The 55,867-nt window shown below is 64.0% G+C and carries 53 protein-coding genes, 1 tRNA gene and 1 pseudogene (2 of these 55 running past the window's edge); 21 read left to right on the top strand and 34 right to left on the bottom strand.

The window, feature by feature from the left end; all coding sequences use genetic code 11:
* Both SJY40_RS04420 and SJY40_RS04415 read right to left on the bottom strand, forming a co-directional pair.
* Positions 1-3,100 carry the 5' portion of an error-prone DNA polymerase gene (locus tag SJY40_RS04420; RefSeq protein WP_378943204.1) on the bottom strand. It extends 233 nt beyond the left edge of the window, so 3,100 of the gene's 3,333 nt are visible here — the first part of the coding sequence; its start codon is at positions 3,098-3,100; its stop codon lies off the left edge, out of view.
* On the bottom strand, positions 3,097-4,581 hold the full coding sequence (locus SJY40_RS04415; RefSeq protein WP_378943201.1) for a Y-family DNA polymerase: 1,485 nt from the start codon (positions 4,579-4,581) through the stop codon (positions 3,097-3,099). The genes SJY40_RS04420 and SJY40_RS04415 overlap by 4 nt, the downstream gene beginning before the upstream one ends.
* Before the next feature lie 140 nt (positions 4,582-4,721).
* On the opposite strand from SJY40_RS04415, the gene SJY40_RS04410 reads away from it, so the two are divergent.
* From SJY40_RS04410 to SJY40_RS04400, 3 genes are read left to right on the top strand one after another with little or no spacing between them, the layout of a single operon-like run.
* The gene (locus SJY40_RS04410) at positions 4,722-5,396 is read left to right on the top strand and encodes a GntR family transcriptional regulator (RefSeq protein ID WP_378943198.1); all 675 of its coding nucleotides are present in this window, start codon (positions 4,722-4,724) and stop codon (positions 5,394-5,396) included.
* A gap of 10 nt (positions 5,397-5,406) precedes the next feature.
* Positions 5,407-6,615, top strand: a complete 1,209-nt coding sequence (gene uxuA, locus SJY40_RS04405; protein WP_378943196.1) for a mannonate dehydratase — start codon at positions 5,407-5,409, stop codon at positions 6,613-6,615.
* 1 nt (position 6,616) lies between these two features.
* Positions 6,617-7,522, top strand: coding sequence for a sugar kinase (locus tag SJY40_RS04400; protein WP_378943193.1), 906 nt, complete (start codon positions 6,617-6,619; stop codon positions 7,520-7,522).
* Here the strand turns inward: SJY40_RS04400 and SJY40_RS04395 are convergent.
* The 9 genes from SJY40_RS04395 to uxaC are packed head-to-tail and all read right to left on the bottom strand — an operon-like array spanning position 7,519 to position 16,563.
* Positions 7,519-8,994 (bottom strand): UxaA family hydrolase, encoded by a 1,476-nt coding sequence (locus tag SJY40_RS04395; RefSeq protein WP_378943191.1) that lies wholly within the window; start codon positions 8,992-8,994, stop codon positions 7,519-7,521. The two genes, SJY40_RS04400 and SJY40_RS04395, sit on opposite strands and share 4 nt — an antisense overlap.
* Positions 8,987-10,417 (bottom strand): mannitol dehydrogenase family protein, encoded by a 1,431-nt coding sequence (locus SJY40_RS04390; RefSeq protein ID WP_378943188.1) that lies wholly within the window; start codon positions 10,415-10,417, stop codon positions 8,987-8,989. Before SJY40_RS04390 ends, SJY40_RS04395 begins: the two co-directional genes overlap by 8 nt.
* Positions 10,395-11,120: a 2-dehydro-3-deoxy-D-gluconate 5-dehydrogenase KduD gene (gene kduD / locus SJY40_RS04385; protein ID WP_378943185.1), complete on the bottom strand. Its 726-nt coding sequence runs from the start codon at positions 11,118-11,120 to the stop codon at positions 10,395-10,397. Before kduD ends, SJY40_RS04390 begins: the two co-directional genes overlap by 23 nt.
* The gene (gene kduI / locus SJY40_RS04380) at positions 11,117-11,941 is read right to left on the bottom strand and encodes a 5-dehydro-4-deoxy-D-glucuronate isomerase (RefSeq protein WP_378943182.1); all 825 of its coding nucleotides are present in this window, start codon (positions 11,939-11,941) and stop codon (positions 11,117-11,119) included. The genes kduD and kduI overlap by 4 nt, the downstream gene beginning before the upstream one ends.
* 11 nt (positions 11,942-11,952) lie before the next feature.
* Positions 11,953-12,234 (bottom strand): cupin domain-containing protein, encoded by a 282-nt coding sequence (locus SJY40_RS04375; protein ID WP_378943180.1) that lies wholly within the window; start codon positions 12,232-12,234, stop codon positions 11,953-11,955.
* On the bottom strand, positions 12,231-13,511 hold the full coding sequence (locus SJY40_RS04370; RefSeq protein ID WP_378943177.1) for a TRAP transporter large permease: 1,281 nt from the start codon (positions 13,509-13,511) through the stop codon (positions 12,231-12,233). Before SJY40_RS04370 ends, SJY40_RS04375 begins: the two co-directional genes overlap by 4 nt.
* A 4-nt stretch (positions 13,512-13,515) precedes the next feature.
* On the bottom strand, positions 13,516-14,103 hold the full coding sequence (locus tag SJY40_RS04365; protein ID WP_378943174.1) for a TRAP transporter small permease: 588 nt from the start codon (positions 14,101-14,103) through the stop codon (positions 13,516-13,518).
* A gap of 59 nt (positions 14,104-14,162) precedes the next feature.
* On the bottom strand, positions 14,163-15,122 hold the full coding sequence (locus SJY40_RS04360; RefSeq protein WP_378943172.1) for a TRAP transporter substrate-binding protein: 960 nt from the start codon (positions 15,120-15,122) through the stop codon (positions 14,163-14,165).
* A 34-nt stretch (positions 15,123-15,156) separates the two neighbouring features.
* Positions 15,157-16,563 (bottom strand): glucuronate isomerase, encoded by a 1,407-nt coding sequence (gene uxaC / locus SJY40_RS04355; RefSeq protein ID WP_378943169.1) that lies wholly within the window; start codon positions 16,561-16,563, stop codon positions 15,157-15,159.
* Positions 16,564-16,643: 80 nt separating this feature from the next.
* Between uxaC and SJY40_RS04350 the strand changes: the two genes are divergently transcribed.
* Complete coding sequence (locus tag SJY40_RS04350; protein WP_378943167.1) at positions 16,644-17,339, top strand: GntR family transcriptional regulator; 696 nt, start codon at positions 16,644-16,646, stop codon at positions 17,337-17,339.
* 58 nt (positions 17,340-17,397) lie between these two features.
* Here SJY40_RS04350 and SJY40_RS04345 read toward each other — a convergent pair whose 3' ends face one another.
* The gene (locus SJY40_RS04345) at positions 17,398-18,372 is read right to left on the bottom strand and encodes an aldose epimerase family protein (RefSeq protein ID WP_378943164.1); all 975 of its coding nucleotides are present in this window, start codon (positions 18,370-18,372) and stop codon (positions 17,398-17,400) included.
* A 20-nt stretch (positions 18,373-18,392) separates the two neighbouring features.
* The gene (locus SJY40_RS04340) at positions 18,393-19,316 is read right to left on the bottom strand and encodes a LysR family transcriptional regulator (RefSeq protein WP_378948276.1); all 924 of its coding nucleotides are present in this window, start codon (positions 19,314-19,316) and stop codon (positions 18,393-18,395) included.
* A 94-nt stretch (positions 19,317-19,410) separates the two neighbouring features.
* Between SJY40_RS04340 and SJY40_RS04335 the strand changes: the two genes are divergently transcribed.
* Entirely contained in the window at positions 19,411-19,908 is a 498-nt protein-coding gene (locus SJY40_RS04335) for a lactoylglutathione lyase family protein (RefSeq protein WP_378943162.1), read from the top strand.
* Between the two features lie 68 nt (positions 19,909-19,976).
* On the opposite strand, the gene SJY40_RS04330 is transcribed toward SJY40_RS04335, so the two are convergent.
* The 5 genes and pseudogenes from SJY40_RS04330 to SJY40_RS04310 form a co-directional block, all read right to left on the bottom strand.
* On the bottom strand, positions 19,977-20,915 hold the full coding sequence (locus SJY40_RS04330; RefSeq protein WP_378943159.1) for a YdiY family protein: 939 nt from the start codon (positions 20,913-20,915) through the stop codon (positions 19,977-19,979).
* 529 nt (positions 20,916-21,444) lie between these two features.
* Positions 21,445-21,921 (bottom strand): annotated as a pseudogene (nusB, locus tag SJY40_RS04325) (transcription antitermination factor NusB); the annotation flags it as partial.
* Positions 21,918-22,463 carry a 6,7-dimethyl-8-ribityllumazine synthase gene (locus SJY40_RS04320; protein WP_378943157.1) on the bottom strand — a complete coding sequence of 182 codons (546 nt, stop codon included), beginning with the start codon at positions 22,461-22,463 and terminating at the stop codon, positions 21,918-21,920. The gene SJY40_RS04320 and the pseudogene nusB, both read right to left, overlap by 4 nt.
* Positions 22,464-22,466: 3 nt before the next feature.
* Entirely contained in the window at positions 22,467-23,585 is a 1,119-nt protein-coding gene (gene ribB, locus SJY40_RS04315; RefSeq protein WP_378943154.1) for a 3,4-dihydroxy-2-butanone-4-phosphate synthase, read from the bottom strand.
* A 34-nt stretch (positions 23,586-23,619) separates the two neighbouring features.
* Positions 23,620-24,213 carry a riboflavin synthase gene (locus tag SJY40_RS04310; protein ID WP_378943152.1) on the bottom strand — a complete coding sequence of 198 codons (594 nt, stop codon included), beginning with the start codon at positions 24,211-24,213 and terminating at the stop codon, positions 23,620-23,622.
* Positions 24,214-24,480: 267 nt separating this feature from the next.
* Here SJY40_RS04310 and SJY40_RS04305 point away from each other — a divergent pair, with 267 nt between their 5' ends.
* The 3 genes from SJY40_RS04305 to SJY40_RS04295 all read left to right on the top strand — a co-directional run bounded on the left by SJY40_RS04305 (position 24,481) and on the right by SJY40_RS04295 (position 29,041).
* The gene (locus tag SJY40_RS04305; RefSeq protein WP_378948274.1) at positions 24,481-25,809 is read left to right on the top strand and encodes a capsule biosynthesis protein; all 1,329 of its coding nucleotides are present in this window, start codon (positions 24,481-24,483) and stop codon (positions 25,807-25,809) included.
* Positions 25,810-25,965: 156 nt separating this feature from the next.
* Positions 25,966-27,042 (top strand): polysaccharide biosynthesis/export family protein, encoded by a 1,077-nt coding sequence (locus SJY40_RS04300; protein WP_378943150.1) that lies wholly within the window; start codon positions 25,966-25,968, stop codon positions 27,040-27,042.
* 7 nt (positions 27,043-27,049) lie between these two features.
* Complete coding sequence (locus SJY40_RS04295) at positions 27,050-29,041, top strand: capsular polysaccharide biosynthesis protein (RefSeq protein WP_378943147.1); 1,992 nt, start codon at positions 27,050-27,052, stop codon at positions 29,039-29,041.
* On the opposite strand, the gene ribD is transcribed toward SJY40_RS04295, so the two are convergent.
* Both ribD and nrdR read right to left on the bottom strand, forming a co-directional pair.
* Positions 29,038-30,096: a bifunctional diaminohydroxyphosphoribosylaminopyrimidine deaminase/5-amino-6-(5-phosphoribosylamino)uracil reductase RibD gene (gene ribD, locus SJY40_RS04290; RefSeq protein WP_378943144.1), complete on the bottom strand. Its 1,059-nt coding sequence runs from the start codon at positions 30,094-30,096 to the stop codon at positions 29,038-29,040. The two genes, SJY40_RS04295 and ribD, sit on opposite strands and share 4 nt — an antisense overlap.
* The gene (gene nrdR / locus SJY40_RS04285) at positions 30,038-30,508 is read right to left on the bottom strand and encodes a transcriptional regulator NrdR (RefSeq protein ID WP_072296300.1); all 471 of its coding nucleotides are present in this window, start codon (positions 30,506-30,508) and stop codon (positions 30,038-30,040) included. The genes ribD and nrdR overlap by 59 nt, the downstream gene beginning before the upstream one ends.
* A 163-nt stretch (positions 30,509-30,671) precedes the next feature.
* Between nrdR and SJY40_RS04280 the strand changes: the two genes are divergently transcribed.
* Positions 30,672-31,343: an SDR family oxidoreductase gene (locus tag SJY40_RS04280; protein ID WP_378943142.1), complete on the top strand. Its 672-nt coding sequence runs from the start codon at positions 30,672-30,674 to the stop codon at positions 31,341-31,343.
* Here the strand turns inward: SJY40_RS04280 and SJY40_RS04275 are convergent.
* From SJY40_RS04275 to SJY40_RS04250, 6 genes are all read right to left on the bottom strand, one after another.
* The gene (locus SJY40_RS04275) at positions 31,309-31,701 is read right to left on the bottom strand and encodes a secondary thiamine-phosphate synthase enzyme YjbQ (RefSeq protein WP_378943139.1); all 393 of its coding nucleotides are present in this window, start codon (positions 31,699-31,701) and stop codon (positions 31,309-31,311) included. The two genes, SJY40_RS04280 and SJY40_RS04275, sit on opposite strands and share 35 nt — an antisense overlap.
* Entirely contained in the window at positions 31,698-33,110 is a 1,413-nt protein-coding gene (locus tag SJY40_RS04270) for a DNA recombination protein RmuC (protein ID WP_378943137.1), read from the bottom strand. Before SJY40_RS04270 ends, SJY40_RS04275 begins: the two co-directional genes overlap by 4 nt.
* Before the next feature lie 66 nt (positions 33,111-33,176).
* The gene (locus SJY40_RS04265) at positions 33,177-33,602 is read right to left on the bottom strand and encodes a BLUF domain-containing protein (RefSeq protein WP_378943134.1); all 426 of its coding nucleotides are present in this window, start codon (positions 33,600-33,602) and stop codon (positions 33,177-33,179) included.
* Positions 33,592-35,583 carry an RNA polymerase sigma factor RpoD gene (gene rpoD, locus SJY40_RS04260; protein WP_378943132.1) on the bottom strand — a complete coding sequence of 664 codons (1,992 nt, stop codon included), beginning with the start codon at positions 35,581-35,583 and terminating at the stop codon, positions 33,592-33,594. Before rpoD ends, SJY40_RS04265 begins: the two co-directional genes overlap by 11 nt.
* 163 nt (positions 35,584-35,746) lie before the next feature.
* Complete coding sequence (gene dnaG / locus SJY40_RS04255; protein WP_378943129.1) at positions 35,747-37,666, bottom strand: DNA primase; 1,920 nt, start codon at positions 37,664-37,666, stop codon at positions 35,747-35,749.
* 75 nt (positions 37,667-37,741) lie between these two features.
* Positions 37,742-38,329: a TetR/AcrR family transcriptional regulator gene (locus tag SJY40_RS04250; RefSeq protein ID WP_378943127.1), complete on the bottom strand. Its 588-nt coding sequence runs from the start codon at positions 38,327-38,329 to the stop codon at positions 37,742-37,744.
* Positions 38,330-38,424: 95 nt separating this feature from the next.
* On the opposite strand from SJY40_RS04250, the gene SJY40_RS04245 reads away from it, so the two are divergent.
* Positions 38,425-38,685, top strand: coding sequence for a hypothetical protein (locus tag SJY40_RS04245; protein ID WP_378943125.1), 261 nt, complete (start codon positions 38,425-38,427; stop codon positions 38,683-38,685).
* Positions 38,686-38,743: 58 nt separating this feature from the next.
* On the top strand, positions 38,744-39,913 hold the full coding sequence (locus SJY40_RS04240) for an L-lactate dehydrogenase (protein ID WP_378943123.1): 1,170 nt from the start codon (positions 38,744-38,746) through the stop codon (positions 39,911-39,913).
* Here the strand turns inward: SJY40_RS04240 and SJY40_RS04235 are convergent.
* On the bottom strand, positions 39,888-40,790 hold the full coding sequence (locus tag SJY40_RS04235; protein ID WP_378943120.1) for an acyltransferase family protein: 903 nt from the start codon (positions 40,788-40,790) through the stop codon (positions 39,888-39,890). The two genes, SJY40_RS04240 and SJY40_RS04235, sit on opposite strands and share 26 nt — an antisense overlap.
* A 224-nt stretch (positions 40,791-41,014) precedes the next feature.
* Here SJY40_RS04235 and SJY40_RS04230 point away from each other — a divergent pair, with 224 nt between their 5' ends.
* From SJY40_RS04230 to gluQRS, 3 genes are all read left to right on the top strand, one after another.
* Entirely contained in the window at positions 41,015-41,644 is a 630-nt protein-coding gene (locus SJY40_RS04230; protein WP_378943118.1) for a 50S ribosomal protein L25/general stress protein Ctc, read from the top strand.
* Positions 41,645-41,754: 110 nt separating this feature from the next.
* Positions 41,755-43,092 (top strand): methylenetetrahydrofolate--tRNA-(uracil(54)-C(5))-methyltransferase (FADH(2)-oxidizing) TrmFO, encoded by a 1,338-nt coding sequence (trmFO, locus tag SJY40_RS04225; protein ID WP_378943115.1) that lies wholly within the window; start codon positions 41,755-41,757, stop codon positions 43,090-43,092.
* Entirely contained in the window at positions 43,074-43,910 is an 837-nt protein-coding gene (gene gluQRS, locus SJY40_RS04220) for a tRNA glutamyl-Q(34) synthetase GluQRS (RefSeq protein WP_378943113.1), read from the top strand. Before trmFO ends, gluQRS begins: the two co-directional genes overlap by 19 nt.
* On the opposite strand, the gene hisI is transcribed toward gluQRS, so the two are convergent.
* Entirely contained in the window at positions 43,895-44,251 is a 357-nt protein-coding gene (gene hisI, locus SJY40_RS04215; protein WP_378943110.1) for a phosphoribosyl-AMP cyclohydrolase, read from the bottom strand. The two genes, gluQRS and hisI, sit on opposite strands and share 16 nt — an antisense overlap.
* A 72-nt stretch (positions 44,252-44,323) precedes the next feature.
* On the opposite strand from hisI, the gene SJY40_RS04210 reads away from it, so the two are divergent.
* Positions 44,324-44,761, top strand: coding sequence for an iron-sulfur cluster assembly scaffold protein (locus SJY40_RS04210; RefSeq protein ID WP_378943108.1), 438 nt, complete (start codon positions 44,324-44,326; stop codon positions 44,759-44,761).
* 122 nt (positions 44,762-44,883) lie between these two features.
* Here the strand turns inward: SJY40_RS04210 and SJY40_RS04205 are convergent, their stop codons facing one another.
* From SJY40_RS04205 to SJY40_RS04185, 5 genes are all read right to left on the bottom strand, one after another.
* Positions 44,884-45,042 (bottom strand): hypothetical protein, encoded by a 159-nt coding sequence (locus tag SJY40_RS04205; RefSeq protein WP_378943106.1) that lies wholly within the window; start codon positions 45,040-45,042, stop codon positions 44,884-44,886.
* Positions 45,043-45,061: 19 nt separating this feature from the next.
* Complete coding sequence (gene recG, locus SJY40_RS04200; RefSeq protein ID WP_378943104.1) at positions 45,062-47,158, bottom strand: ATP-dependent DNA helicase RecG; 2,097 nt, start codon at positions 47,156-47,158, stop codon at positions 45,062-45,064.
* Complete coding sequence (gene ligA / locus SJY40_RS04195; RefSeq protein WP_378948272.1) at positions 47,155-49,332, bottom strand: NAD-dependent DNA ligase LigA; 2,178 nt, start codon at positions 49,330-49,332, stop codon at positions 47,155-47,157. The genes recG and ligA overlap by 4 nt, the downstream gene beginning before the upstream one ends.
* A gap of 116 nt (positions 49,333-49,448) precedes the next feature.
* Positions 49,449-50,159, bottom strand: coding sequence for a response regulator transcription factor CtrA (ctrA, locus tag SJY40_RS04190; protein WP_378943102.1), 711 nt, complete (start codon positions 50,157-50,159; stop codon positions 49,449-49,451).
* A gap of 105 nt (positions 50,160-50,264) precedes the next feature.
* Positions 50,265-50,648 carry a DUF1153 domain-containing protein gene (locus tag SJY40_RS04185; RefSeq protein WP_378943100.1) on the bottom strand — a complete coding sequence of 128 codons (384 nt, stop codon included), beginning with the start codon at positions 50,646-50,648 and terminating at the stop codon, positions 50,265-50,267.
* Positions 50,649-50,714: 66 nt separating this feature from the next.
* Here SJY40_RS04185 and mnmA point away from each other — a divergent pair, with 66 nt between their 5' ends.
* On the top strand, positions 50,715-51,887 hold the full coding sequence (gene mnmA, locus SJY40_RS04180) for a tRNA 2-thiouridine(34) synthase MnmA (protein WP_378943097.1): 1,173 nt from the start codon (positions 50,715-50,717) through the stop codon (positions 51,885-51,887).
* Here mnmA and SJY40_RS04175 read toward each other — a convergent pair.
* On the bottom strand, positions 51,859-52,269 hold the full coding sequence (locus tag SJY40_RS04175; RefSeq protein WP_378943095.1) for a SufE family protein: 411 nt from the start codon (positions 52,267-52,269) through the stop codon (positions 51,859-51,861). The two genes, mnmA and SJY40_RS04175, sit on opposite strands and share 29 nt — an antisense overlap.
* A 115-nt stretch (positions 52,270-52,384) precedes the next feature.
* On the opposite strand from SJY40_RS04175, the gene SJY40_RS04170 reads away from it, so the two are divergent.
* From SJY40_RS04170 to SJY40_RS04150, 5 genes are all read left to right on the top strand, one after another.
* Positions 52,385-52,885 carry a hypothetical protein gene (locus SJY40_RS04170; protein WP_378943093.1) on the top strand — a complete coding sequence of 167 codons (501 nt, stop codon included), beginning with the start codon at positions 52,385-52,387 and terminating at the stop codon, positions 52,883-52,885.
* A gap of 43 nt (positions 52,886-52,928) precedes the next feature.
* Positions 52,929-53,018 (top strand) — tRNA-Ser (locus SJY40_RS04165).
* A 214-nt stretch (positions 53,019-53,232) separates the two neighbouring features.
* Positions 53,233-54,522: a DUF6538 domain-containing protein gene (locus tag SJY40_RS04160; protein WP_378943090.1), complete on the top strand. Its 1,290-nt coding sequence runs from the start codon at positions 53,233-53,235 to the stop codon at positions 54,520-54,522.
* Between the two features lie 646 nt (positions 54,523-55,168).
* Entirely contained in the window at positions 55,169-55,780 is a 612-nt protein-coding gene (locus SJY40_RS04155) for a hypothetical protein (protein WP_378943088.1), read from the top strand.
* On the top strand, positions 55,777-55,867 hold the 5' portion of the coding sequence (locus SJY40_RS04150) for a YdaU family protein (RefSeq protein ID WP_378943085.1). 887 nt of this gene lie beyond the right edge of the window; only the first 91 of its 978 coding nucleotides appear in the window; it begins with the start codon at positions 55,777-55,779; its stop codon lies beyond the right edge, outside the window. The genes SJY40_RS04155 and SJY40_RS04150 overlap by 4 nt, the downstream gene beginning before the upstream one ends.

The following is a 55,867-nucleotide window of genomic DNA, read 5'->3' as shown; positions in this document are numbered from 1 at the left end:
GCCGCCCCGTGACCACCTGTTTGCGAAAGGCTTCGTAGACCTTGTTCCAGACGACGACATTGGCGTTGCCGGTCTCATCCTCCAACGTCAGGAAGATCACGCCGGATGCCGTGCCGGGGCGTTGACGCGTGATGACCAGCCCCGTGACCGAAATGCGCCCCGACACCTGTCCCAACCGTTCATGGGGCACGCAGCCGGGCAGATCGGGGCGCAGCAGTTCCAGTGGATGGGCACGGAGGGACAGACGCAGGGACACGTAATCCTCGACGACCTCTTGGCCCAGGGACATGGTCGGCAGGATCACCTGCGGTTCATCCCCGCCTTCGCCGTCCAACCCAAACAGCGGCAGGGGTTTCGGCGCGTTCAACGCCTTGGCGGCCCACAGTGCATCGCGCCGCGTCATCCCAAGGGCGGCAAAGGCATCGGATTCGGCCAGCCGCTCCAGCGTGGCGGGCGGCACGCCGGCGCGGCGCCACAGGCTCTCGACATCGGAATAGCCGTTGCCGCGCGCTGCCCCGATCCAAGCGGCGTCTTCCGATTTCATGCCGCGGATCAGGCGGAACCCAAGACGGATGGCCAGCGATCCATCCTGGCGCGGCTCGACCGTGCAATCCCAATCGGAATGGTTGACCGATACCGGACGCACCTCGACCCCACGGTCGCGGGCATCGCGGACCAGCTGGGCGGGGGCATAGAACCCCATCGGCTGGCTGTTCAGCAGCGCGCAGGTGAAGATCGCCTGATGGTGGCACTTCAGCCAGGCCGAAACATAGACCAGCCGCGCAAAACTGGCCGCATGGCTTTCGGGAAAACCGTAGCTGCCGAACCCTTCGATCTGGGCAAAGCAGCGCTGCGCGAAATCGGCGTCATAGCCGCGCGACAGCATCCCCGACACGAAGCGGTCGCGAAAGCTGCTGATGGTGCCCATCCGCTTGAAGGTCGACAGCGACCGGCGCAGGCGGTCGGCCTCGGAAGGGGTAAAGCCCGCCGCAACCACGGCGATCTGCATGGCCTGTTCCTGAAACAACGGCACGCCATAGGTGCGGCCCAGAACCTCCATCATCTGGGGGCCAAGGTCCTGAATGGGCTCGCGGCCCTGACGGCGATTGATGAAGGGATGCACCATGCCGCCCTGAATGGGGCCGGGACGGACGATGGCGACCTCGCAGACCAGATCGTAAAAGGCGCGTGGCAGCATGCGCGGCAGAAAGTTCAGCTGCGCGCGGCTTTCGACCTGAAAGACCCCCACCGCATCGGCGCGGCACAGCATGTCATAGACGGCGGGATCCTCGGGCGGGATGTTGGCCAGCGTCAGGTGGCGGGCGCGGTGATCGGCCAGCAGGGCAAAGGATTTGCGGATCGCCGTCAGCATCCCAAGCGCCAGGATGTTAACCTTTAGCAGGCCAAGCGTGTCGATGTCGTCCTTGTCCCATTCGATGATGGTCCGCCCCTCCATCGCGGCATTCTCGATGGGGCAGAGTTCGTCCAGCCGATCGCGGGTGATGACGAAGCCGCCGACATGCTGGGACAGGTGGCGGGGAAAGCCGATGATCTGGGAAATCAGCCAGGCCGTCTGGCGCAGCCGCCGGTCACGCGGGTCCAGCCCCGCATCGCGCAACCGGTCGTCGCCCGGCGCCGCCGAGGACCAGCCCCAGATCTGCCCCGTCAGCCGCGCCACCACGTCCTGCGACAGGCCCATGACCTTACCCACCTCGCGGATGGCGGCGCGCGACCGGAAATGGATCACCGTCGCCGTCAGCCCGGCGCGTTCGCGACCGTATTTCTGATAGATCCACTGGATCACCTCCTCGCGCCGTTCATGTTCGAAATCGACGTCGATATCGGGGGGCTCGCCCCGGTCCTTGCTGATGAAGCGTTCGAAGATCAGCGTGATGGATTCGGGCGGCACCTCGGTGATGCCCAGCAGATAGCAGACCACCGAATTGGCAGCCGACCCCCGCCCCTGACACAGGATGCCCCGGCTGCGGGCAAAGGCCACGATGTCATGGACGGTCAGAAAATAGGGGGCGTATTCCATGTCGGCGATCAGGGCCAATTCCTTGCCGATGCCGTCCAGTACCTTTTGCGGCGCGCCTGCCGGATACCTCCATGCCACGCCTTCGCGGGTCAGGCGTTCCAGCCGCTGCTGGGCGGTCTCGGAGCCGCTGGCCTCTTGCGGATACTGGTAGCGCAGATCGTCCAGCGCAAAGGTGCAGCGCGCGGCGATCTGGGTACTGCGGTTCAGCGCCGCGGGATAGCGGTGGAACATCCGCGCCATCTCGGCCCCAGATTTCAGGCGGCGTTCGGCATTGGGCAGGCGGGCGCTGCCGATATTGTCGATGGTCCGGCCAAGGCGCAGGCAGGTCAGCACATCGGCCACGGGACGACGATAGGCGCGGTGCATCAACGCATCCCCCACCGCCACCATCGGCAGCCCCGTTGTCGCCGACACTTGCGCCAGCGCATCCAGCCGCCCCTGATCGCGCCCGTCATAGCGTGGTGCCGCGCCAAGAAAGGCATGGCCCGGAAAGCGCCGCGCCATCGCCAGCAGGTCATCCTTGTCGAGGCCTTCGCCCAAAGGGTCGGGTGACAGCGCGATCAGTACCATGCCCGCCCCCCATTCGGCCAGATCGGCGCGGGTCAGATGGCATTCACCCTTGGGTGCCCGGCGCTTGCCCAGTGACAGCAGACGCGTCAGCCGGGTCCATGCCGCCAGATCGGTCGGCAGCGCGATCCATTCGACCGCGCTGTCGCCCAACACCAGTTGACTGCCCGCAATCAGACGCGGCAGATCGGCGCCCGGCAGTTCGGGCGCGGGGGTCTGGCCGGTGAAATGTGGCACCACCTGACGGCTGGAATGGTCGGTGACGCGCTGCGAGCGGATGATGGGGCCGGCCTCGGACTGAAGGCGGCGCAGTTCCTTCAAGGCGGAAAAGGCCCGCACCACCCCCGCGACGGAATTGCGGTCGGTGATGGCGATCGCCTCGAGGCCCAGTTCGGCGGCGCGGGTGACCATTTCCTCGGGGTGGGAGGCGCCGGTCAGGAAGGTGAAATTCGTCGTCACGCAAAGTTCGGCATAGCGGACATGGGGGGCGGTCATGCGAATTCCCCCGCCACCTGCCAGCCGGGGTCCTGAGGCGTGTGGAACAGCCACAGCCGCGGCCCCTGATGCGTCTGGATGCGCCAGTAGTCGCGCAGGCCCGAGCGCCAGTCGGGATCATCCAGCCACCATTCCGGCGCAATCCGTTCCGGCCCCGCCGCGCGCAGCGTCGTCAGCACCTGCCCCTGCCATGCAAAGCCCGCGGGGGGCGTGCCGGGGCGCGGGTCGGATGTGGGCGCGACGGGGCGCGGCGGAAACAAACGCAGGGGGCGCGCAGGACCGGTCCCGCCGAACCCGCGCGCCGCGCAGGAATAGGCGGCTGCGGCCAGCTGGAAGCTGCGTTCGGGGATCAGGCTGTCCATCGGCAGGAACCGCAGCACCGCATCGAACCCCAACCGGTTGCCCAATCGCGACAGCAGGTCGGCCATCGCATCTGCGCCCTGCCCTGCCTGCCCCATGACGATCTGACCGGGCGCAAGGGCCTCGGTGACAGGGGCGGTCAGGCGCATCGCCTCGATTCCGAAACCGGCGTCGATGTCGTCCAGACCGCGCGCGAACAGGGCGGCCATGCGGTCCGGATCGCGCATGGCGCGGGCCAGACCGATCTCGACCGTCAGGGTTTCGCGATCGACGCGCGACAGATCCAGCCGCAGGCGACGCGCGCCATGCTGATGGTGGGACAGGTGATCGCACAGCCGGCCCAGCAGGCGTTCCAGCCCCGCCATGACATCCGCCGTCAGCCCGATCGGTTCGGGCAGGGTCAGGCGCACGCCGAAATGCGGAGCCTCGGGCTCGGCAGCGACGGGTTCGGGCTGATGGCCCAGCAGCTGGTCCAGCCGCATCATCAGATCGACCCCGAAGCGGCGGGCCAGCGGCCCACGCGGCAGTGCCGCCAGATCGGCCACATGGGTCAGACCCGCGCGCCCCAAGGCCGCAGCCGTCGCGGCATCGATACGCAGCGCCTGCACCGGCAGATGCATCACCCCCTGCATCAGCTGCCCGTCCGCCACAATCCCCCCGCCATGACGGGCCAGCGCATGGGCCGCCGCCCGCGTTCCCGCGATGCCCGCGACGGCGGAAAGCCCCGCCCGCGCCAACCCGTCGTGCAGATCGGCCAGCAGCTCGGCCTCGCCCCCGAACAGATGGGCCGCGCCGGTGATATCGGCCAGCAGCCCGTCATCGCCATCCCGCGCCACCAGCGGCGAATAGCGCATCGCCCATCGGCGCAGGCTGGCCAGCGCGGCTGCCTCGGCCACCGGATCGGCGGGACGGGTGCAGAGGTCGGGGCAGATGGCGCGGGCATTGGCCAGCGCCATGCCCCGGTGCAGCCCATGCTGTTGGGCGTCGGCGTTCAGGCAGTGCAGCTGATCGGCATTGCCCACGCGGCGGACAAGGGCAAAGGGCCCTTCGACGGGGCGGCGACGCTGGCTGGCCTCGCTTGCCAGCCGTAGAAACCAGATGCCAAGCAGCCGCCGTCCCATGATCCTTTCCCATCCATTGCTTTTTGTTCACTATACGTTCTCATTACGGAACATCTTTCCGCAAGTCGAGTCCAGCATTTCCGCATCTGCAGACTTTACTTGTATGGAAGTATGGCATACTTCGAGGCACAGGAGGCCCCATGTCCGAACACACGATCCTGTCCCGTCCCGCGTCCACCGCCCAGCAAGTCCATGACTGGCTGTATCAGCGCATCATCCGCGGTGATCTGGCCCCCGGCGCCCGCCTGTCGGAAACCGAGATCGCCGAGACCATCGGCCTGTCCCGCCAGCCCGTCCGCGAGGCGTTTATCCGTCTGGCCGGCGAAGGGCTGGCCGAGATCAAGCCGCAGCGTGGCACCTATATCGGCAAGATCTCGATCCGCGCGGTCCTCTCGGCCCGTCTGATCCGCGAGGCTGTGGAGAGCGATCTGGCCCGCATGGTGGCCGATGCCCGCCCCGATCTGACCGCGATGCAGGCCGAGATGGAAGTCCAGAACCGCACCGATAAGGCAGGCGATGTGGCCGAATTCATCGCCTCGGACGACCGCTTCCATCAGGCCATGGCGCTGGCCGCCGGTCAGCCCGCCGTCTGGCAGGATCTTGAGCGGCTGAAATCGCAGATGAACCGCTTGCGGCATATGTCGATGCGCGTCTTCGACCGCAGTCAGACCATCGCCCAGCACCGCGCCATTCTGGATGCGCTGCTGGCGGGCGATGCCGATGCGGCGGAAACCGCCATCCGCACCCATCTGCGCCAGATGCTGGCCGAGCTGCCGGAAATGGCCGCAGCCCACCCCGACTTCTTTACCGACTGAAAGGCACCCGATGCGACAGACCTGGCGCTGGTTCGGCCCGAACGACCCCGTATCCATCGACGACATGCTGCAGGCCGGCGTGCAGGGCGTTGTGTCCGCCCTGCACCATATGCCGACCGGACAGCTCTGGACGCCCGACCAGATCCGCCTGCGTCAGGACCAGATCGCCACCATGCGCGACGGCACCCCTTCGGGTCTGGCATGGGAGGTCGTCGAAAGCCTGCCCGTCTCCGAGGCGATCAAAACCCAGACCGGCGACTGGCGGGCGCATGTTAACAATTGGATCACCTCGATGCGGAACCTGCATGCGGCGGGCATCCGGGTGATCTGCTACAACTTCATGCCGGTGCTGGACTGGACGCGGACCGATCTGCAATGGCGCAGGCCCAATGGCGCGCGTTGCATGCGGTTCGATCTGACCGATTTCGCCGCCTTCGACCTGCACATCCTGGAACGCCCCGGCGCGACGGACGACATCCCGCAGGATCTGCAGGAGGCAGCCGCCCGCCGCTTTGCGGATATGGATGATGCACGTCGCAGGCAATTGGCGGGCAACGTAGTCTTCGGCCTGCCCGGCGCCGCCGAACACATGACGATGCAGGACGTGCGCGACCACCTTGCCAGCTATGCCAAGGTCACCGATCCGGTGCTGCGCGGCAATTTCCATGCATTCCTTGAACTGGTCGCGCCCGTCGCGCAGGACCTCGGGATGCGCCTGTGTTGCCATCCCGACGATCCGCCCTTCCCGCTGCTGGGCCTGCCCCGCGTCATGTTGACCGAGGCCGATTTTGCCGAACGCATCGACGCCGTCGATCTGCCCGCCAATGGCATCACCCTGTGCTCTGGCTCTCTTGGCGCACGGCATGACAATGATCTGGCGGGCATGATGCGGCGCTTGGGCGACCGGGTGCATTTCCTGCACCTGCGCAACGTCCGCCGCGACGGCGACACCATCCCCGCATCCTTCTTCGAGGATGAACATCTGGGCGGCCAGACCGACATGGTGGCCCTGATCCAGGCGGTGGTCGAGCAGGAGGCCGCCCGCCGCGCCGCCGGTCGCGACGACGCCGTCATCCCCATGCGCCCCGATCACGGACAGGACATTCTGGACGACATCGGCCGTGGCGGTCAGCCCGGCTATCCCGCCATCGGTCGCCTGAAGGGCCTGGCCGAACTTCGCGGCGTCGAGGCCGCATTGACCCATCGAAAGGACCGCTGACATGACACGCATCATCTCGATCGGCGAGGCCATGGTCGAGCTGTCGGCAAGCGATCAGCCCGATCTGTGGCGCCTTGGCGTGGCAGGCGACACGCTGAACACCGCCTGGTATCTGCGCCAACTGATGCCACGCGACTGGCAGATCGATTATCTGACCCGCGTCGGCACCGGCGAATTTTCTCAGAAGCTGCTGGATTTCCTGCACGTCGAAGGCATCGGCACCGACCATATCGCCCGCGACCCCGAGCGCGAGATCGGCCTCTATGCCATCAGCCTGAAGGACGGCGAACGCAGCTTTTCCTATTGGCGCGACAGTTCGGCGGCGCGCAGGCTGGCCGATGATCCGGGCGCGCTGGCCCGTGCACTGCAAGGGTCGCGCATGGCCTATCTGTCGGGGATCACGCTGGCGATCCTGCCCGAAGACGGCCGCGCAAGCCTGATGCAGGCGCTGGCGGATGCGCGCGATGCGGGCACCACCGTGGTCTTTGATCCGAACCTGCGGCCCCGGTTGTGGAAGGACAGCGACACCATGTGCCATGTCATCCAGCAGGCGGCCTCCCATGCCGACCTGATCCTGCCCAGCTTCGACGATGAGGCCGTCCACTTCGGCGATACGAACGTGCAGGCCACCATCGACCGCTATCTGGCCGTCGGTGCGGGCCATGTCGTGGTCAAGAACGGCGGCGGTCCGATGGGCTTTGACGGAGCGCATGGCAAGGGCACCCTGCCCGACCTGCGTCCCGAACCGGCAGTGGACACCACCGCCGCGGGCGACAGCTTCAACGCGGGCTATCTGGCGGCCTGGCTGCAGGGGGCGGATTGCCATGCGGCGATCATGGCGGGCCATGCCCTCAGCCGCCGGGTGATCCAGCATCGCGGGGCGCTGGTGCCGCAGGCCGTGGGTTAGACCACGGCCCCGATCTGCCAGGGCAGGAATTCGTTGTCGCCCAGCCCCAAGGCCTCGCTTTTCGTTTCCTGCCCCGAGGCGACATCAAGGATCATCGCCACGATCTGGCGGGCCTTGTCCTGCAAGCTGACACCCGACAGGATGTCGCCGCAGTTCAGGTCCATGTCATCGCGCATCGCGGCATAAAGCGCGTCATTCGTCGCCAGCTTGATGGTCGGTGCGGGCTTTGAGCCAAAGGCCGAGCCGCGCCCGGTGGTGAAGACGATCAGCTGCGCCCCGCCCGCGATCTGGCCCGTGGCCGAGACGGGATCATAGCCGGGCGTGTCCATGAAATTCAGCCCCGGCGAGGTGATGGGCTCGCCATATTCCAGAACCGCGTTCAGGGGGGTCGCACCGGCCTTGGCCACTGCGCCCAGTGATTTTTCCAAGATCGTCGTCAGCCCGCCGGCCTTGTTGCCGGGGCTAGGGTTGTTGTCCAGGGACGCGCCGTTGCGGGCGGCGTAATCCTCCCACCAGCGCAGGCGGGCCAGCAGTTTGTCTGCCAGTTCGGGACGCGAGACGCGGTCCAGCAGCAGGCGTTCTGCACCAAAGATCTCGGGCGTTTCGGACAGCACGACCGATGCGCCCTGCGCCGCCAGCATGTCGCAGGCCACCCCAAGCGCCGGGTTCGCTGTGATCCCCGAAAACCCGTCCGAGCCGCCACATTGCAGCCCAATCCGCAGCACCGACGCTGGCGCGGGCACACGCCGCGCCTGATCGACCTGCGGCAGCATCTGCCGCACGCGGTCCTTGATGGCATCGATGGTGCGCCGCGTGCCGCCGTTTTCCTGAATGGTCAGTCCGTGGAAGCGCGCGGCCTGGCCCAATTCGCGCTTCATGCGGGAAATCTGCATCACCTCGCAGCCAAGGCCCACGAACAGCGCCGCGCCCACATTGGGATGGCCCGCATGGTCGGTCAGCACGCGTTGCAGCGCCTGCCAGCCCGGCCCGCTGTCGGCCATGCCGCAGCCCGTCCCGTGCGCGAAGGCCACCACGCCATCGACATGCGGGTAAGCATCCAGCGCCCCTTCGATCCGCAATTCCTCGGCTGCGCGCCGGATGACGGTGGCGGAACAATTGACCGTCGCCACCAGCGCGATGAAGTTGCGCGTCCCGACCTGCCCGCCGTCGCGGTGATAGCCTTGAAAGACCATCCCATCGGCCTGATGCGCCTTCAACGCCGCCTGCGCTTTGGTCAGCACGGAACCGGGGCGATAGTCGCGATCATGTTCGCCAAAAGCGCAATTATGGCTGTGGACGTGATCGCCCGTGGCGATATCCGCCGTGGCATAACCGATGGTCTGGCCGTATTTCATCACCGCCTGCCCCTGCGCGATGTCTGCACGGGCGATCTTGTGTCCGGCAGGGGCGATGCCCTTTTCGGTCAGGATCGCTACGTTGTCAGCGGGGTTCAGAACCAGTGGGTCACGCATCGGCCGCGGCCTGTGCCGCCCCCTTGTCGCACAGCGCCCTCAGTGCGCCAGTCAGGTCACGTGCAAAGCCCGCGTCGTCCCGCAGGGCTGCCGGAAATACCTGCTCCAACGCCAGAAAACCCGCGACCGTTTCAGCCGGATCATCGCGCCACAGGGCGGCCAGCTGGTCCGCCATCGGGTCTTTGACGTCAATCGCCTGCCCCGCCAGATCGACCCCCGAGACATATCGCATCCATGCCGCCACCGCCAAGGTCAGCGCCGGCACGGAGCGGCCCGCAGCGCGACCCTCGGCGATGGTGCCAAGGATGCGCTGCGGCAGCTTCTGGCTGCCATCCATGGCGATCTGCCATGTGCGGTGCCGGATGGCGGGGTTGGCATAGCGGTCGTGCAGCGCATCGGCATAGGCTGCCAGATCCTCGCCCGGTGGCGGGGTCAGGGCCGGGATGATTTCATCGCGCCACAGCTTGCGGACGAAAGTGGAAAATATCGGATCGGCGATCGTGTCGGCAATTTTCTGATGCCCCGCCAGATACCCCAGATAGGCCAGCGAGGAATGGGTGCCGTTCAGCATCCGCAGCTTCATGTGTTCGAAGGGCGTGACATCCGCGACCAGCTGCACCCCTACGGCGCCCAAGTCGGGACGGTCGCCGCCCACGAAATCATCCTCGACCACCCATTGGCGGAAGGGTTCGTGCATCACGGGGGCTTCGTCGCGCTGGCCGGTCAGTTCAGCCACGCGTTCGATATCCTGCGCGCTGGTCGCGGGCACGATGCGGTCCACCATGGTCGAGGGGAAGCGCCCTTCCGCCGCGATCCAATCCGCCAGATCAGGGTCGATCAGCCCCGCCAGTTCCAGCACCACGCCGCGCAGGACATGCCCGTTTTCCGGCAGGTTGTCGCAGCACAGGACTGTAAAGGGTGCGATGCCCGCCGCACGACGCAGCGCCAAGGCGCGGACCAGAAAACCCGGGGCCGAACAGGGCAGCGGGTCGTCCAGATCATGCCGGATATCGGGGTGATCGGTATTCAGCCTGCCGGTCGAGGGTTCATGGCAATAGCCCTTTTCCGTCACCGTCAGGCTGACGATGCGGACGGCGGGATCGGACATCGCCTGCAGCACGGCCTGCGGGTTTTCGGGCGCGACCAGCACGTCGCGCAGGACGGTCATGACCTGCGGGCGTTCGCCGTCCGGTGCCAGTTCCACCGCCGTATAGGCCCAGCCCTGCGGGCGCAACTTGTCGCGCGTGCCCGGCGACTTCAGCGACACGCCGATGATGCCCCAATCGCCGCCCGAAGCTGCCATCGCCTCGGACACATAAATCGCCCCATGGGCGCGGAAAAACGCCCCAAGGCCCAGATGGACGATGCCAGCGGGGGCATCGGACGGGGTGTGATGCAGTCTATCGTGCAAGCCAGCCTCCATCGACGTTCAGGATCGCGCCGTTGATGTAGTCGGATGCAGGCGCTGCCAGGAAGACGGCGGTCTGGCCGATATCCTGGGCCTTGCCCCATCGGCCTGCGGGGATGCGGTCAAGGATGGCGCGGGACCGGTCGGGGTCGGCGCGCAAGGCCTCGGTGTTGTTGGTCTCGATATAGCCCGGAGCGATGGCGTTGACGTTCAGGCCCTTGGCGGCCCATTCGTTGGCCATCAGCTTGGTCAACCCCGCCACGCCATGCTTGCTGGCGGTATAGGAGGGGACGCGGATCCCCCCCTGAAACGACAGCAGGCTGGCGATATTCACGATCTTGCCCATGCCCCGCGGCAGGGCGGCGCGTGCAAACGCCTGACAGGTAAAGAACAACGCCTTGGCATTCACGTCCATGACATCGTCCCAATCGGCCTCGGAGAAATCGACGGCGTCGTCGCGGCGGATGATGCCTGCATTGTTCACCAGGATGTCGATGCGCTGATCGGCAAAGACATCGCGCGCGGCCATCGGGTCGGCAAAGTCCAGACGCATCGCGCGCCCCGACCCCATCAGGGCCAGCGTTTCATCGCAATCGCGGCGTCCGGCGGCGATGACATCGGCCCCCGCCTGCGCCATGGCAACGGCGATCGCCTGACCGATGCCGGTATTGGCACCGGTCACAAGGGCGGTGCGGCCTTCCAGCGAAAAGGGGCTCAACGCATATCCTCCGGCTGGATGAAGTCCATGTCGGTGTAATCGACATTGTCGCCCGCCATCGCCCAGATGAAGGTATATCCGCCGATGCCCGCGCCCGAATGGATCGACCAGGTCGGCGACAGGACGGCCTGTTCATTGGCAACGAACAGGTGACGTGTTTCCTGCGGTTCGCCCATCAGATGCAGGACACGCGATTCCGGTGCCATGCCATGATACAGATACGCCTCCATCCGGCGGTCGTGGACATGGCTGGGGATGGTGTTCCAGACCGAGCCGTCTTCCAGCGTGGTATAGCCCAGAACCAACTGGCAGCTTTCCATGACCAGCGGGTGGATGAACTGCTTGATGGTACGCTTGTTGCTGGTCTCGACGGCGCCCATGTGGACGTGCTTGGCCTCGGCCACGGTGATCAGGCGGCAGGGCAGCGCGCGATGCGCAGGCGCCGAGGTGATATAGAACCGCCCCTGCCCCGAAAACGTCACCGGCCCGGACCCCATTCCCAGATACAGCACGTCGCCCTGCTGCATGTCCCACGACTGATCGCCCGCAGCGACCGTGCCGTCGCCGCCGATATTGACGATGCCCATCTCGCGGCGGTCCAGAAAATCGGGGGTCTTGGTTTCCTCGATCCGGTCCAGCGTCAGGGACGCCCCGGCAGGCACCGCGCCGCCCACGACAAAGCGGTCATAATGGGTATAGGTCAGGCGGATCTGGCCATCCTGAAACAGTCCCTCGACCAGGAAATTCTGGCGCAGGGCGTCGGTGTCCATCGTCTTGGCGTGGGCCGGGTGAATGGCATGGCGGGTTTCGACTTGGGTCACGGAAGGTCCTTTCACAGAAAATCGTCGCGGCGGGGGGTGAAGCTGTCGATCAGCTGCCCCGCCTCGAGGCACAGGCAGCCGTGTTCGGCGCCCGAAGGGATCACGAAGGCATCGCCCGGCCCGACCTCGAAGTCGCGGCCGTCCTGAGTGAAGCGATAGCGCCCCGATTGAACATAGGTGGATTGCACATGCGGATGGCTGTGCAGCGCGCCCCGGTCGCCCGCCGCAAAGGCAAAGCGGACGACCATCAATTCGGGCGAATGGGCTAGAACAGTGCGGATGGGATCGCTCATTTGAACACCGAAGGCAGCCAGAGGGACAGGGCGGGCACATAGGTGACCAGCATCAGCGTCAGGAACGCCGCGCCATAGAAGGGCCAGATCGTGCGCATTGCCTGCCAGATGCTGATGCGCCCGACCGCGCAGCCGACGAACAGCACCGCCCCCACGGGTGGCGTGCAAAGCCCGATGCCCAGGTTCAGGATCAGGATGACGCCGAAATGCACCGGATCGACACCGAAGGCCTGCGCCACCGGCAGGAAGATCGGCGTGGTGATCACGATCAGCGGCGACATGTCCATGAAGGTGCCAAGGATCAGCAGGATCACGTTCATCAGCAGCAGAATGACCAGCGGATTGTCCGACACGCTTTGCAAGAAGGCGACCAGTTGCGCGGGCACCCGCAGATAGGCCAGCAGCCAGCCGAAGCATGCGGCGCAACCGATGACCAGCAGCACCATGGCGGTGGTGCGGACGGCGCCCTTGGTAGCCTCGACGAATTCCGACCACGGCAGGCTGCGATAGACCAGCGCCGTGATCAGCAGCGCATAGACCACCGCGATGTTGCTGCTTTCCGAGGCGGTGAAGACCCCCGACCGGACGCCGCCAAAGATGATGGCGATCAGGATCAGCCCCGGCAGCGCGGATACGAACAACGTACCCAGCATCCGCAGACCGGGGAAGGGTTCGGTCGGATAGCCCTTCTTGCGGGCGACATACCAGGCGGCCCCCATCAGCATCAGCGCCAGCAGCATCCCGGGCAGGATGCCCGCGGTGAACAGGTCGGCAATCGACAGACGGCCACCTGCGGCGATGGAGTAGATGATCATATTGTGGCTGGGCGGGATCATCAGCGCGATGATGGAACTGACGACCGTGATGTTGACCGCGTAATCGACGTCATAGCCGCGTGCCTTCATCTGCGGCACCATCAGCCCGCCGACCGCGCTGGCATCGGCTGCGGCCGAACCCGACACGCCGCCGAACATCAGGCTGGCCATGATGTTGACCTGTCCCAAGCCCCCACGCATGTGCCCGACCATCGCCCCGGCCAATGCCACCAGCCGCCGCGCGATATCGCCGCGCACCATCAGGTCGCCCGCGAAGATGAAGAAGGGGATGGCCATCAGCGCAAAGACGGAAATGCCGCTGTTCAGGCGCTGAAAGACCACCACCGGCGGCAGCCCCAGATAGAGGATGGTAAAAAAGCTGGCCGCGCCAAGGCAGAAGGCCACCGGCGTGCCGATCAGCAAAAGCGTGGTGAAGCTGCCGAAAAGGATCCAAAGTTCCATCGTGTCATTCCTTGCCGGATTTCAGGACGTCCAGCGCGGCGGGGCCTTCGGCCACTCCGTCCAGCTGGCCATCGGCGGCGTCGTCCATTTCACCAAAGCGGGCGGTCTTCATGCCGACGGCGCGGCGCAGGATGCGCTCGACCGAGAACAGCACCAGCAGGACGCCACCCCCGACCAGCGGCGCAAAGTCCCACAGGCGGGAAATGCCCAGGCCCGGCACGACGCCCGATGCAACGCGCTCTGCCAGCTGCCAGCCATACCAGGCCATGCCAAAGCCGAAGGCCGTGACGACCAGATCGGACAGGCTGTGGAACCATGGGCGCCAACTGGCCGGGACCAGCATCAGCCCGACATCGAAAGACAGGTGATACCCCTCTTTGACGCCGACGGCGGCGCCAAGAAAAATGAACCAGCCCATCAGCATGACGCTGGCAGGTTCGGCCCAGAACAGGCTGCTGCCGATCACATAGCGGAAGACCACCTGTGCAAAGACGAAGGCGGTCATCAGCACCAGCCCGATGCCTGCCAGCCACAGGCCCGCGGTGGCGACAGCCCCCGTCATCCGGGCAAGCCGGATCAATCCATCTCGCATGGCGCGTTCCCTTCAAGGTTCGAAAAGGGCCGCCCGCGGGTCACGCGGGCGGCCGAATGTCACTGCGTGTCCTGGATGCGCTTGACCAGATCCTGCGCGTCGGGCGTGGTGACGTATTTTTCATAGACCGGGGCCATGGCCTCGATGAACGGGGTCTTGTCGATCTCGGTGATGATCTCGGACCCCGAGGCGATGACCTTTTCCTGCGATGCCTCTTCCTGCGCGGCCCAAAGGTCGCGCTGGACGGTGGCCGAATTGCGGGCGGCTTCGCGCAGGATGGCCTGATCTTCCGGGGTCAGCTTGTCCCAGCTGAGCTTGGACATCGCCACCAGTTCCGGCACCATCAGGTGTTCGTCCAGCGTGAAGTATTTCGCCACTTCGGAATGGCCCGAACTGTCATAGCTGGGGAAGTTGTTTTCCGCCCCGTCGATGACGCCCGTCTGGATGCTGGAATAGACCTCGCCGTAAGGCATCGGCGTGGCATTGGCACCAAGTGCCGACATCATGTCCACGAAGACGTCGTTCTGCATGACGCGGAACTTCATCCCCTTCAGATCCTCGATCGAGGTGATGGGCTTTTGCGAGTTGTAGAAGCTGCGCGATCCGCCATCGTAATAGGCCAGCGCGATCAGGTCGTTCTGCTCGAAGCCGGCGCCGATTTCGTCACCGATGGGGCCGTCCATCACGGCATGCATGTGATCGACCGACCGGAACAGATAGGGCAGCGACGTCAGCTGCGTGACCGGCACGATGTCGTTGAACGACCCGAAGCTGGCGCGCACCATGTCGATGACGCCGAACTGGGTCTGTTCGATGGTGTCCTTTTCCTCGCCCAACTGGGACGATGGGAACACCTCGATGCAAATACGGCCGTCGGTCTTTTCCATGACCTCGGCGGCCATCGCCTTGACACCTTCCACTGTCGGATACCCGTCGGGGTGCGTGTCCGAGGACCGCAGCGTGATCTCGCACGCGCCGGCAAGGCTGGCCGAGCACATCAGCCCGGCAATCGTTGACATCAGGAACTTCATCTTATCCTCCCAAATAAGCGGTTCAGAGTTTATAGGCCTGTTTTGCAAGCCCATAGGTCAGGTCACGCGCCACCTCGGGGGCCTCGTCTTCCGCAAGACGACCCGTGGCGACCAGCGTGGCCAGATAGGAACAATCCACCCGGCGCGCGACATCGTGGCGCGCGGGGATCGAACAGAAGGCGCGGGTGTCGTCGTTGAACCCGACCGTGTTGTAAAAGCCCGCCGTTTCGGTGGTCATCTCGCGGAAGCGGCGCATCCCTTCGGGGCTGTCATGGAACCACCATGCGGGACCAAGCCGCAGACAGGGCCAGACACCGGCCATGGGGGCCAGTTCGCGGGCATAGGCAGTTTCATCCAGCGTAAAGAGGATCACCGTCAGGCGCGGGTCCATCCCGACCGCATTCAGCAGCGGGCGGAGGGCGGTCACGTAATCGGTGCGGCCGGGGATATCGAAACCCTTGTCGCGGCCGAACATCGCCATCACTTGGTCGGAATGGTTCCGGCGCGATCCGGGATGGATCTGCATGACCAGCCCGTCCTCAAGGCTCATCCTTGCCATCTCGGTCAGCATGTGACCGCGGAAGGCGTCGGCTTCTTCTGCGGTGCATGTGCCATGCAGGGCCTTGGTGAACAGGGCGGCGGCATCGGCCTGCGGCAGATCCTCGGTCCGGGCGCTGGCGTGGCCGTGATCGCTGGAGGTCGCGCCATGTTCGATGAAGAACGCCCGCCGTGCCCGATGCGCATCCAGATATCCCGCCCATGTGGTCGTATCGAAGCCGGTCTGCTGGCCCATCAGGGCGACATTATCGGCAAAGCCCGCCATTTCGGGATCGATGACCCCGTCGGGGCGATAGGCGGTGATGACCCTCCCCTGCCAGCCGCTGTCGCGGATCATCGCGTGCCAGCGCAGGTCGTCGGTGGCGGCCTCGGTCGTGGCGATGGCCTCGATGTTGAAGCGTTCGAACAGCGCGCGGGGGCGGAATTCCGGCTTGGCCAGCGCTTCCGCGATATGGTCGTAATACAAATCCGCCGTCTTGTCCGACAGGCGCCGGTCGATGCCAAAGACGTCCTGGAACGCATGGTCCAGCCACATGCGCGACGGCGTGCCCCGCAGCAGATGATAGTGCTGGGCGAACCGATGCCAGATGCGGCGCCCGTCGGTCTCGGTCAGACCGCCATCCACCCGCGGCACGCCCAGGTCGGTCAGCGGCACCCCCTGCGAACACAGCATCCGGAAAACATAGTGATCGGGGGTCACGAACAGCTGGGCGGGATCCGGAAAGGCCTGATCTTCGGCGAACCAGCGCGGATCGGTATGACCATGCGGGGACAGGATCGGCAGCACCTTCACGCCCTCATAGAGGTCGCGCGCCATGTCCCGAACGCCGGGATCGGTTGGAAAAAGCCTGTCTTCGTGCAAAAGCGCCACCAGTTGTTCCCCTGCCCTGCTTGCCTTGGCTGTGATCAACTAATATGCTAGTTTACAAAACGCGTCAACAGGAGCCGCATATGTCCCCCTCCAGCCTCAAGGCCTTGCCCAGCATGGATGATCTGCGACCCCGCACCGTGACCGACCAGATTTTCGATGTGCTTTACGACCGCGTGGTGAACCTGACCCTGCCCCCCGGCACCAAGCTGTCCGAATCAGAGGTCGCGGCCCAGATGAACGTCTCGCGCCAGCCGGTGCGTGATGCCTTCTATCGGCTGTCGCAGCTGGGCTTCATTCAGATCCGTCCGCAGCGCGCCACGACGGTCACGCCGATTTCCCAAGAGGCCGTATCGCAGGCCTATTTCATCCGCAGCGCGCTTGAGGAACAGACCATCCGTCACGCCGCAATCAGCCTGACGCCCGCGCATCTGACCGATCTGAATGCGCTGCTGGACCGGCAGGAAGCCGCGATCAAGACCGACAGCTTTTCCGAATTTCACGCGCTGGACGACCAGTTCCACCATGACATCTGCAAGGCCGCGGGGCTGGAATTCGTCTGGGCGCTGGTTCGCGAAAACAAGGGCCACATGGACCGCGTGCGCTATCTGAGCCTGTCGTTCGGGGCCGAGGCCGCGTTCAGTGAACATCGCACCATCATCGCCACCCTGCAGGCCCGCAACCCCGACGCCGCTGCCGCAGCGGTGCGGGACCATCTGGGCCACATCAGCGATATTCTGGAACGGCTGCGTATCGACCGCCCCGAGGTCTTTGCGTGATCTGAGGACGGTCGGAACCGATCACCAACGCCGATCACTTGATGGACCACGGTCCGCATCACTGGTCCCGGGCGAACCGATAGACCGTGTTATGGCAATAGGTCTGCCCGGGGCGCAGGATGACATTGGGATAGCCTGCCCGCCCCATTGCATCCGGCCATGCCTGCGTTTCCAGCGCCAGACCTGCGCGCGGGCCATAGGTGCGCCCCTCAAGACCCGTCAGCCCTGTGAAATGCGCGCCGTCATAGACCTGCAAGCCCGGTGCATCGCTGTGGACCTGCAGCGCAAGCCCGTTCTCGCCCCGAAGATTTGCCACCTGATGCAGTCCCTTTGATGGCTGCAGGCAGAAGTTGTGATCGACTGCCACTCCCGCCATCCGACGACCATGCCGGAAATCGAACGGCGTGCCCGCGACCGGCTGCGGATCGCCAAGTGGGATCAGGTCGTCATCCACCGGCAGATAGCTGTCCGCCGCGACCTGCAATCGATGACCATCGACAGTCGGCGCATCGTCCAGATTGAAATACCCGTGGTGCACGATATTGCATGGCGTCGGTGCATCCGAGGTCGCCTGAATGGCAATCTGCAGCGCATCCGGCTGCAGGCTGATCGCGGCTTGAATGGTGATCGCGCCCGGAAACCCCATGTGCCCGTCCGGCAGTGTCAGTGACAGGTGGACGCTGTCGGCCTGAACCTGCTCGACCTGCCAGATCTGTACCGCCGTCCCATCGCGCCCGCCATGCAGGCAATGCCGCCCGCGGAAATTGCGATCCAGCTGATGGGTGGTGCCATCCACCGTCGCACGCCCCTGCGCGATGCGATTGGCGCAGCGGCCGACCAGCGCGCCGACATAAAGGCCTGCGTCCAGATACTCAGCGATGTCGGCACAACCCAGAACGAGAGGATGCGGAACATCGTCGTGCCGCAGATCCTGCACGATGGCGCCAAGGGTCAGGACCCGCGCGCGCATTGGCCCATTGCGCAGCGTGATCGTCCGGACGGTGCGACCGTCGGGCAGTTGGTGATCGGACATGCGGTTCCCCCCTTTGGACGTTACCGGTCTTGATGCCCCATCGCTGTGCCGTCGGGAAGGGCCAGACCCGCAGCCACCTGCGCGATCAGATGCGCGACGCCTTGGACGCGGGCAGTCATCGGGCGATCCCTGCGGCTGACCAGCCACAGCTGGTGGTGGCGCTTATGAGGCAGATCGGCGATGCGCAGCCCGCCCCGGTCCGGATGCGTCTGAAAGCCGCTGCGGGGCAGCAGGGTATAGCCGATGCCTTGCGCCACGGGTGTCGGGATCTGCCCGATCTGGTTGACGAAGGCCCGGACATGCAGATCCTCGGCCCCGGTGAAGTCCCCCGGATAGTTCAGCGCGAACAGATCATCGGCATAGCCGAAGCCGTCCGGATGGGCGATGAAACCGGCCCGTTGCAGATCATCGAAGGATGGCGTCGCGCTGTGGTCGGCGGGCATGACCAGACACAGCTGTTCCTGACCCAGATGGCGGGCATCAAGCCGGGGATGGGCTGGGTCGTGTCCCAGAATGCCCAGATCGACCTGACCGTCGTGCAGCCCCTGCAGCACGCTGCCCTGAGGCGCCGCCTGCAGCCGGATCGACAACGACGGGGCCTGCTGCATCAACGGCAGCAGCGCAGGCATCAACGGTAAGGCAAAGCTGCCCGAACAGGCGATCCGCACCTCGCCCTGATGCGGGTCGTCCGTCTGAAGCGCCTGCAACAGTTGACGTTCCTGATCCTGACGCGATTGCGCCAGCTGCAGAACGGCCTCGCCCGCGGCGGTCAGGGAAAACCCCTTGCCCTGCCGGATGATCAGCGGATGGCCGACCTGCGCCTCCAGCTTGCGCAGATGCTGGGACACGCCGGGCTGCGTCATGCCAAGGCGCTGCGCCGTCTTGGTGAAATGCCCCGTCCGGCAAAGCTCGGCAAAGGTTTCCAGCCAGACCGCATTCAGCATCATGCCATTCCGTTATCAAAACCATGTCGAATGATAATTTCACATATGGGGTGGCGCTGTCTAGCTAAGGGTCAGCACAAAGAAAGGACTTCACATGACCCCGACACCCCGCAGCTTTTCGCATATCGGTCTTTCGGTTCCCGACCTGGACGCCGCCGTCAAATTCTATTCCGAGGTGATGGGCTTTTACATCATCATGCAGCCGACCGAAGTGACCGAGGATGACAGCGACATCGGGCAGATGTGCACCGACGTCTTCGGCCCCGGCTGGAACAGCCTGCGCATTGCCCATCTGGCAACGGCGGACCGCATCGGGTTCGAGCTGTTCGAATTCGACGGCAACAAAGCCCCCGAGGAAAACCTGCCCTTCCGCCGCCACGGCACCTTCCACTTCGCCATCCAAGACCCCGATCTGGAAGGTCTGCTGGCCCGCATCCTTGCGGCAGGTGGCAAGCAACGGATGCCCGTGCGCGAATATTTCCCGGACGAAAAACCCTATCGCATGGTTTATGTCGAAGACCCCTTCGGCATCGTCTTCGAAATCTACAGCCACAGCTATGAGCTGACCTATTCCGCCGGTGCCTATTCCTGATCGGCAACGGAAAAAGGGCGGTCCGACCGGACCGCCCTTTCATCAGAGAGACAAATGATCCGTAAGGATCAGAAGCCGTAGACCACTGCCAGACCGAGCGAGTTGTCGGTGCGGATCTTGCGGTTTTCCTGGTATTCCGTGGTGTAGCTTGCACGGGTGGCCAGCTGCTCGGACAGGCGGAAGTTCACGCCGAACTCGTTCGAGATGACGTCGTCAGCATCGCTCGAACCCAGATAGTCGGTGTCGTTCGTGATGAAGACGTTCTCGTTGATGCGGTGGTACAGACGCGAGGACGCGATGTAACCGACTTCGGTATCCGAGCTGTCGCTGACGTTGTTGCCGTCGATGTCGCGGCCAGCATACTGGGCACCGGTCTGCGTGTAGCGGACGCCGACACCGGCCTGAACGCGCCAGGTGGTGCTGGGGGTGTTCAGGATGCGGTAACCAGGACCGAAGCCCAGGAAGGCATCGCGACGCAGGTCGCTGAATTCGGCATCCAGATCGTCGTCGGTCTGTGCTTCGCTGTTGCGCTCGCCGTCAACCAGACCGTTCTGGCTGATGCGGCCCAGTGCGAAGGCATAGAACTGATCGTTGAAGTAGTACTGCGCGTCATAGATCGCGTTTGCTTCTTCCTGATCCTTGTCGCCGTTGTCATCTTCGCCGAATTCGATCGACAGGCCGACGCTCTGGGCGAACTGGCCTTGGTTGTAGTTGACGCGGCCAGCGACGGCCAGATCTTGGTTCTCGGTGTTGCCGGTACGGCCCGAGTAGCTGAGCGACATGGTGCCGAACAGGCCCTGACGGCGATCGGACGGACCGAAGCGGTCGGCGTTGACGGCGCGGTCGAAGTTGTCGGTGACGTTGTCTTCGATGTCGGTGATGCGGTCATCGATGGCCGAAACGCCCGAAGCGTCTGCGCCCGTGGCGATCTGGCTTTGAGCGAAGGCCGGAGCCGACAGTGCGGCAAGAATAGCGGCGGTGCCGGTCAGCAGCGTAACTTTTTTCATTTCATATCCTCACGAGCTGAGTGGAAGAGTTCCGATCCCGACATGGGTCCGAAGCGTCTCTGCTGGTGGATCAATTAACGAACACCCCTGCCGGTTCACAGACCCCCCGTCCGGAACAACCGCTAGCGGAAATGTGAGCGCGGATGCCCTTGACGAAATATGGCAAGAAGTCGCCGAAAACCGCCTGAAACATAAGGTGATGCAACTAAAAGGTGACATTGCCAAGCGACGCATGTGCAGGCCTAAATCGTCCCAAGGCGTCGTGACGGGAGTGACCTTACGTCACATGCTGCCTGAAACATCCCCGTGACTGTTCAAATCTTAGGCAATGTTTCAATGCGCTGACGGCAGTGTGATTGTTGCACAGATACCACGGTCGCGACGTCATCTTGTAGCGGTGTCACGGGTCAAATGTGCAGGCTTTGTGGTCAGATTGGGCGATCCGAACCGAAAGGCAAGAAAAAAGGCCCGGACCACGGCGGGTCCGGACCTGCAATTTTCGACGCCCGGGTCGGATCAGTCGAATGAGTTCGGGCTGAAGCGAGCGCGCCATATGGTCCAGAACGGCATTCACGAACTTGGATTCCTTGCCCTCGGCGAAGAAGGCCTGCGTCAGACGGACATATTCAGTGATGACAACGCGGAAAGGTGCGCGGTTCAGGACCAGCTCGGCCCCGGCGGCGCGGAAGACAGCGCGCAGGACGGGGTCGATGCGTTCGATCGGCCATTTCGCCACCAGCCCCTTGTCGGTCGCTTGGTCGATGCGCGACTGCCACATCACGGCGTGATCGACGATGCGTTCGAACAATTCCTCATCCGCTTGGGCGGTGGGGCCGTCGCGATCTTCGAAATCGATGCGATAGCTGCGGAATTCATGCGTGACCCGGTCCGAAGCCTGGCCCATCGCCTCCATCTGGAACAGCGCCTGAACCGCGTAAAGCCGTGCCGCACTGCTGAGCGTCCGGCGGTCGGGGCGTTTCGCGCCCTCGTGTTCGATATCGCTCATGCTTTGCCTTGCCCTTCCAGCTCGCCCGCCAAGCGGATCACATCATGCGGGGCGGCGGCATCCTTGCGCGCGCCTGCCCATTTACGGGACAGTGCGACCAGATGCAGCGCCGCTGCGGCCGCCCCGCCCCCCTTGTTCTGTCCATCCGGATCGGCACGCACCTGGGCCTGGCCCAGGTTTTCGACCGTCAGGATGCCGTTGCCGACGCAGACGCCCTGCAACCCCAGCAATGTCAGCCCACGCGAGCTGTCGTTGCAGACCGTGTCGTAATGCGTCGTTTCCCCGCGGATGACACAGCCAAGCGCCACGAAGCCGTCATAGTGACCACTGCGTGCCGCCATGCCGACCGCGGTCGGAATCTCCAGCGCGCCCGGGACTTCGATCACGTCGAACACGGCACCTGCCTGCTGCGCGGTTGCGCGCGCGCCGGCCAGCATCCCGTCCGTCACGTCCTTGTAATAGGGCGACACGACCGCCAGCAGCCGCACGGGGGCGTCAAACTGCGGCAGTGCCAATTCGTGATGTTGCGTGTTCGAGGCCATGTCTCAATCCTTGGGGATAGGCCGGGTGGAATGGATGGAAAGCCCGTAGGCGTCAAGCCCAACCACCTTCACCGGCGCAGAATTGGTCAAAAGGATCAGCTGCGACAGGCCAAGCGCCGACAGGATCTGCGCCCCCAGCCCGTATTGCCGCAGGGTGTGGGGCCCGGCCTCGGTCGCATCGACGATAGCATGGCTGAGGTCGCGGATCAGGACAACCGCACCGCGACCTTCCGCGGCGATGGCCTGCATGGCGGCGCCGATGCTGCCCGACGTTTCGCGCCCCACCCCCAGCACGTCGTGCAGCGGGTCCAGCGCATGCATGCGAACCAGAACCGGCTGATCGCCCGTGACATCACCTTTGGTCAGCACGATATGTTCGGTGCCCTGCGTCTGATCGGCAAAGATCCGCATGGTCCAATCACCCCCGAAAGCCGAGGTGACCTGCTGCTGGCTGCGTTCCACGATCAGGTTGTCGTGGCGACGGCGATAGCGGATCAGATCGCTGATGGTGCCGATCTTCAAATCATGGCGTTTCGCGAAATCGATCAGGTCGGGCAGACGGGCCATGCTGCCGTCGTCATTCATGATCTCGCAGATGACGCCCGAGGGGTTCAGTCCCGCCAAGCGCGAAATATCGACCGCTGCTTCGGTATGCCCTGCGCGGACCAGCACGCCGCCGTCGCGGGCGCGCAGCGGAAAGACATGGCCCGGCGTGGCGATGTCGGTCGCGCCCTTGCCGGGATCTATGGCCACGCTGACGGTACGGGCACGGTCATGGGCGCTGATGCCGGTTGTCACGCCTTCGCGCGCCTCGATGGATGCGGTGAAGGCGGTTTCGTGGCGGCTGGAGTTCTTGGGGCTCATCAGCGTCAAGCCCAGCGCCTCGATGCGTTCGGCGGTCAGGGACAGGCAGATCAACCCGCGCCCGTGCGTGGCCATGAAGTTGATGGCGTCGGGCGTGGCCATCTGCGCGGGGATGACCAGATCACCCTCGTTCTCGCGGTCCTCATGGTCCACCAGAATGAACATGCGGCCGTTGCGGGCTTCGTTGATGATCTCCTCGGTGGGGGCGATCACCGCCGACAGATCGCTTTCGACCGGACCGGGTTCTTCGAATTGCATCTGGCTGTCCTTTGATGGCCCTGTCGGCGGGCTGTTATCCGGCTTCTGCCAGCCGCGCGACATAGCGGGCCAGCGTATCGATTTCCAGGTTCACGGCATCCCCTTCCGCGGCATCACCCCAGGTCGTGACCTGCTGGGTGTGCGGGATCAGGTTGATGCCGAAACGGTTGCCGTCAACCTCGTTCACGGTCAGCGATGTGCCGTTCAGCGCGACCGAGCCCTTGGGGGCCACGAAACGCGCCAGTTCGGGCGGTGCCTCGAAGGTCAGGCGCAGGCTGTCGCCGTCGTTCACCGCCGCCACGATGCGGGCGACGCCATCGACATGGCCGCTGACGATATGGCCGCCCAGTTCGTCGCCCACACGCAGCGCGCGTTCAAGGTTCAGCCGTTGGCCGACCTGCCAGCCATTGCTGCCGATGTTGGTCTTGGAAAGCGTCTCGGCCGAGATGTTGACATCGTACCAGTCGTCGCCCTTGGCCACCACCGTCAGGCAGACGCCGTCCGATGCGATGGATGCGCCCATGTTGACACCCGCCATGTCGTATCCGCATCCGATGCGCGCCCGCATGTCGCCGCGCATCTCGACCGCGCGGACGATGCCGATATCCGTGATGATCCCGGTGAACATAGCCTTACCCTTCCGTCTTTGCGTTTGACCTAGGCCATCCCCCCTGCCCGATCAAGGACCAAGCCTGCGCCGACCAAACCCTTCGCATTTGCATCATCGGCACAAATCGCTGGAACGACAGGGACGTTCGTGGCATCCCATGATGTAACGTATCGGTGAGGATACGACGTTTACGCAAGTTGCCCATGTATGATCCGGTATGATCCGCAGACCGTCAGCGCCGACAGGACCGATCCGCCCGCAGGGGCGGAACATATGGTGGGCGACATGGATGTGACCCCCGCCCCCACCGAAGCCCCCACCAACAACCCCGACGAAGACCAGCGTGTTTTCCTGATGCTGCAGGGGCCGCATGGTCCGTTTTTCGACCGGCTGGCGCGACTGCTGCGCGCGGCGGGCGCACAGGTCTGGCGCTGCGGCTTCAATGCGGGGGATGAGTTCTTCTGGAAAGACCGTCCGCATTTCATCCGCCACGAAGGCAGCGTGCTGGAATGGCCCGACCATCTTGCCGCGCTGATCGCCGACAAGGGCGTCACCGACATCGTGCTTTACGGCGATGTCCGCGCGATCCACGACACGGCCCGGTCGCAGGCAGCCGCGCAGGGCATCCGTTTCCACGTCTTCGAGGAAGGCTATCTGCGCCCCTATTGGATCACCTATGAACGGCATGGGTCGAACGGCAATTCGGCGCTGCTGGGCATCGGTCTGGATGAAATGCGCGCGGCCCTGCGCGAACAGATCAACGAAGTACGCCGCCCCCCCGCCCATTGGGGCGACATGCGCCAGCACAAGTTCTATGGCGCCTTCTATCACTTCCTGATCCTTGTGGCGAACGGGCGCTATCGTGCCTATCACGGGCATCGGGCCATTTCGGTCGTTCAGGAATTCCGGCTGAACCTGCGCCGCTTCATGCTGGCGCCGGCCTATAACATCGGGCGGGCGATCCAATGGCGGCGGCTGCGGCTGTCGGGCTTTCCCTATGCGCTGGTGCCGATGCAGCTGGAGCACGATTCGAACTTTCTGGGGCATTCGCCTTTCACAAAGAACGCGCAGTTCATCCGGCAGGTCGTCGCGGCTTTTGCCCGTTCGGCACCCCGCCACCACCATCTGGTCTTCAAGGCCCACCCGCTGGAGGATGGGCGCGCCGGAAACCGCAAGGCCATCCGCGCTGCCGCCGAAGAAGCAGGCATCGGGGAACGCGTCCATTACATCCGCGGCGGCAAGCTGGCCGAGATCCTGTCGCATGCCCGCGCCGTCGTGACCGTCAATTCCACGGCGGCCCAACAGGCATTGTGGCGCGGGATACCGGTCAAGACCCTTGGGCGTGCGGTTTATGAAAAACCGGGGCTCGTGTCCGAACAGACACTTGACGATTTCCTGAGATCCCCCGATGCACCCGATCCACAGGCCTATCGGGTCTTTCGCGATTACCTGCTGCAGACCAGTCAGGTGCCCGGCGGATACTATGCAGGCAGGTCGCGCGCCCACGCCCTGCGGCAGGTGGCCGACATGATGCTGTCGGCCGAAGACCCCTATCAGGCGCTGGCATCGGGACGAACCCTTCCCCGTCAGCAGCTTGGGGACCGGGACGGATGACGCCGTTGCGGCAAGATTCGATGGCTTGTCGCGGTTGGCAACGCTAGAATGATGACAAAACCGGTCAGCAAGGACCGGAGCTGGTTAACAGGAGTATGCGAGGTGACAGTTTTGTTTCGGTTGAAGACCCCGGTAAGGCTGCTTCTGATTGCGTCAATGACACTTGTCTCGGCCTGTGCGCTGCCGCGTTCGGGCCCCAACAAGAGCGAGATCTTTGATGGCGCGGTCGAGCGCGGCGGCAACACTCAGGTGATCTATGTGAACGATCACGTGACCAGGGCCGCCAATTTTGCGCCGTCCTACGGTTTTTCGAACAGCTTCCGTTCGGCCGGCCAGGTCGGGGCGGATGAAATCCGTGCAGGCGACGTTCTGGGCCTGTCGATCTGGGAAAACGTCGATGACGGCCTTCTGGCATCGCTTGGCAGCAGCTCGACCACGCTGACCGAGATCCAGGTCGACAGCGCAGGCTATATCTTCGTGCCCTATGCGGGCCGCGTCCGCGCCGCAGGCAGCACGCCCGATCAGCTGCGCCAGAACATCACCCAGCGCCTGTCCGCGCAGACCCCCGATCCGCAGGTGACGGTCCAGCGGATGGCGGGCGACGGCGCGACGGTTTCGGTCGTCGGCAGCGTCAGCGCACAGGGCGTCTATCCGATCGAGCGTCCGACCCGCAGCCTGTCGGCGATGCTGGCCCGCGCCGGTGGCGTCGCCATCCCCCCCGAGGTCGCCGTCGTCACCGTCAAGCGTGGCAATGACAGCGGCCGCGTCTGGCTGACCGACCTCTATTCCAGCCCCTCGAACGACATCGCGCTGCGTCCGGGCGACCTCATCGTGGTCGAGGAAGACCAGCGCAACTTCACCGCACTTGGCGCGCTGGGCGGCCAGACCCGCGTGCCCTTGGGCAATGAGACCATCAACGCGGCCGAGGCGATCGCCATGGTCGGCGGTCTGAATTCGAACCTTGCCGATCCGACGGGTGTCTTCATCCTGCGCGACGAACCCGAATCCGTGGCGGGTCGCGTTCTGGGCAAGCCGGTCATCGGTTCGCAGCGCTTCGCCTATGTGCTGGACCTGACGCGTCCGAACGGGTTGTTCCTGGCCCGCGACTTCGTCATCCGCGACGGCGATACCGTCTATGTCACCGAGGCGCCCTATGTGCAGTGGCAGAAGACCCTGTCGGCAGTGACCGGCAGTGCGGCGACGGCTGAAAGCCTGACCTCGATCGGCAACTGACCTTTCGATGCTGGACAATGACCTCAAAGCCGCCGGGACCCCCCGGCGGCTTTGCATTTACAATCTCGGCTTTCTGAACCGCCCCCGCTTGGCGCGCATCCTGAGTTTGGCCGGATGGCATCCCGTCATCGGCCTGCCGCGCGCGGGCGAACCCGTTGGCATCTGGGGGGCCAGCCCGACGGCATGGCGGGGCAAAGCCATCGCAGAACGGCGCGGCAATCCCCTGATCACGGTCGAGGATGCCTTCCTGCGATCAATCCCGCCGGGGCGCAGCAAGGGGCGACTGGCGCGGCGGGGACCCATTGGCCTGTTGATCGACCCGGTCGGACTGCATTTCGATCCTTCGCAGCCGTCGCGTCTGGAACAGCTGGTGCGGCAACCACTGACCTCTGCGCAGATCGCGCAGGCCGATCTGGCGCTGGCGCGGCTTCGGGCGCTGGATCTGTCGAAATACAACCTGCACGACCCCGACCTCGCTCCGCCGCCCGCGGGCTATGTTCTGGTTATCGACCAGACCCGCGGCGACGCGTCGCTGCAGGGTGCGGGACGCGACCTGTTCCTGCAGATGCTGACAGCCGCGCGCGACGAAAGCCCCGGCAAGCACATCGTCATCCGCACGCATCCCGAAACCGCCGCAGGTTTGCGCGCGGGGCATCTGGGGCGGGACGATCTGCGACCCGGCGATCTGATCAGCGATGGGCCGGTGTCGCCTTGGCGGTTGGTCGAAAGCGCCGATGCGGTCTATGCCGTCAGCTCTCAACTGGGGTACGAGGCGATGCTGGCGGGTCATCGACCGCGATTGTTCGGCCAACCCTTCTATGCAGGCTGGGGCCTCAGCCACGATGAATTCCCCCTGCCTGCCGGGCGTCGCGGGGCCGCCACCCGACAGGCGCTGTTCGCCGCCAGTCACCTGAATGGCCCGACGTGGTACGATCCCTGCCGCGACCGGCTGACCGATTTCCACGGCGCTCTGGACCAGATGCAGGCCGAGGTCCACGCCTTTCGACAGGATAGCCAAGGCCATCTGGCGTACGGAATGCGGTTGTGGAAGCGGCGCTTCATGGCGCGCGAATTTGGTGACGCAGCACCGTTGCGCTTTGCCGCGAAACCTTCGGCGCAGGTCACACTGGCATGGGCCGGTCATGCCGCCGCCGTCCCCCAAGCCACCCGGGTCGAGGATGGGTTTCTGCGATCACGCGGCCTTGGTGCCGCGCTGACGCCCCCGCTGTCGGTGGTCGCGGACGACATCGGCATCTATTTCGATCCGACCGCACCGTCGCGTCTGGAACAGCTGATCGCCCAAGGCCCCCCGCCCGGCGGTCAGGACCGGGCAACGCGTCTGATGGCATCCCTGAATGCCGCGCGCCTGTCGAAATACAACCTGACTGGCGCGACTGACCTGCCGCCCCGCGATGGCCGCCTGCGCATTCTGGTGCCGGGACAGGTCGAAGACGATGCGTCGATCCTGAAGGGCGCGGGCCGGGAACGCACAAACCTTGCCTTGCTGCAACGCGTGCGGGTGGAAAACCCCGACGCATGCGTCATCTACAAGCCGCATCCCGACGTCGAGGCGGGGCTGCGTCCCGGAAAGATCGACGCTCGGGGCGCCGATCATGTGGCGCTACACGCCGACCCCATCGCGCTGATCGAAGATGTGGATCAGGTTTGGACCATCACCTCGACTTTGGGGTTCGAGGCATTGTTGCGCGGGGTGCCGGTGACGACGCTTGGCGCGCCCTTTTATGCGGGGTGGGGACTGACGCGCGACCTTGGCCCCATTCCGGACCGCAGGCAGGCACGCCCCGATCTGGCGGCGCTGGTCCATGCCTGCCTGATCGCCTATCCCCGCTATCGCGACCCGCTGACCGGTCTGCCCTGCCCCCCCGAAGTCGCGATCCGGCGCCTGTGCGACGGCCTCAGCGGTCAGCCCCCCAGCCTGCGCCTGCTTGCAAAGATGCAGGGTGCGCTGGCCGGTCATGCCTGGATCTGGCGGCGCTAGATCGCCCGCCAGCGGTGGAAAAGGTCGGGACCGATGGTGCGGGTTTCAACCAGCCGGAAACGCGGCGCATCGGCCAGACGGTCCCATCCGGTCGGCCCGACAAAAGGCCGCGCATCGGACCCCAGCATCAGGCCTGCGCTATAGCCGATGACCTGATCGACCAGCCCCGCCGACAAAAGGCTGGCAGCAAGGCGGCCGCCCCCCTCGCAGAAGACGCGGGTGATGCCGCGACCGGCCAGATCGGCCATGAGCTGATCGGGCGGACCTTCGACGCGCCACAAAGGCCCGTGATTTTCGTCTTGCGGTGCAAGCGCGGGCAAGGCTTGACCCGAGACCACGATGCGCACCGGCTGCTGCGGCGTCCGGATGCCGCGCACGTTCAGCTGCGGCAGGTCAGCACGGGCCGTCATGCCGCCCACCATCACCGCGTCATGCTGGGCCCGCAGCGCGTGGACATGCGCCCGCGCATCCGGCCCGGTGATCCAGCGGCTTTCCCCGCTGGCCATGGCGATGCGGCCATCAAGGCTGCTGGCCAGCTTCAGCGTCAGGAAGGGCCGCCCGCGGGTGATCCGGCTGAGGAAACCCGCCTGCAGTTCGGCGGCCTGATCGGACAGCACGCCTTGGGTCAGCGCGATCCCCGCCGCGCGCAGCATGGCGTGCCCCTTGCCCGCGACCCGCGGATCGGGATCGGTCAGCGCGGTCACGACGCGGGCCACGCCCGAGGCTGCCAACCCTTCGGCGCAGGGGGGCGTTCGACCGTGGTGGGCACAGGGCTCCAGCGTCACATAGGCCGTGGCACCGCGCGCCAGATCGCCCGCCTGATCCAGCGCCATCCGTTCGGCATGGGGCCGCCCGCCCGGCTGCGTCCAGCCCCGTCCTACGACGCGGCCATCGCGCACCAGCACGCAGCCGACGGCGGGATTGGGCCAGACATTGCCAAGCCCACGCCGCGCAAGGCGCAGCGCATGGGCCATGTGGCTGGCATCGCGTGATGGATCAGAGGTCAATCTTGGTGGCGCCGGGGCGCAATTCGGACACGAATTTATCGAAGTCATCCGCATCCTGGAAATTCTTGTAGACGCTGGCGAAACGCACATAGCCGACGTTGTCGATGCGCGACAGGGCCTCCATCACGATCTCGCCGATGGCCTTGGACGGAATGTCGGTTTCGCCGGTGCTTTCCAGACGGCGGACGATGCCGCTGATCATCTGTTCGATGCGTTCGGGTTCCACCGGGCGCTTCTGCATGGCGATCCGGATGGAACGGGCCATCTTGTCGCGGTCGAAATCCTCACGCTTGCCGTTGGATTTGACGACCACCAGATCGCGCAGCTGAACGCGTTCATAGGTGGTGAACCGCCCCGAGCAGGACGGGCAGAACCGGCGTCGGCGGATCGCCACATTGTCTTCGGCCGGACGCGAGTCCTTGACCTGAGTATCCACGTTTCCGCAAAACGGGCAGCGCATTCCGTTGTCCCTTCGATCCGGCAATCCGCAGCCACTATAGGGATCTTGGCAGGGCTTGGGTAGCGTTATCCGTCGCACACAAGATGGCGGTTTCGGAACCTGTGACGCGAAAGCCGCGTTCGAGGGCAGCTTTTCCACGGAAATTCATAAGATTGGAAAGACAATGGCCAAGACCCTGTTCATCACCGGCGCATCCTCCGGCATCGGCGCCGCCACCGCGCGAAGCGCCGTCGAAGCGGGCTGGAGTGTCGCCCTCTTCGCCCGGTCCGAAGACAAGCTGGCGGCGCTGGCGCAGGAACTGGGCGACAAGGCGCTGGTTACCACGGGCGATGCAACCGACATGGAGGCACTGACCAAGGCGGTCGCCCAGACCGCCGAGCGTTTCGGGGGCATCGACGCAGCCTTTGCCAATGCCGGACGCGGATTGTCGAAACCGGGCACCGAGGCAGGCGATCTGGACGACATCAAGGGGATGGTCGATCTGAACATCATAGGCGTCATCATGACGGCCCGCGCCACCCTGCCGGAACTGCGCAAGACCAAGGGCACGCTGGTGCTGACGGGATCTGCGGCGGGACGCAGGCATATTTCGGGCTCGATCTATGGGGCGACCAAGTGGTTCGTCCACGGCTATGCAGGCAACCTGGCCGAGGAGATGCGCGAATGGGGTGGGCGTTGTTCGGTCGTGGCCCCGGGCATGGTCAACACCGCCTTCTTCGACGATGGTGCCCCCGACAAGCTGCAGGCGCAGGATGTCGCCGATGCCGTCATGCACATGATCCAAGCGCCTGCCCGTGCCGTCATCCGCGAAACATACTTGATGCCGCAGAACTAAAGCGGCTGGAACATCGCCCCAGCATCATCCGCCCCTGCGACACCGGCACCTGTAGGCTGACCGGCAGGACCGAGGCCTTCAGATGCGCGGGCATGTCGTCGGGGCCTTCATAGCGATGCGTAATCCACCCCATCGACGGATGATCGGCGGGCGGCGCAATCCGGTCCAGCCATCCCAGCAGGTTGACCTGCACATCGGGATCGGCGTTTTCCTGGATCAGCAGCGAACATGAGGTATGTCGCACCATCAGCGTCAGCAGGCCGTCGCTGACATCGGCGTTCCGCAGCCAGTTGGTCGCCTCGCGCGTGAATTCGTGACAGGCGGGGCCTTGGGTGTCGATGGTGAATTCGGTAATCATTCCGCAGCCTCGGGTCCGATGAATGCTTCGTCGTCACCGCGATCATGGTCCAATGCGATCTGTTTGGATGTCCGCGCGCCAAGTCCGCGCAACATCTCGACCTGACGAATGACGTTGCCTGACCCGCGCGACAGACGATCCATCGCCTGACCATGCGCACGGTTGGCCTGATCCAGCGCCTTGCCAACCCCCTCCATCGCATCGAGAAAGCCTGCAACCTTGTCATAGAGTTGACCGGCACGGCGGGCGATCTCCATCGCGTTGCTTTCGCGCCGTTCGACCGCCCAGATATGTTCGATGGTCCGCAGCGTCAGCATCAGCGTGGTGGGCGTCGTCAGCCCCACGCGCCCCTCCATCGCGAAGGACGCCAGCGTCGGGTCGGCGCGCAGCGCGTCGGAAAACGCCCCTTCGATCGGAATGAACATCAGCACATAATCGACCGAGGCATCGTCCATCCGGTGATAGCCCTTGCCAGACAGCGTGGTGATATGTGACCGGATCGCGGCGACATGGCGGCGCAGGGCCGCCTGCGCCTCGGCGGGGTCGTCATGCGTGACCGAGACCTCGTAATCGTTCAGCGACACCTTGCTGTCGATGACCATGACCTTGCCGCGCGGCATCTTGACCACGACATCTGGTCGCCACAGCTTGCCGTCATCATCGCGCCAACTGGATTGCAGGTCGTAATGCGTGCCGTCCATCAGCCCGGATTCTTCCAGGATACGTTCCAGCACCATCTCGCCCCAAGCTCCTTGCCGCTGCTTGTCGCCCTTCAGCGCGCGCGTCAGGTTCACCGCCTCGCGCGAGATCTGTTCGGAGCGATTGTGCAACGACAGGATCTGTTCACGCAGTCGCGAAGATTCTTCATCCAATATCTTGTTGCGCGTCTGCATTTCCGTCTGGAAACGGTTCACCTGATCGCGGAAGGGGTTCAGAAGCGCGTTCAGCTGATCGTTCTGCGCCTGCTGCATCTGACCCTGCTGCGTGCGCAAGGTTTCCGCCGACAGCAGCTTGAATTGGGCTGTCATCTCGGCCCGCAGCTCTTTCAACGTCGCAATTTCACGCGCCGCCGCTTCCGCGTCCTTTTCGGCCCCCAGCCGATGTTGCGCCAGTCGCGTTTCCAGCTGGTTCGCGGATTGATGGGCCTGATGCAGCGCGTCGGTCAGACCGTCGCGCTCTTCCTCAAGCTGGGACAGGCGGTCGGCCAGCAGGTCTTGGCGGGCCTGTTGCTGGCCAAGGGTGACATCGCGCTGGTGCAACTGGCCTTGCAACCCCGCCAGATCAGATGCGGACCGGCGCAGCTGTCCCGCAGACCTGAACCAAGCAAATATGGCAATCACGGCAACCACGCAGGCAAACGCCAGCGCCTGACCGCCCTGCCACCAGATCATGTCGTCCAAACCCTGCATCGCCGCACTGTCCCTTGATATTTTGGACAGTGTTCACTTTTCGTGCCCGGCCTGCAAGGGAGGCCGTCAGATGGCGATCGAAACCAGAAAGGCGACGACGGCCCCTGCGTAATCCTTGGGGCGCACCGTGGATTTTCCCGAACTGGCGAACCAATCCATCAACGAGGCGCGGTCCTTGTCCGAAAACCGCATCCGCCAGTCCTGGAACCGGCGAACATCCAGCGCGCCCTGATCCAGAATGGTGATGTCTTCGTGACGGTCGTCATCAAGGATAAGTTCGACGACCTGGATCAGTCCTTCCTTGGGGCCTTCCAGCCACTGGAAGAACATCCCGTCCTCGAAATGCAGACAGCCGGTCAGGCCAAGCGCCTGATTGCGGTGGCGCGCAGATCGCAAGATGTCCTGCGTGTCGCCACCGCTCAGCCGTTGCGCGGCGGTGCTGCGGTAAAGGAAATACCCCAGCCCGTTGACTTCTCTCAGTTCATTGATCAAGGAAAGACCGCAGCTTTCTGCTGCGCGACGGATGCTTCAGTTTGCGAAGCGCCTTTGCTTCGATCTGACGGATACGTTCGCGGGTAACGCTGAACTGCTGGCCGACCTCCTCCAGCGTGTGGTCGGTGTTCATGCCGATGCCGAAACGCATCCGCAGAACGCGTTCTTCGCGCGGGGTCAGGCTGGACAACACGCGGGTCGTCGTTTCCTTGAGGTTTTCCTGAATGGCGCTGTCCAAGGGCAGAACGGCGTTCTTGTCCTCGATGAAATCGCCAAGCTGGCTGTCTTCCTCGTCCCCGATCGGGGTTTCGAGGCTGATCGGTTCCTTGGCGATCTTCATCACCTTGCGAACCTTCTCCAGCGGCATCTGCAGCTTTTCGGCCAGTTCTTCCGGGGTCGGCTCGCGGCCGATCTCGTGCAGCATCTGGCGTCCGGTGCGGACCAGCTTGTTGATCGTCTCGATCATATGGACCGGGATACGGATCGTGCGTGCCTGATCGGCGATCGAACGCGTGATCGCCTGACGGATCCACCATGTCGCATAGGTGCTGAACTTGTAACCGCGACGATACTCGAACTTGTCCACGGCCTTCATCAGGCCGATATTGCCTTCCTGAATAAGATCAAGGAATTGCAGGCCGCGGTTCGTGTATTTCTTAGCGATCGAGATGACCAGCCGAAGGTTCGCCTCGACCATTTCCTTCTTGGCCTGACGGGCTTCCTTTTCGCCGCGCTGGACCTGCGCCACGATGCGGCGGAATTCTTCGATGTCCACGCCGACATATTGACCGACTTCGGCCATGTCGCTGCGCAGTTTTTCGACGTTGTCGCGCGAACGATCAAACAGCGCCTGCCAGCCACGACCAGCCTGTGCAGCCATGCGGTCCACCCAGGTCGGGTCCAGCTCGCTGCCGCGATACGAGTCGATGAATTCGCGACGGTTGATGCGGGCAGCATCGGCCAGTTTGACCATGCCGCTGTCGATGGTAACGATCCGGCGGTTGATGCCGTAAAGCTGGTCGACCAGCGCCTCGATCCGGCCATTGTTCAGGTGAAGCGAATTCACCAGCACGACGATTTCACTGCGCAGTGTCTGATAGTCGGTTTCCGCGGTGGCCGAGAAGCTGTCGTCTTCGTTCATGGTCGCGGACATGCGCAGATCCTGCATGTCGGACAGACGCTCGTAATACAGCGCGATGGATTCCAAGGTCTCCAGAACGCGCGGCTTCAGGCTGGCCTCCATCGCGGACAGCGACAGGTTGGCACCTTCGTCCTCGTCGTCCTCGTCGTCGGTCCGCAGGGGGTTGCCGTCGGCGTCGTATTCTTCGCGCTTGGTCGTTTCGGCAGCGCCGGTGCCGGCGGTGCTTTCGCTGCCAGCCACGGGAACGACGACTTCATCGCCCTCCTCGCCTTCCATCGACTGACCGAAGGTGGTTTCCAGATCGATGACGTCGCGCAGCAGGATGTCCTCATCCAGCAACTCGTCGCGCCACAGCGTGATGGCCTTGAAGGTCAGCGGGCTTTCGCACAGCCCGGCGATCATCGTGTTGCGACCGGCCTCGATCCGCTTGGCAATGGCGATCTCGCCTTCGCGCGACAACAACTCGACGCTGCCCATCTCGCGCAGATACATGCGGACGGGGTCGTCGGTGCGGTCCAGTTTTTCGGTCTCGGAGGTCGAGACGGCGACTTCGCGGTTTCCGTTGTTGGTGGTGACGATCGCCCCACCTTCGGATTCCTCGGCGCCTTCTTCATCCTCGATGACGTTGATGCCCATCTCGGACAGCATCGACATCACATCCTCGATCTGCTCGCTGCTGACCTGCTCGGGCGGCAGGACGGCGTTCAGCTGATCATAGGTGATGTAACCGCGTTCGCGCGCCTCGGCGATCATCTTTTTGACCGCTGCCTGGCTCATGTCCAACGAATGGGCGTTGTCGTCCTTGTCGGTCTTGTCGTGGTCGTCGTCCTTGGCGGCCATCCAGGGCTCCTTCTCGGCGCGGTCTTGGGCAGGCAATTCGGCCATCGCGGCGAATCACTGCAAAATTATAACGTTTCTAGCGCGGTTCCCGGCCAATTCAAAGGCCGTCCGCACTGATAATTCGCAATCCGGACATCCGGTGATTCGCAATCACCGCCCATGGTCACCGACCCGAGGGTTTGCGCCAGATCTGCCCGTCCAGCCAGCCCGACAATTGGGCCGACAGGGCATTGCGGTCTTCGTCCATGTCGCCGCTGGTTTCCAGTTCGGGGCGTTCGGCAAGGTGACGCGCCCGGGTGGTCTGGCTGATGCGCCATGTCAGACCTTCATCGGCCTCGCCCTGGATCTCGCTTTCGGCGCGGGCCAGTTCGTGGCTTGTGGCACGGGCCGCTTCCAGCCGGTCCAGAAGGTTCTGCAGGATTGCGGAGGCGGCGGTGTCCTCTTGTTGCTGGATCACGTTCGGGGTCAGACCCAAATGGGCGTCGCGGCGCAGAGTTTCAAGGCAGCGCCGTCCCATCTGGCTTTCGCCCTGGGTCAGCAGATCGTGAAGCAGCGCGCCGCGATCGGCGTTGCGCGGGACCAGGCGTTCCAGCCGCGCCTCGACCATGCCCACCATCGAAGGCCGCAGCGCGCAGATCAGCAGGGCCGCACCTTCCAGCAGGTCCTCGCCATGTTCGGGCATGTTCAGATTGGCAGGCGGCAACGGCCCGCGCGGGATCGAGGGCTGCGCCCCCCGTTTGCCGTTCGCATTGCGGCCATTGTTGGGCTGCCAGTTGCTTTGGGTCTTCTTGCGGGCACCGCCACCAAAGGCTTCCCAGCGCTTGCGGCGGATCTCTTCGGTGTAATGGCCACGCGTCAGTTCGTCGGGAATGCGGGCGACGGCTTCCTGCAGGCGGCGGTCCAGCGCGGCCTTGCGTTCGGGGCTGTCAAAGACCTGCCCTTCGGTTTCGCGCGTCCACAGCAGGTCCAGCAGCGGCTTGGCACCATCCAGCAACGCCCCCATCGCCCCCGGCCCCGCCGATTTGATCAGATCATCGGGGTCCTGCCCCACCGGCAGGATGACAAAGCGCAGCGCCTGCCCCGGCCCCGTCATCGGCAGCGCCAGATCGATCAGCCGTTGCGCCGCCCGCTGTCCCGCCGCATCGCCGTCCAGCGCGATGATCGGTTCGGGCGAGACACGCCACATCAGGCGCAACTGGTCTTCCGTGATGGCTGTTCCCAAGGGCGCGACCGCCCCTTCGAAGCCCGCCCGGGCAAGGGCGATCACATCCATATAGCCTTCGGCGACGACAAGACGCTGCCCCTTGGCCACGGCACTGCGCGCAGGGCCCAGATTGTAAAGGTTGCGCCCCTTGTCGAACAGCGGCGTTTCCGGGCTATTCAGGTATTTCGCCCGCGCGTTCGGGTCCATCGCGCGACCGCCAAAGCCGATGCAGCGCCCCTGCCCGTCGCGGATCGGAAAGATGATGCGGTCGCGGAAACGGTCATAGATCGCGCCGCCATTGTCGGGCTTGGCGGACATGCCCGACTGGATGATCAGCGATTCATCAAAGCCCTTGTCGCGCAGGGCCGTGCTCAGCGCCTGACGGCTGTCGGGGGCGAAGCCGATCTCGAAGCGTTCCAGCGTGGCCGCGTCCAGCCCCCGGCGGTCCAGATAGTCGCGCGCGGCAGCGGCGGATGATGTCTGCAGTTGCAGGCGGAACCAGCGACAGGCGGCCTCGGTCACCTCCAGCAGCTTGCTGCGATGATCTGTGCGTTCGCGGGCGCGGGGGTCGGGTTCGGGCATCTGCAGCCCGGCTTCGGCAGCCAGCAGCTTGACGGCATCCATGAATTCCAGACCGTCCGCCTCGCGCAGGAAGGTCAGGGCGTCGCCTTTGGCCTGACAGCCAAAGCAATAATAGAAGCCCTTCTGATCATCACAGTGGAAGCTGGCCGATTTTTCCTGATGGAAAGGGCACGGCGCCCACCAGTCGCCCCGCGCCTGGTTCGACTTGCGCAGATCCCACACGACCTTCTTGCCGATCACGCGACTGATCGGAACGCGATTGCGAATCTCGTCAAGGAAACCGGGAGGTAGGGCCATGGGGTGATTATCTGCAATGATGCGCCCTGCGGCAAGCGGGGCGGAATGGGTATTTGGGCAACAGAGAAGACGCGATCAATGCGCGCCTACGGCTCCGCGTGCAAGTCCCCAGTAGATATCAGCGATCCGGTCACGATCAAGGCGCCCGCCTTCACGATACCAGTTGGTGACGCCGGTCAACATGGCGATCAGCGCCAGGGTGGTTAGCTTGGGGTCCTCGACCTGCATGGCACCCGATGCGATGCCGTCGCGTATGATGGCCTCGAGCGCGGCTTCGTAATGACCGCGCAGCGCGGTGATGCGGGCGAAATTGTCGGGGGCCAGATTTCGCAGCTCCATGTAGGACAGAAAGACCGCGTCGGAATTGTCCAGACTGAAGCCGATGTGGAAGCGGACAAAGCGTTCCAGGCGCGCCAGCGGATCGGCGCCGGGCGTATCGGTCCAGGCCGCCAACAGGTCCTGCATATGGCTTTCCAGCAGATCGTGCAGCAGCGCCTGCTTGTCGGGCGTATAGGCATAGAGCGCCCCCGCCTGCACACCCACCGCCGCCGCGATCTGGCGCATGGACACGGCCGCATAGCCCTGTCGCGCGAACAGGCGGCGGGCTTCGTCGCGAAGCAGGGGGCCGGTGATTTCGGCGCGGGAACCTTGGGTGCGGGCCATGCGCCGTTCTAGCCCGCGCGGGGGGCGGTGAAAAGGCATCGTGGCAGGGCATCAGGGCAGTTGCCGCCGCCCCGGCCTGCGCGTAACCTGCGGCCATGACACATACCCTTCGCCTTGCGCTGATCCTTGTCGCGACCCTTGCCGCCTGCGGAGGCGAGGGCGATTACCCCGAACTGCTGCCGACCAGCCAGCTGCTGGCCGAACCTGCGGTGCCGGTCCACGCGCAAACCGCCGTCGCCGACCCCGCCCCGGTCGAAGCCGCCACCATATCGCGTGCCGAGGCTTTGCGCGCCCGTGCCCGCGCCCTGCAGGGACCCGTCGTTCCCGAAGAACTGCGCCGCGCCGCGATGCGGTGATTGCACGACATCGGGGGCGCTGCTACCAATTTGCCTGCACATGGGGAGGATGGGCGACATGGGAGTGATCACCTCGATCGAGGATCTCAAGGCGTTGCACCGCGCAAGAACGCCCAAGATGTTCTATGACTATGCGGAATCGGGCAGCTATACCGAACAGACCTTCCGCGAGAACACGACCGATTTTGCACGGCTGAAGCTGCGCCAGAAGGTCGCCGTGGACATGACCGACCGCAAGCTGGCCGGCGACATGATCGGAATGCCGGTGACGATGCCGGTGGGTCTGGCCCCCGTCGGCATGACCGGGATGCAGCATGCCGACGGCGAGATTCACGCCGCCCGCGCCGCCGAGAAGTTCGGCGTGCCCTATACGCTGTCGACCATGTCCATCTGCTCGATCGAGGATGTGGCCGCGCATACGACCAAACCCTTCATGTTCCAGCTGTACGTGATGAAGGATCAGGATTTCCTGTCGGCCATCATCGAACGGGCCAAGGCCGCGAATTGCAGCGCGCTGGTGCTGACGCTGGATCTGCAGATTTTGGGGCAGCGCCACAAGGACCTGAAGAACGGGCTGTCCACGCCACCCAAGATGACGCTGCCGACGATGCTGGACCTGTCCACGCGCTGGCGGTGGGGCATGGGGATGCTGAAGACCAAGCGCCGCTTCTTCGGCAATATTGTCGGCCATGCCAAGGGTGTCGGCGACACCAGTTCGCTGATGGATTGGACGCACAAGCAGTTCGACCCCAAGCTGGACTGGGAAAAGGTCGCCCGCATCCGCGAGATGTGGGGCGGCAAGCTGATCCTGAAGGGCATTCTGGACCCTGAAGACGCGCGCATCGCCGCCGATTTTGGCGCGGATGCGATCATCGTCAGCAATCATGGCGGGCGTCAGCTGGACGGGGCGCTGTCGTCGATCAGGATGCTGCCGCATATCGTCAAGGCCGTCGGCGACCGGGTCGAGGTGCATATGGACAGCGGCATCCGATCGGGTCAGGACGTACTGAAGGCGCTGGCGCTTGGGGCGCATGCGACCTGGATCGGGCGCGCCTATATCCACGGCCTTGGCGCCATGGGCGAGGCAGGCGTCACCACCGCGCTGGAGGTCATCCGCAAGGAACTGGACATCAGCATGGCGCTGTGCGGCGAACGTGATCTGAAGAATGTCGGGCCGCAGAATGTGCTGATCCCGCGTGGCTTCACGGACGAATACCCGATCGCCTGATCCGGATCGCCTGCCGCGCCCAGATGACGGCGAATGGCAGCGCGATCCCCAGCACCACGGCGACCAGCAGGTCGTCCACTCCGATCAGCGGCAGGCCCTGCAGCACGATCACATGCATGACATAGATGCCCGCAGCAGCAGCCCCCAGGGGCAGGGTCGTTGCGGGCATCGGAATGCGCCGGACCAGCAGGAAGATCGCCGGGCACAGCAGGAAATGGCCCAGGGGGATCTCCAGCAGCGGGTCATCGCCAAGGCGCGCGATCCAGAACATGTTCTCGGCCACGGTCAGGGCCAGACCCACCGCGGCAGCCAGCTCGACCAAACGCATTCGCGCGCCTTCGGCCAACAGCCAACCCATCGCCAGATAGGGATATAGATACATTGGCCCATTGCGGTAATGCTCGATCGGGACCTGCGACAGGCCGGTCATGTGGGCGTATTGCAGCGCCAGCCCCAGCAGTGCAAAGCCGATGGCCGAGGCAATGACCGCCCGCCGCCCGATCATGCGAAACGCACCCAGCATGATGCCCGCGATGGCAATGCCCTGCAGGAACCACAAATGCATGAAGCCCAGAGCCAGTTCGCGCAGGGTGTCACCCACCGGACGCGCACTGAAATAGGGCCACAGGAACAGCAGATAGATCAGCGACCAGATGGCATACATCACCAGCAGCTGCCCCACCCAGGGCGACAGCCGACCCCGACGCAGGGTCGCGGCCAGGAAATAGCCCGCGATGATCGTGAAGACCGGCACCGCCACGCGCAGGATGCTGTTGCCGACCGCCAGCCCGGTGTCGCCGATGGCATCGCGGGCAAAGCCAGAATGTCCCAGCACGACGAATCCTGCCAAGAGGACGCGCAGATAATCGATCGACATGACCCTGCCTTGCACGTGTCGCCTCCGTTCCCGACAAGCTGTTGAACAAGGGCGTTATCTGCGATTGTCGCGCCAAGTCAAACCGTCGTTGCGCCCTGCCCGCGCGGGACACGCGAACGTCATTTTCGTCCTTCACAAGACGGCATGATTGCGTTATGGGCACCGCTTGGTCGCCGTGCACCCTTGGAGGACGGCGTCATCACATATGTTTAAGGATAGATAACATGGCCAAAGAGATTCCGGATCTGGTGGCTGAGGCACGCGCGGGGACAGGCAAGGGGGCCGCCCGCCAAGCTCGCCGTGACGGCAAGGTGCCCGGTATCGTGTATGGCAACGGCGTCGAGCCGGCTGCGATCGCGTTTGACTTCAACAAGCTGCTGACGCAGCTGCGCAAAGGCCGTTTCATGTCCACGCTGTGGAACCTGAAGGTCGAAGGCCAGGAAGACGTTCGCGTCATCTGCCGTGGCGTTCAGCGCGACGTCGTCAAGGATCTGCCGATCCACATCGACTTCATGCGCCTGCGTCGCACCTCGAAGGTGAACCTGTTCATCCCCGTTGAATTCATCAACGAAGACAAATGCCCCGGCCTGCGCAAGGGCGGTACGCTGGTGACGGTTCGCAACGAAGTCGAAATGATCGTGACCGCGGGCGATATCCCCGACCACATCACCGTCGACCTGGAAGGCGTCGATATCGGCACCTCGATCCACATCAGCAGCGTCAAGCTGCCGGAAGGCGCCAAGCCGACCATCGACCGCGACTTCGTCGTCGCCAACATCGCTGCTCCGTCCGCTCTGCGTTCGGAAGGCGATGACTCGGAAGGCGAAGAAGCCGAGGCCGCTGCGGAAGAATGATCCCGCGCGCTTGGGTCGCATGACCTATGGGGCGGTGCCACTGGCGCCGCCCCTTTCCTTTTGGGACAGGCTTTGTTAGCCCCGCCCCGCATCCCTTGCAGGAGATCCGCATGGAACCCGTCCATATCATCGGTGCCGGCCTTGCCGGATCAGAGGCCGCTTGGCAGATCGCGCGCGCAGGCGTTCCCGTCGTGCTGCATGAAATGCGCCCGACGGTCGAAACCTTCGCCCATAAATCCGGCGATTGTGCCGAAATGGTTTGTTCCAACAGCTTCCGGTCCGATGACGACGTGATGAATGCCGTCGGCCAGCTGCATTGGGAAATGCGCGCCGCGGGCGGTCTGATCATGGCCATGGCCGACAAGCACAAGCTGCCCGCAGGTGGCGCGCTAGCCGTTGACCGCGAGGCGTTTTCCGCCTCTGTCACCGCCGCCCTGCAGGCCGAACCGTTGATCACCATCGTGCCCGGCGAAATCACCGAACTGCCGACCGAAGGTAATTGGATCGTGGCGACGGGACCGCTGACCTCGGACGCGCTGGCCGGTGCCATTCGCGGCATCACCGGATCCGAGGCGCTGGCCTTCTTCGACGCCATCGCCCCCATCGTCCATGCCGATACCATCGACATGTCGATCGCCTGGGAACAGAGCCGTTACGACAAGGGCGAGACGCTGGAAGAACAGCGCGCCTATATCAACTGCCCGATGACCAAGGACCAGTACGAGGCGTTTATTGACGCCCTTCTGGCCGCCGACAAGACCGAGTTCCGCGAAGGCGAGACCGCCGGCTACTTCGACGGCTGCCTGCCGATCGAGGTGATGGCCGAACGCGGTCGTGAGACATTGCGCTTTGGCCCGATGAAACCGGTCGGCCTGACTAACGTCCATAAGCCCGATGAAAAAGCTTATGCAGTAGTTCAACTTCGCCGTGATAACGCGTTGGGAACGCTTTATAATATCGTCGGCTTCCAGACCAAGATGAAATACGGCGCCCAGACCGAAGTGTTCCGCATGATCCCCGGCCTGCAGGACGCCAGCTTTGCGCGCCTTGGCGGCATCCACCGCAACAGCTTCCTCAATTCGCCGACGCTGCTGGACGACCGGATGCGCATGAAGTCGCAGCCGAACCTGCGCTTTGCCGGCCAGGTGACGGGCGTCGAGGGCTATGTCGAAAGCGCCGCGATGGGTCTGCTGGCAGGCCGGATGGCTGCCGCGCAGGCCAAGGGTCAGGATCTTGCACCGCCCGCCTATACGACCTCAATGGGCGCGCTGGTCAACCACATCACCGGTGGGGCCGAGGCCAAGACCTTCCAGCCGATGAACGTGAACTTCGGCCTGTTCCCCCCGGTCGAGGAAGGCCGCAGCGGTCGCCGTGGCCGCAAGGACCGCTATCCCGCCTATACGCAGCGCGCCAAGGATGATTTCAACGCATGGCTGGCCGACCAGTAACGCGCTTTGCGCCCTCGCCCACGGGGCTTTTGCACCTCGGGCATGCGTTCTCGGCGCTGACGGCGGCGCGGGCGGGGGATTTTCTGCTGCGGATCGAGGATATCGACCGCGACCGCTGCAAGGCGGAATATGAACAGGCGATCTATGACGATCTGGCATGGCTGGGGCTGGACTGGCCGCGCCCCGTCATGCTCCAGTCGGACCGGATGGGCGCCTATCGGGACGCTTTGGGGCGGCTGGCACCGCTGACCTATCCCTGCTGCTGCCGTCGCGGCGACATCCGTGCGGCCCTTTCAGCCCCACAGGAAGGCGTCCTGCCCGCCGGTCCCGATGGGCTGATCTATCCCGGCACCTGTCGCCACCGCAGCATGGCCGAAGCCAGCCCCGATGACGTGATCCGGCTGGATGTCGGGCGGGCCTTTGACGCGTTTGGGATCGACCAGATTGGCTTTGTCGATCAGGGCACCGCGCATCAGATGACCCGCCGCCAGTTCCACGACGGCATCGGTGATGTCATCCTGTCACGGCGCGGGATGGGAACATCCTATCATCTGGCGGTCGTCGTCGATGATGCGGCGCAGGGGATCACCTTGGTCACGCGCGGCAAGGATCTGTTCGACAGCACATGGATCCACGTCCTGATGCAGCGCCTGCTGGACCTTCCCACTCCCATCTATCTGCACCACCGCCTGATCCGCGACGATGCAGGCAAGCGGCTGGCCAAGCGCGACGACGCCCGCGCCATCCGCCATTACCGCGACGAAGGCGCGACCCCCGCCGATATCCGCGCCATGGTCGGGCTTCAGGACATCGGCTGAAGGATCTCGACCTCGGCCCCGTCGCGGATGGCGGTGTAAAAGCAGTTGCGGCGGTTGGTGTGGCAGGCGGGGCCCGTCTGGCGCACCAAAACCAGCAGGCAGTCGCTGTCGCAATCGACCCGCATCTCGACCAGTTCCTGCACATTGCCCGAGCTTTCGCCCTTGACCCAAAAGGACTGGCGCGACCGCGACCAATAGGTGACGCGCCCGCTGTCCAGCGTCTTGGCGACGGCCTCGGCGTTCATCCATGCCATCATCAGCACCTCGGACGAGGTTTCGTCCTGCGCGATCACGGGGATCAGGCCCTTGGCATCATATTTCAGGCTGAGGGGGTCGAACATCGGGTTTCCTTTCGCGGGGCGCATACCTATCTAACCCTGAGAACAGGTGCCGAAAAGACCGCAGGACAGATTATGGCCGACAGCGACCTCATGCAGCTTTATTCACGCCGTATTCTGGCGCTGACCACGGCGATCCCCCATCAGGGCAAGCTGGAGGACGCGCAGGCCAGCGTTCTGAAACGGTCGCCGCAATGCGGGTCCTCGGTGACGGTGCATCTGTCCGTGACGGATGGGGCAATTTCGGATTTCGCGCAAGAGGTACGGGCCTGCGCGCTTGGTCAGGCCTCGGCATCGGTGCTGGGACAGGCGGTGATCGGGTTGGATCGGGACACGGTCGTTGCAGTGCGCGATCAGTTGCGCGCCATGCTGCGCGACGAAGGCCAGCCCCCCGCGGCACCCTTTGCCGACCTCGAGGCGCTGATCCCCGCGCGCGCCTATCCCAACCGCCACGCCTCGATCCTGCTGGCATGGGACGCGACGATCGAGGCAATGGACAAAGCCGCCGCCTGACCTTTTCCAGACAATAGCAATAAAAAAACCGGCCCCTGCCAGGGCCGGTCAAGTTGCGCGTGCTGGACAGTGGCGGCGCACAGGCGTGGCGCCGCATCGCAACGCGGGGCAGACGAAACAGTCTAGGCTTGCAAGATCGCGGGCAGCCAAAGCGTCACGACGGTCGTCGTCGCAAGGGCTGTAACGCCAACAAGGTCACAAATAAAATCGCGGGTCATGGGCAGCAACTCCTTTTCCGTTGCTGCTTTGTTCTCATGTTCCAACAATTCTGTAAAGAACATTTTAAGAACATTCTGTTTGTCAGCCGACCTGAACCAATCGAATCGCCTGATCCTGCTGCATCAGCCACATCAGATGGCGCATGGCGATGCCGCGCGGGCTGTCCAAACCGGGATCACGCTCCAGCAGCGCGCGCGCGTCATTGCGGGCCACGGCCATCAGGCCGGACTGGTGTTCCAGATCGGCGATGCGGAACCGCGGCAGGCCTGATTGGGCGGTGCCGATCACATCCCCCGCGCCGCGCATCTCCAGATCGACCTGCGCGATGCGGAAACCGTCCTCGGTGTCGCGCAGGGTGGTCAGGCGGCGCGCTCCGGTTTCGTTCAGCGGCGCGTGATACATCAGCAGACAGGTCGAGGCCCCCGTTCCGCGCCCCACCCTGCCCCGCAGCTGGTGCAACTGCGAAAGGCCGAAGCTTTCGGCGCGCTCGATGACCATAATCGTGGCTTCGGGGACATCGACGCCAACCTCGATCACCGTGGTCGCCACCAGAACCTGTGCCGCGCCGGATGCGAAATCGGCCATGGCAGCATCGCGCTGATCGGTGGGCATCTGGCCGTGGACCATGCGCACCAGATCGCCGAACTGCGCGCGCAGCGTGGTGAAACGCGCCTCGGCGGCGGTCAGATCGCTGACCTCGCTTTCATCGACCAGCGGGCAGACCCAATAGGCCCGCGCGCCCTGCGCCAAGGCGGCCTTCAGCCGGTCGGTCACCTGATCCAACCGCTGGTCGCTGATCATCACCGTCGTGATCGGCTGACGCCCGGGCGGTTTTTCATCCAGCACCGAGACGTCCAGATCGCCATATTGCGACAGCGCCAGCGACCGCGGAATCGGCGTCGCGGTCATGATCAGCATATCGGGGGGAACGATGCCCTTGGCCGACAGCTCCAGCCGCTGGCCGACGCCAAAGCGATGCTGTTCGTCGATGATCGCCAGCCGCAGGTCGTGGAAATGCACGTCCTTCTGGAAGACCGCATGGGTGCCGACCAGAATATCGATGCTGCCATCGGCCAGATCGGTCAGGATCTGCTGGCGCGTCGCGGTCTTGTCGCGCCCCGTCAGTGCCGCCAACCGGACCCCTGCCGCGCGCGCCAAGGGTTCAAGGGCGCGGGCGTGCTGGCGGGCCAGAATTTCGGTCGGGGCCATCAGCACGGCCTGACCGCCCGCTTCGACCGCGACAAGCGCTGACAGCATGGCGACCAGCGTTTTCCCCGCCCCGACATCGCCCTGCAGCAGGCGGTTCATGCGGCGGTCGCTGGCCATGTCGTCTGCGATTTCCTGCGTGGCCCGGCTTTGCGCGCCCGTGGGGGGCCATGGCAGATGGTCCAGAACCGCACGCCGCAAGCGCCCATCGCCTTGGCTGGGTCGGCCCTTCAGACGACGCTTTTCGCGGCGCACCAGCGCCAGTGTCATCTGATGCGCCAGAAATTCGTCATATGCCAGCCGCGCACGCGCGGGACTGTCGGGCGACATATCCGCAGGCGATTGCGGTGCATGGGCCTGTGCCAGCGCGTCAAGAAACCCGGGCCATTTGCGGTCAACGATCAACTGCGGGTCGATCCATTCCTGAATCTGCGGCACCAGCTGCAACGCCGCCTTGACCGATTTCGTCATCACGCCTTGGGTCAGCCCTGCCGACAATGGATAGACAGGCTCGAACTGAGGCGGCAGGGGATCGGCTTCCGACAGGATATGGTCGGGGTGGACGATCTGGGCATGCCCGTCGAACAGCTCCAACTTGCCGCTAACGATGCGGCGCTGTCCGACGGGCAGCTGCCCTTCGATCCAGTTTTCGCGCGGGCGGAAGAAGACCAGTGTCAGGTCCGTGGTTCCATCACTGCAATGCACACGCCACGGCCTGCCGCGGACCTGAGGCGGGTGATGCCGCAGGATGGTGACGGCGATCGTCACGATCTCGGGCGCGCGGGCCTCGGACAGGGCGGTGATGCGGCGGCGGGTGATGCCGCTGGCGGGCAAGGTCATCACCAGATCACGGGGTTTTTCGACCCCCATCTGTTCCAGCGCGGCACGGCCCTTGGGGCCGATACCGGCAAGCGTATCGATGCTGGCAAACAGTGGGAACAGGGCGGGCGGGCGGCCCTTGGGCTGGGTCATTCGGCCCCCGCGATGCGCAGCCATTCGTCTTCGTCGATGACCTTGACCCCCAGATCGGCAGCTTTGGTCGCCTTCGAGCCCGCACCCGGTCCCGCGATCAGCAGATCGGTCTTGGCGCTGACCGATCCGGCGACCTTGGCACCCATCGCCTCGGCTTTCGCCTTGGCCTCGGCGCGGGACATGCGTTCCAAGGTGCCGGTAAAGACCAGCGTCTTGCCCGAAACTTCGGTCTGTGCGCTGGCCGTGGCCGCAACCGGCTGAACCGTCAGCTGCGACAAAAGGCGATCGATGCCGTCGCGTTCGGCAGGCTGGCTGAAGGTCGTGACCAGCGAATTGACCAGCACGCCACCGATGCCGTCGATACCGGTCAGCTCCGCCCAATGCGGGCTGTCGGCCAGAACCGCGCGCCGTTCCTTGTCGTCCGTGGCTTTGAAGGCGGGTTCGCAGGCCGCGCCGTCGATGGCCGTGACCAGCGCCTCCCAGGTCCCGAAATGACGGGCCAATGTGGCACCTGCGACCTCACCCAGATGCCGGATGCCAAGTGCGAAGAGCAGACGCGACAAGGGGATCGCGCGCTTGTCGTCGATGGCGTCGAACAGCTTGCGGGCCGAGCGTTCACCAAAGCCGTCACGGTTCTTCAGGCGGGCCAGCTGCGCCTTGTCGCGCGCCTCAAGCGTGAAGATATCGGCAGGTTCGCGGATGGGCAGGGCAGGATCGGCAAAGAACATCTCGATCTGCTTGGCACCCAGACCGTCGATGTCGAAGGCGGCGCGGCTGACGAAATGCTTCAGCTTTTCGACCGCCTGCGCGGGGCAGATCATGCCGCCCATACAGCGCCGGACGCTGTCGCCCGGTTCGCGGATGGCTTCCGATCCGCATTCCGGGCAATGCGTCGGAAAGACATAGGCCGCATCGCTTTGCCGCCGCGCCAGATCGACATCGGCGATCTTGGGGATGACATCGCCCGCGCGATAGACCTTGACCCAATCCCCTTCGCGGATGTCACGTCCCTCGCGGATCGCGGCACCGGTGTTGTCGCGACCGGCGATGTAATCCTCGTTGTGCAGCGTCGCGTTCGACACGACGACGCCACCGACGGTCACCGGCTCCAGTCGCGCGACGGGCGACAGGGCCCCGGTGCGTCCGACCTGAATCTCGATCCGGTGCAGGCGCGTCCAGGCGGTTTCAGCGGGAAACTTATGCGCGATGGCCCACCGCGGCGTGGTCGCCCGGAACCCCAGACGCGTCTGATAGGACAGATCGTTCACCTTGTAGACGACACCATCGATGTCATAGCCCAAGGTCGCGCGCTGCTGTTCGATCCCCGCCCAGACCGCGATCAGACCAGCGGCATCGTCGCATAGTTCCGTCAAGGGGTTCGTCTGGAAGCCCAAGTCCGCCAGCCGCTGGACGGCCTGCATCTGCGTGGGTGCCAGGGGTTCGGACAGTTCACCCCAGCTATAGGCGAAAAAGCGAAGCGGACGGCTGGCCGTCACCTTGGGGTCGATCTGGCGCAGCGAACCGGCGGCGGCGTTGCGCGGGTTAGCGAAGACGCGGCCGCCTTCGGCGCTGTTCAGCGTCTCGAAGTCGGTATGGGTCATATAGACCTCGCCACGCACCTCGAGGATATCGGGCACATCACCGGTCAGAACCTGCGGAATGTCGTCGATGGTGCCGGCATTGGCGGTGACATTTTCACCGACCGAGCCATCGCCCCGCGTCGCCGCCTGAACCAACCTGCCCTTTTCATAGCGCAGGGACAGCGACAGCCCGTCGATCTTGGGTTCCGCCGTAACCTGCAGCGGTGCGTCGGCTGCAAGGCCAAGAAAACTGCGGATGCGGCCCAGGAAATCCGAAACGTCCTCATCCGTGAAGGCATTGCCAAGCGACATCATCCGTTGCGCATGGGTGATCTTGCCGAAGCCCTCGGCGGGGGCGGCGCCCACCTGTGTGGTGGGGCTGTCGACAGGGGCCAGATCGGGGAATGCCTGTTCCAGCTGCGTCAGCCGCGCCTTGGCGGCATCGTAATCGGCATCCGGGATGATCGGCGCATCCTGCGTGTGATAGGCCGTGTTGGCGGCGGCGACCTGCGCCGTCAGCTCCGCGATTTCGGACGCGGCCTGATCGTGATCCAGATCCGCTACGGGCGGCCGCCCTGCCACATTTTGCGCCATCATGTCCTCTCTGGCTCGGCATGGCCGGAACGCATCCGGCCAAAGGTCCTTGTCAGATCAGGGTATCGCCCAAGGTGACGCGATCGTCCAGCGCCGGCGGACAATCAGCTTGCAGATCAGGCGCCGATCGCCATGCGCTGATCGGCCCCGGACGACGGATCGCGCAGGACATAGCCCCTGCCCCAGACGGTCTCGATATGGTTTTCACCGCCCAAGGCCTCGGAAAGCTTTTTGCGCAACTTGCAGATGAAGACGTCGATGATCTTCAGTTCCGGTTCATCCATTCCGCCATAAAGATGGTTCAGGAACATCTCCTTGGTCAGCGTGGTGCCCTTGCGCAGGCTCAGCAGTTCCAGAATCTGGTATTCCTTGCCCGTCAGGTTAACCGGCTTGCCCTTCACCTCGACCGAGCGCGCGTCCAGATTGACCGTGATCTCTCCGGTGCGGATCAGGGCCTGGCTGTGCCCCTTGGACCGGCGGATGATGGCCTGGATGCGGGCCTGCAGCTCTTCGCGATTGAAGGGCTTGGTCATATAGTCGTCGGCTCCGAAACCGAACCCGCGCAGCTTGCTTTCGGTATCATCCGAGCCCGTCAGGATAAGGATCGGCGTGTCGATGCGCGCAAGGCGCAGGTGACGCAGAACCTCCATCCCGTGCATGTCGGGCAGGTCCAGATCCAGCAGGATCAGATCATAGTCGTACAGCTTGGCAAGGTCGATGCCTTCCTCGCCCATGTCCGTCAGGAACACGTTGTAGCTGGCTGCCGTCAGCATCAATTCGATCGCACGTGCCGTGCTGGGATCGTCTTCTACCAAAAGAATGCGCATGGCTGATCATTTCCCCCGATTCGCCGCAATGTCATGGGCCGACATTCTGATGAATAGGTTAATATGCGGTTTACCGGCCCTGTTCCCCATGCATGATAGAACAACCTAAAGTTGTCTATACTTTTGAATCGAAGTCGTCTTCAAAGCCGGAGCACCGTGCTTTTCGAACGCCATGCACCAGCTGTCGAATTCCTCGGGTGACAGGCCATAGCGTCGCAGGGCATCGTCGCGCGAAATCAGGTCGTTCTGCACGGCCTGCACGACGATCTGCTTGCGGCTGGCCACCCACCTGGTCTGCGGCAATGGCAGGTCCGCCACGCTGATGATGCGCCCGTCATCAAGCGCTGCGATGCGCGGTCCGGTCGTTTTCTTCACGAACATAGATGCCGTCCTTTTCTTCTTGTCCCTCTGTTCGTGACGCAAAGCTTTTAAGTCCGGGTTAGCCGCAATGGCTTTTCTGCCCCGCGCGGGGTTGAGAATGCAGGGCATTTACATATATTTTGATGCAATTCAGCACTGCACGCCCAAAGCCCCGCGGGGGCGAAAGATCACCCGATGACCATGATTGCCGCCGAACGCGCCGAAGCGCGCGATACCGAATTGAACAGCCTTGGCTTTGCAAAGCCGCCTGCGGAAACGCGCGTGGTCGTGGCGATGTCGGGGGGCGTTGACAGTTCGGTCGTGGCAGCACAGCTGAAATCCGAAGGCTATGACGTGATCGGCGTCACCTTGCAGCTTTACGATCACGGGGCGGCGCTGGCCAAAAAAGGCGCCTGCTGCGCCGGTCAGGACATCCATGACGCCCGCCGCGTGGCCGAGCGCATGGGCTTTCCGCATTACGTTCTGGACTATGAAAACAAGTTCCGCGAATCCGTGATCGACGAATTCGCCGATGCCTATCTGGCGGGCGCGACCCCCGTTCCCTGCATCCGCTGCAACGAACGCGTCAAGTTCCGCGACCTGCTGGATACTGCACGCGATCTGGATGCCGATTGCATGGCGACCGGCCATTACATCCAGCGCAAGGACGGCGCCGCCCGCGCCGAACTGCATATGGCTGCCGACCCGAACCGCGACCAAAGCTATTTCCTGTTCTCGACCACGCAGGAGCAGCTTGATTACCTGCGCTTTCCCTTGGGCCATCTGGTCAGCAAGGATGAAACCCGCGCGCTGGCGGCTGAATACGGATTGTCGGTCGCTGACAAGCCCGACAGTCAGGACATCTGCTTTGTCCCGAACGGCGATTACGCCGCCGTCATCGAAAAGCTGCGTCCCGGCGCGGCCGATCCCGGCGAGATCGTCGACGACAACGGCAACGTGCTGGGCACCCATCGCGGGGTGATCCATTATACCATCGGTCAGCGCCGTGGTTTGGGCATCGGCGGTCTGGGCGATCCGCTGTATGTCGTGCGGCTGGAGCCCGAAACGCGCCGCGTGGTCGTCGGGCCTCGCTCGGCCCTCTCCACCAAGACGGTCAATGTCACCGAGGTGAATTGGCTGGGCGATGACGCCTATGAAGGCGAGATCCCCTGCCTTGTCCGCATCCGGTCCACGCGCCCGCCGCGCCCCGCGATCCTGCGCCCCCTGCCCGGCCGCCGCGCCGAGGTCGAACTGCTGGACCCCGAAGACGGCGTCAGCCCCGGACAGGCCTGCGTGTTCTATGAACCCGAAGGCACGCGGGTGCTTGGCGGCGGCTGGATCAGCTTGCGTCGGCGGCCAGCAGCCTGATCCGCTCGATCATGGCGCGCACGCCGTTCGACCGCTGCGCCGACAGATGTTCGTCCAGCCCCAGCCGTGCCAATGCGGCGGGGGCATCTACGTCCTTGACCTCGGCCACCGGCAGCCCCGAATAAAGCGCGTGCAGGACGGCGATCAACCCGCGCACGATAATGGCGTCGCTGTCACCCTGGAAGTCAAAGCGGCTACCCTCGATCTGCGGCAGGATCCAGACCTGACTGGCACAGCCATCGACCTTGGTGGCGGGCACATGGAACGCATCGTCCAGACCGGGCATCGCCTTGCCCAGTTCGATCACATGACGATAGCGTTCTTCCCAGTCATCCAGAAATTCGAACGTTTCGGCGATATCCTCGAAAGCGGCGGTTGGCATGGGTCTCTCCGTTTTGCGCAAGAAGGCCTAGCCTGACCGCGCCCCAAGGTCAAAGAGGCTTTTCCGCGCGCCCCGTTTCCCCTATCACCAAGGGCAAATGCCGAAGGGATGCGCCATGACCAGACTGACCCTGCCCCTGTTGATCGCCGCCGCGCTGGTGTCCGGATGCGGACGGTTCGGGGATAGCGGTTGGAACCCGCTGTCCTGGGGCGGAGGCCGCAGTGCACCCGCAACGTTGGCGCCCGAGGGCGGCTATGTCACCGTTGACGATCAGCTTCCCGCCGTTCCGCAGATCCTGTCGGCCGAATGGGAACCCCTGTCCGAGGGACGTCTGCTGGTCGTGCGCGGCATGGCCCCGACCAAAGGTTATCATTCGGCCGAACTGATGTCGGTCCGCCCCCAGCCCGGCAATCGCATGACCCCCGATGCCGACGGTGTCCTGCGCCTGCGCTTCGTGGCCAGCCCTCCACCCGCCGACAGCCCCGCCGCCCGCCTGCCCGCCAGCCCCGCAACCGATCAGATCGTCGTCGGACTGCCGCTAAGCTTCCTGCAGCTTGGCAAGATCTATGCCGTCGAGATCAGCGGTGCGAACCAAGTCGTCAAACTGTCGCGCTAAGTCCCTTGCACCGCCCGCGCTGCCGCGCTAATCCGCCAAGGTCGGAGGCGTGGCAGAGTGGTTTAATGCACCGGTCTTGAAAACCGACGTGGGTGAAAGCCCACCGTGGGTTCGAATCCCACCGCCTCCGCCAGATTTTCAGTACCACGAAATCGGTAAACCCCAGTAACTTCTAGGATTTATGGTGCTGATCGGAGCCAGTGGATGCTGCGCCGCCCATTTTTGGTTCACATCTCGGTTCACATTTTGGCCCACGCGCCCGATTGACGCCCGTGCACTACAAAGTTCGCAGCCGGTTCGCAAAGAGGGATTTGTTGTGAACCAATAACGAGTGTAATACCGCTGGCATGAAGCCCATCACGATCATTCTGCGCGACAACACATGGCATATTCGCAAACGCGTCCCCGTGCGCTTCGCGAACGTGGAAAAGCGCACCATCATCCATGTCAGCCTGCACACCGACAGCAAGTCAGCCGCGCAAGACAAGGCGGCGCGGGTCTGGAATGAAATGATCGAGGCATGGGAAGCCAAGCAGCACGGCCACAACGGACATTCGGAAGAACGATTCGAGGCTGCGCGCCGTTTGGCCCAACTGCGCGGCGTCCGGTATATGAGCGCGTCAGAGGTCGCCGCCCTGCCGCTGGAGGAAATCTTACAGAGGGTCGAGGGGGTGCGCGACGGTGCGCGGCGGTTCGATCAGAAGGAAGCCGACGCTCTGCTGGGCCTTGCACCTGCACCGGAGTTACGCGTGTCGAAGGCACTGACGCTGGCCACCGAGGTCTGCGCCGAAGACCTGCACGGCAAGAGCGAGGACCAGATCAGGCGATGGAAGGGCCCCCGTCAGCGCGCGACCAAGAATTTCATCGAGGTCATGGGCGACAAGCCGATCAATGAGATAACCACCGAAGACCTGTTCATCTTCCGCAAGTGGTGGGTGGATCGCGTCATGCGTGACGAAGCCAAGCCGGATACGGCAAATAAGGACTTCACGCACCTGCTGGGATTGTGGAAGCGCGTGGCACGATCCAAGGGCATCGGTCTGTCTTTCACCACCGAAGGTTTGATGCTGCGCACCGACAAGGAGAAAGATGATGTTCGCCCACCGTTCAGCCGCGAATGGATTACCGACAAGCTACTAGCCCCTGGCGCCTTGGAAGGCATGAACACCGATGCCCGCCTGATCCTGATCGGGATGATCAACACCGGATACCGGCCATCTGAGGGAGCGGGGCTAATGCGTGATGAAATCCGACTTGATGGAAACGTGCCTCATATCCTGATCCAGAAGAACACGAACCGCCTGCTGAAAAACGCCCACAGCAAGCGGATGATACCCCTGACCGGCGTGAGCCTTGACGCCTTCAAGCAAGCGCGTGACGGCTTCCCACGTTACAGCCGGAATGCTGCCAGCCTGTCCGCGACGGTCAACAAGTTCTTGCGGGGAAACAAGCTGCTGCAATCGGAAGATCACAGCATGTACTCGCTGCGGCACGCATTTGAGGATCGGATGCTGACGGCTGGAATAGACGAGCGTGTGCGCCGCGATATGCTGGGGCACGCGCTAGGCCGCGAACGCTATGGTTCGGGCGGGGATTTGAAGTTTCTGCTGGAACAGGTGGCAAAGGCAGCGATCTGAGCCGCCTTGCGCGCGATAGCGGAAACCACACTCTTACGCCCGATCGTTCGATGATTTCAAAAACCGTTTCCAAGGCGTGCTCAATCTTTTCGCGGCTGATTTTGGTTTCTTCGGTAATTACCGCCCCCTGCTGGCCGGAGAGTGCAAGCCCGGGGGTCGAGAGGATTAAATCCGTTCGCCTCGCGCATCTCAGAGCAGCCCTCAAGTAGCTGTCAAGGGCATCTGGTCGCCTAGGCACCTGCTCGCTGAGCAGATTAATCTGAATGAACGAATGGGTATAATCAAAGGGTTTCCCGATCTAATCCGCTTCCTTCTTGGGGCAATCGCCCGGCTGCTTGAAGTGAAGGTAGAGGGCTGCTATCCCAAAAAAACAGTGCGACTTGTACGCTGCTTTGGAGGGTATCGAATACCGCCTCGGCAGCATTCGCAGCGTTTGAAATGTGAACCAAATTAATAATACGTGGAGCAGCATGCCGAATAACGGATGCTGACACCCCAACGGTTGCCACGACCTGGGCAACAGAATCGTCAGAGAGGTAGCAGAATGACAGCAGAGAAAATCCAAGGGAAGCTGCGGCCTCAGCAGTGCCGCCTCGAGCTGGTTACTCCGCGGGACGCTTGCGTCAAGCAGACAGCAGATGCATGCATGAGCCGCCCGCAGATCGCCGCCTTGCTCGATGTGACGCCATCGGTCGCTACAAACGTGGCAGGTGCAGGGGGCTGGCGCTTTCCGATCAAGGTCAGGCCCGCGGAGGAAATCAAGGGCCAGGGTTCACGGGAATACCGCGAGAGCCGTATCAACGGCCATACCTATGCCGAGCTGCACGCCGCCGTCATGGGCGCGTCAGAGGCGGCACGCATGAGGGGAGAGCGGTCCCCAGATCATGCGTGGCGTTGGGCCGAGGACCACGGCCTGAAATGGACGGACGGGCGCACCACCGCATCGTTAAAGGAGAAATACAGGGCCAATGCCCACAGGGGCGCAGAGAAGCGGCTGGCAGCACACCGCGAAATGCTGAAAGACCCTGCCCGCTTCCACAAAGCACATCTGACGGATGAGCAACGGGCCGACTATGAGTTCCTGATGCAATCCAAGGGACTTGATAGCGCCACGGTGGCACAGTTCGTCGGCGTGCCAAAGGCGAACATTCATCATCCCCGCCGCCACCAGACCCATCAGAAGCGCCGCGATGCCATCCGCCGCGATCCCGAAGCCGCAATGCTGGCAGCAATACGCCAGCAGCAGGTGCGGAAATGACAAGCTCACAGGACGACAGCAAGGCGGTTCACGTCGCATTCTATGCATCCGACTGGCTGGCCGGAACGCGCGGCTACACCCCCGCCC

Origin of the sequence: Paracoccus sp. R86501 (assembly GCF_042466435.1) — a bacterium.
In the GTDB taxonomy this organism is placed as follows: domain Bacteria; phylum Pseudomonadota; class Alphaproteobacteria; order Rhodobacterales; family Rhodobacteraceae; genus Paracoccus.
This window is presented reverse-complemented; position numbering and strand designations above follow the sequence as displayed.

What these genes read in the sequence shown, in the direction of transcription:
- SJY40_RS04415 (WP_378943201.1), bottom strand. Translation starts at nt 4,581, where the DNA reads ATGGGACGGCGGCTGCTTGGCATCTGGTTTCTACGGCTGGCAAGCGAG.
- SJY40_RS04410 (WP_378943198.1), top strand. Translation starts at nt 4,722, where the DNA reads ATGTCCGAACACACGATCCTGTCCCGTCCCGCGTCCACCGCCCAGCAA.
- uxuA (WP_378943196.1), top strand. Translation starts at nt 5,407, where the DNA reads ATGCGACAGACCTGGCGCTGGTTCGGCCCGAACGACCCCGTATCCATC.
- SJY40_RS04400 (WP_378943193.1), top strand. Translation starts at nt 6,617, where the DNA reads ATGACACGCATCATCTCGATCGGCGAGGCCATGGTCGAGCTGTCGGCA.
- SJY40_RS04395 (WP_378943191.1), bottom strand. Translation starts at nt 8,994, where the DNA reads ATGCGTGACCCACTGGTTCTGAACCCCGCTGACAACGTAGCGATCCTG.
- SJY40_RS04390 (WP_378943188.1), bottom strand. Translation starts at nt 10,417, where the DNA reads ATGGAGGCTGGCTTGCACGATAGACTGCATCACACCCCGTCCGATGCC.
- SJY40_RS04375 (WP_378943180.1), bottom strand. Translation starts at nt 12,234, where the DNA reads ATGAGCGATCCCATCCGCACTGTTCTAGCCCATTCGCCCGAATTGATG.
- SJY40_RS04370 (WP_378943177.1), bottom strand. Translation starts at nt 13,511, where the DNA reads ATGGAACTTTGGATCCTTTTCGGCAGCTTCACCACGCTTTTGCTGATC.
- SJY40_RS04365 (WP_378943174.1), bottom strand. Translation starts at nt 14,103, where the DNA reads ATGCGAGATGGATTGATCCGGCTTGCCCGGATGACGGGGGCTGTCGCC.
- SJY40_RS04360 (WP_378943172.1), bottom strand. Translation starts at nt 15,122, where the DNA reads ATGTCAACGATTGCCGGGCTGATGTGCTCGGCCAGCCTTGCCGGCGCG.
- SJY40_RS04350 (WP_378943167.1), top strand. Translation starts at nt 16,644, where the DNA reads ATGTCCCCCTCCAGCCTCAAGGCCTTGCCCAGCATGGATGATCTGCGA.
- SJY40_RS04345 (WP_378943164.1), bottom strand. Translation starts at nt 18,372, where the DNA reads ATGTCCGATCACCAACTGCCCGACGGTCGCACCGTCCGGACGATCACG.
- SJY40_RS04340 (WP_378948276.1), bottom strand. Translation starts at nt 19,316, where the DNA reads ATGCTGAATGCGGTCTGGCTGGAAACCTTTGCCGAGCTTTGCCGGACG.
- SJY40_RS04335 (WP_378943162.1), top strand. Translation starts at nt 19,411, where the DNA reads ATGACCCCGACACCCCGCAGCTTTTCGCATATCGGTCTTTCGGTTCCC.
- SJY40_RS04330 (WP_378943159.1), bottom strand. Translation starts at nt 20,915, where the DNA reads ATGAAAAAAGTTACGCTGCTGACCGGCACCGCCGCTATTCTTGCCGCA.
- SJY40_RS04320 (WP_378943157.1), bottom strand. Translation starts at nt 22,463, where the DNA reads ATGGCCTCGAACACGCAACATCACGAATTGGCACTGCCGCAGTTTGAC.
- ribB (WP_378943154.1), bottom strand. Translation starts at nt 23,585, where the DNA reads ATGCAATTCGAAGAACCCGGTCCGGTCGAAAGCGATCTGTCGGCGGTG.
- SJY40_RS04310 (WP_378943152.1), bottom strand. Translation starts at nt 24,213, where the DNA reads ATGTTCACCGGGATCATCACGGATATCGGCATCGTCCGCGCGGTCGAG.
- SJY40_RS04305 (WP_378948274.1), top strand. Translation starts at nt 24,481, where the DNA reads ATGGATGTGACCCCCGCCCCCACCGAAGCCCCCACCAACAACCCCGAC.
- SJY40_RS04300 (WP_378943150.1), top strand. Translation starts at nt 25,966, where the DNA reads ATGACACTTGTCTCGGCCTGTGCGCTGCCGCGTTCGGGCCCCAACAAG.
- SJY40_RS04295 (WP_378943147.1), top strand. Translation starts at nt 27,050, where the DNA reads ATGCTGGACAATGACCTCAAAGCCGCCGGGACCCCCCGGCGGCTTTGC.
- ribD (WP_378943144.1), bottom strand. Translation starts at nt 30,096, where the DNA reads ATGACTTCGATAAATTCGTGTCCGAATTGCGCCCCGGCGCCACCAAGA.
- nrdR (WP_072296300.1), bottom strand. Translation starts at nt 30,508, where the DNA reads ATGCGCTGCCCGTTTTGCGGAAACGTGGATACTCAGGTCAAGGACTCG.
- SJY40_RS04280 (WP_378943142.1), top strand. Translation starts at nt 30,672, where the DNA reads ATGGCCAAGACCCTGTTCATCACCGGCGCATCCTCCGGCATCGGCGCC.
- SJY40_RS04275 (WP_378943139.1), bottom strand. Translation starts at nt 31,701, where the DNA reads ATGATTACCGAATTCACCATCGACACCCAAGGCCCCGCCTGTCACGAA.
- SJY40_RS04270 (WP_378943137.1), bottom strand. Translation starts at nt 33,110, where the DNA reads ATGCAGGGTTTGGACGACATGATCTGGTGGCAGGGCGGTCAGGCGCTG.
- rpoD (WP_378943132.1), bottom strand. Translation starts at nt 35,583, where the DNA reads ATGGCCGCCAAGGACGACGACCACGACAAGACCGACAAGGACGACAAC.
- dnaG (WP_378943129.1), bottom strand. Translation starts at nt 37,666, where the DNA reads ATGGCCCTACCTCCCGGTTTCCTTGACGAGATTCGCAATCGCGTTCCG.
- SJY40_RS04250 (WP_378943127.1), bottom strand. Translation starts at nt 38,329, where the DNA reads ATGGCCCGCACCCAAGGTTCCCGCGCCGAAATCACCGGCCCCCTGCTT.
- SJY40_RS04245 (WP_378943125.1), top strand. Translation starts at nt 38,425, where the DNA reads ATGACACATACCCTTCGCCTTGCGCTGATCCTTGTCGCGACCCTTGCC.
- SJY40_RS04240 (WP_378943123.1), top strand. Translation starts at nt 38,744, where the DNA reads ATGGGAGTGATCACCTCGATCGAGGATCTCAAGGCGTTGCACCGCGCA.
- SJY40_RS04235 (WP_378943120.1), bottom strand. Translation starts at nt 40,790, where the DNA reads ATGTCGATCGATTATCTGCGCGTCCTCTTGGCAGGATTCGTCGTGCTG.
- SJY40_RS04230 (WP_378943118.1), top strand. Translation starts at nt 41,015, where the DNA reads ATGGCCAAAGAGATTCCGGATCTGGTGGCTGAGGCACGCGCGGGGACA.
- trmFO (WP_378943115.1), top strand. Translation starts at nt 41,755, where the DNA reads ATGGAACCCGTCCATATCATCGGTGCCGGCCTTGCCGGATCAGAGGCC.
- gluQRS (WP_378943113.1), top strand. Translation starts at nt 43,074, where the DNA reads ATGGCTGGCCGACCAGTAACGCGCTTTGCGCCCTCGCCCACGGGGCTT.
- hisI (WP_378943110.1), bottom strand. Translation starts at nt 44,251, where the DNA reads ATGTTCGACCCCCTCAGCCTGAAATATGATGCCAAGGGCCTGATCCCC.
- SJY40_RS04210 (WP_378943108.1), top strand. Translation starts at nt 44,324, where the DNA reads ATGGCCGACAGCGACCTCATGCAGCTTTATTCACGCCGTATTCTGGCG.
- SJY40_RS04205 (WP_378943106.1), bottom strand. Translation starts at nt 45,042, where the DNA reads ATGTTCTTTACAGAATTGTTGGAACATGAGAACAAAGCAGCAACGGAA.
- recG (WP_378943104.1), bottom strand. Translation starts at nt 47,158, where the DNA reads ATGACCCAGCCCAAGGGCCGCCCGCCCGCCCTGTTCCCACTGTTTGCC.
- ligA (WP_378948272.1), bottom strand. Translation starts at nt 49,332, where the DNA reads ATGGCGCAAAATGTGGCAGGGCGGCCGCCCGTAGCGGATCTGGATCAC.
- ctrA (WP_378943102.1), bottom strand. Translation starts at nt 50,159, where the DNA reads ATGCGCATTCTTTTGGTAGAAGACGATCCCAGCACGGCACGTGCGATC.
- SJY40_RS04185 (WP_378943100.1), bottom strand. Translation starts at nt 50,648, where the DNA reads ATGCCCTGCATTCTCAACCCCGCGCGGGGCAGAAAAGCCATTGCGGCT.
- mnmA (WP_378943097.1), top strand. Translation starts at nt 50,715, where the DNA reads ATGACCATGATTGCCGCCGAACGCGCCGAAGCGCGCGATACCGAATTG.
- SJY40_RS04175 (WP_378943095.1), bottom strand. Translation starts at nt 52,269, where the DNA reads ATGCCAACCGCCGCTTTCGAGGATATCGCCGAAACGTTCGAATTTCTG.
- SJY40_RS04170 (WP_378943093.1), top strand. Translation starts at nt 52,385, where the DNA reads ATGACCAGACTGACCCTGCCCCTGTTGATCGCCGCCGCGCTGGTGTCC.
- SJY40_RS04160 (WP_378943090.1), top strand. Translation starts at nt 53,233, where the DNA reads ATGAAGCCCATCACGATCATTCTGCGCGACAACACATGGCATATTCGC.
- SJY40_RS04155 (WP_378943088.1), top strand. Translation starts at nt 55,169, where the DNA reads ATGAGCCGCCCGCAGATCGCCGCCTTGCTCGATGTGACGCCATCGGTC.